We start from the raw sequence: 47526 nt of genomic DNA on the forward strand, positions 1-47526 counted from the left end.
CGATAATACGTTGATTGGAACTACCCCGAAATTGTAGCGAGAGATCCATCTTATCTTGTAAAAAGCGCCCATCTACCAAGATATCAATTAATGATAGCATCTTCAGTTTATCCTCAGAGTCTTGTTGCAATTCTTCCCAAGTATAACCTGACCACGACCAAATATCCTTCGTGTTTCCAAATTCGGAGCGAATGCGTTCACAAATCCGAATGCCGACTTGAGTATTTAGAAACGGTTCACCACCTAGCAACGTCAACCCTTGCACATAATCTTGCCCAAGGTCTTCAATAATCTGATCTTCCAATTCTTGTGAATACGGTTGTCCATAATGAAAATTTTGTGCCGCCACATTATAACAGCCTGGACAGTGGAATGGGCAGCCGCTCAAGTACAAGCTACAGCGGACCCCTTCCCCATCAACAAAGTTAAATGCCTTATAATCAGCAACATATTGTTCACTTAAGTCCTCTGCCAGCCATTCTTTGGGCATCGGATTGTTTGGTCCTTTCGTAGCGCGCGGCATTCTTAATCATCTCCGGAGACATATTTTTAGCACGGGACGCGATTTCAACGTGGCGACCATGTACCATTGGTCGTTGTTGTGGGTTACCTAGATACCCACACGTCCGCTTAACAACATCACAGTATTTAGGGTCGTGATTGCCACATTCTGGACAGACGAACCCACGGGCAGTGGCCTTGAACTCACCCTTAAACCCACACTTAAAACACTGGTCGATCGACGTATTCGTTCCCAAATAGCCGACATGATCATAGGCCCAGTCCCAGACGGCCTCCAAGGCTTTAGGATTCTGAGTCAAATTAGGATATTCACAATAATGAATAAAGCCGCCTGACGCATATTGTGGAAAACGTTCCTCCAAAGTTAATTTATCGAAGGGCGTCGGGTGCTTACGGACATCATAATGAAAACTATTCGTGTAATATTCCTTATCCGTAATATCTGCGATCCGGCCAAACTTCGCAATATCGTCACGACAGAACGTATCCGTCAACGATTCAGCCGGCGTTGAATACAGACTATAATGATAGCCACTTTCAGCCGCCCACTGCGCACACTTATCCCGTAACGCTTTCACCACGGTCTCCGCAAAAGCTAACGCGTGCTCGTCTTGTTCCCAGTTCGGACCAAAGAAGGTCGTGCAGACTTCATAAATTCCAATGTATCCCAGTGAAATAGTCGCCCGCTGATTTTTGAAGAGCTCATCGACATTACCACCTGCTGGTAGCCGCTTACCAAACGCCCCATACATGTATAAGAGTGGTGCATTTTCCGGCTTAGCTTCCTTCGTTCGTTCGATACGGTACGCGAGTGCTTCATGACAAGTCGCCATCCGTTCCTCGAAGATTTCCCAGAACAACTGTTGGTCCCCATGTGCGGCTAACGCGATTCGTGGCAGGTTGACTGTCACCACGCCCAAATTCATCCGGCCCGAGTTTACCTCGACACCATTTTCATCACGCCAACCTTGTAAGAAGGACCGGCACCCCATCGGCGTCTTAAAACTCCCCGTTAATTCCTTGATCTTGTCATACATTAAAAGGTCGGGATACATCCGCTTGGTCGAACACTCAATCGCGAGCATTTTAATATCATAATTGGGATCATTCGGACTTAAATTTAACCCCCGCTTCATCGTGAAGATCAATTTAGGAAAAATCGCAGTTCGGTGCTCCTTACCGAGTCCCTTGATTCGAATCTGGAGAATCGCCTTTTGAATTTCTCGTTCAATCCAACTAGTTCCTAGACCAAAATTGACCGTGGTAAACGGCGTCTGGCCCTGTGACGAATATAACGTATTGATTTCATACTCAAGGGCTTGCATCGCGTCATAGATATCTTTTTTAGTTTTGGCTTTCGCATAAGCTTCCCGCTGATCGGCAGGGACCCACTTTTTCGCATCAGTCATATGTTTTTGATAGTTGATTGCCGCATAGGGAGCCAATAATTGGTCGACCCGGTTAGCGGAACAGCCACCATACTGTAATGAAGCCACGTTGGCAATGATCTGCGCCATTTGCGCTGTGGCCGTTTGAATCGACCGGGGTGAGGCAACTTCGGCGTTCCCAATCTTATACCCATTTTTGAACATGCCGTCAAAATCAATCAAGCAACAGTTCGTTTCAGGCGTGACTGGTGAATAATCGAGATCATGCCAATGGATATCGCCACGCAGATGCGCCTTAGCCACGACATCTGGTAGCATCTTCAAGCCCATGGCGCGACTTGCAGCACCGGCTTCTAAGTCGCGTTGCGTGTTAAAAATCGTACTATCCTTATTTGCATTTTCATGCACAACGCTGGCATCGCGCTCAAACAACTTTTCAATCCGTCCTTGAACATTAGTTGCTGCCGCAAACCGCTGCTGTTCAGCTTCAAAGTAATCCTGATATGCCTTAGCTGCCGCGGTCAGGCCTTGCGCATTCAAAATCTGCATCATGGTACTACGTAGCTCCCGAGTATCAATGTTGTCAGCATCTTGATACTGGGCAACAAGGGCCTGCTTGACGACCCGTACCTCGTCATCAGTCGCTAACAACCGTCGTAAGACAAAGTCAATTTTATACGGATGAAATTTCGTTTGTGCGCCACCCCGCTTTGTGACGGTCAGTGGCCGTAATTGGTCTAATATATCGTTAGTTGTCGTTGTTAGCATCTTAATTCCCCACTTTTCAAAGTCATTGATTGAATACAATTGATAGTGCGTTCTGTTTGAATCAATACTATATATAGTAGCTCATTTCCATTAACTTGCCCATTGCCAAAATTAACTGTCACCTTCAGTTGTGTACACCAAATCGCTTTAATCGTCCGGTTAGTGCGTCTTTGGAATATTTAAAAAATATTTTTTATACTGTTTTTTATCTAATATCAGAATATTTAATCAATCTCGTTAACTACCGAACCAACCTTGATACGGCTTGCTTTCAATATTTTTCACACGCCATAAACCGAATTTTAATTCGTTAAAAATTAAGCTGAACACAACCAAGTTGTTGTAAACTGATTAACTTATGACTATTTTGTTTAACTCATGCGGCGGATTCGCTATAATGAAATTAAGTCCTCATTGAGGGATGTGGACATTGGAGGAGAGAATAATTATGCAAAAAAGCAGGGGAATAATCGTTGGCTTGTTGTTGACAGGGCTACTGACAGGATGCCATTCTGCCACTGACACACAAACGCCCACCGTTCAACCAGCAACATCAAAAGTCAGCGCCGTTCGCTCAGTCACGACTCGGGATTTCTTAGGTCGCTGGGTCAGCGCTAGACCAGCAATGAGTCTGTACCTCAGTACCAATCATCAAGTTGCTTGGTTCCGACGCGGACATACGCCCATTCGTAGTCGCGCAACGTTAACGTTAAGTGATACACGTGCCACGTTCACAATCGATCACAATGTTGCAAAACTGACCCTCAACGACGCTAATCAAATGACCATGAATTATCAAGGGACTAATATCGCACTGATTAAAGATCCAAATTGGCAGCCTGAACACAACCAGGTTCCCACCACAACTAATGACGCCTTAAAGGCGGGCACCTTAACGCCAACATTTAAATTGTCGTACTAATTGAAGGCCACACCACATTTGCACGTTGACTTGTGTGAGTGTGGTGTGTTTTTTAGGGCCTGACAACTAGCGAACGGCTTGCTTCTGTCAACCGTGCTCTCTATAATTAAATTAATATGACTAATCAATGGAGGAACATCAAATGATTCGACCAATTGTGCATGATCCCGCCGCGCTTAGTGTCCCTGCTGACTTAGCAACCCCTGCAGACACTCAAGTCTTGACTGATTTACTGGATACCCTCGCCGCACACACCGATAATTGCGTTGGAATGGCCGCGAATATGATTGGGGTCAACAAACAAATTATTGTCGTGCAACTCGGTCCCTTTGCAATTGCAATGATCAATCCGAAGATCATTGATCATCACGGCACTTACGAGACTAAGGAAGGCTGCCTGTCCTTACCTGGTGAACGTCCGACTAGCCGCTATCACCAAATCACGGTGAAATATAAAGATCAACACTTTAAACCGCAACAACAACGATTCAACGACTTCACAGCACAAATTATTCAACACGAATTAGATCACTGTGCAGGGAAACTGATTTAATTGTGCCTACTTCTAACTGAGCGGGAATAAATATTCAGTTTGCTGAACTTGTTGACATTTATGAAAGATAGGACTGGTTTTATGACAACTTTAGCTTATAATGGCGAGACAGCAATTCCTGCACTCGCTCAGCAGCGTCGACACCAAGCTCATCACGCGCTCGGTACCGACATTGATTTGACCCTTTTTGGTAGTGATAGTGACCAGTACCTACAAGCTGCTTGCGATCTTATCGACCAATATGAAGACCGCTTGACTGTCAACCGGACTGTTTCTGAGGTCATGGCAATCAACCAGGCGGCGGGCCAACACCCCGTTCAAGTGAGCGCCGCCACCTATACACTCGTTCGGCAAGCTGTCGAACTCAGTCGACAACATTTTGGTTTCAATGCGTTGATTGGTCCGCTCGTGAAACTCTGGCACATTGGTTTTACTAACGCGCACGTCCCTGAACAGTCTGCAATTAACGAACGATTGGCCTTGATCGACCCCGAAGCCGTCATTTGTAATGACGCTGATTTCAGTGTGCTTCTCAAGGTCACGGGAATGGAGCTGGATCTAGGCGCAATTGCCAAGGGCTACATTGCCGACCGCATTCAAGATTACTGGGAAGCATTTGGACAGCGGGCCGGAATGATCAACCTAGGTGGTAATCTGTTAATGGTGGGGACGTCCCCACTTCATCCGGGTGGGCAATGGCGCGTTGGTATCCAAGATCCCACCACTGACCGCGGTAACGCGATTGCCAGCGTTACGATTGGCCCCTGCTCGGCCGTGACCAGCGGTATTTACGAGCGGCACCTTGAATTTAACGGCCAGTCCTACCACCACATCTTAGATTCGCAAACGGGTTATCCCCGACAAAACGACCTTGAAAGTGTCACCGTTTTCTCGAAAGCTTCCATTGATGGTGAAATCGAAACGACGCGGCTCTTCTTTGCGGGCCAACCGATTCCCGATTGGGCAACTCAGCGACCCGATATTTACGGCGCCATTTTTGTGACTAAACAACGTGAGCTTCAAATCGTTGGCTTATCACCTGAACAAGTTACCTTACTCGATGACCGGTTTACAATAATTTAGACCACAAAATAAGCTAGGTCCTCCAAGAAATTAACTTCTTGAAGGACCTAGCTTATTTTATGGTCCACTTACAGGCTAGCATTTAATTTGCAGTTGACTTTAGATGCGGTACGTTCGACATTAAAACCATTTTAATCAAGCACAGCTAAATGGCAAAAATATAGCCGTTTTAGTTAAAATAACGCGACCTAATCCGCTGGTAGCTTAGCCTCTAAGCAATCAATAATCGCACGGACATCATCCGTTGTCTTCGTCTGCATTAATTCATTGCGCAATTCGGCCGCATGACGCATACCGCGAACATAAATCTTAAAGAAGCGTTGAAGCGGTGCGAAATGCCCTTGTAGACCTAAGCCAATAAATTGATCATACAGATCTACTTGATACCGTAACAATTCTAGCATGTCACGCGTTGAATGAGGCTGGGGAATCGGTTCAAAAGCGTATGGGTTCTGAAAAATACCGCGGCCAATCATGATACCATCGACTCCTGGATGGGCTTTGGCAAGCTTCAGACCAGCCTGATAATCCAGGATATCCCCGTTAATTTGTAATAGCGTCGCTGGTGCCAAAGTATCACGCATTTGAACTAAATTATCAATTAACTCATAATGCGCTGGTACCTTGCTCATCTCCATCTTCGTGCGCACGTGAACCGTTAACACGGGAACCTGCTGTTGCAACAAAAATGGAATCCAAGTCTCGTACTCATGCACATCGTCAAAGCCCAACCGCGTCTTAACACTAACGGGAAGCTCTGCTTGACGTGCGCCCTCAATCACTTCTTTGGCACGATCAAAATGTCGGATTAAATCACTACCACTATGATTTTTAATGACCGCCATATCTGGGCAGCCCATATTAAGATCAATGGCTTGATAACCTTGATTCTTCACTTCATGGGCCGCTTTCGTAAAGTCCTCACCACTATTGCCCCAAAGTTGAACGATTGGTCGGGGCGACTCGGCCTCATCAACATATAGTCGTCCCCGCGTTGTAAACTTAGCCTTCGGGTGAGTAATGCTTAACGCATTCGTAAATTCAGTATAAAAGACATCGGGGGCCGCAGCGCGCATCACGACCCGGCGAAAAACGGAGCCGGTCACGGCTTCCATCGGTGCTAAACTAAAAAACGGTCGCTGGGCGGCCTGAGCTTTGGCCGCGATCCGTTGCCAATATGGCGACTGCGTCATAGTTATTCATTCCCTTCTAGATAATAATCACTTATCCATAATAGCGGTGTTCCACGTTGAAGCGCAAGTATTTTGGCGGCCGCACTAACATAATTCGCCAATCACAAGCCAAAATAAAAGTCCGGCGTTAACCGGACTCGCAATAATAGCTAAGTTGATAAGTTTAATTGTCGCTTTAACGAATTAAAACCAGTGCCCACAGCAATAGTCCAATAACGAGTACCAAGTTTAACAATTCCATCCGCAAATCAGCGAACTTCAGTGAGCTGAATGAGATACCGGCAGTTGTATCCATATATCGGAAGAAAATCCCACTTAAAACTAAACCAACTAACAATACAAATAGAACCATCATTCCCGTCATCATCATCACAAACTCAACTCCTTATTTAGTAAAATTCTTGGGCTCTTTGAAACCATGTTTATAGTAGTCCAGCAGCTACTTTCAAGCAAGTATTTCCGGCCGAAAAACTGGCGTTCTTAGCATATTATTATTAACTAAACGATACCAATCATTCCCAGCAAAAAGGTTCTTTCAGGAACAACTAAAACTCCGAAAGAACTTTTTTAAATCGCCATTAATTCCGCCGTCAACTTAGTCGCTCAGACTAAAGTAACCGATTGGACTAGTCTTGCACTTCGAAATAATCATTGAGAAATCGAATTGTGCCCACACACTTGTTAATTAATCAGTTGTTTTATGGCGCCGTTGTTGCTTGCTAAAACCAAATAAGCTAGTTGCGGCCAATAATACGAAGCCCAATACGGTCAAAACTCGATTGGTTTGTTCACCAGTCTGTGGTAACGTGGCCGTTTTAGTTGCGGTCGTTGGCACCGTCTGCTGGGTCACTGGCTTAGCCATTGCCGGACTCGTCGTCGTCCGCAATACCGTTGTGGCTTGTCGTGGCTGCGTCGTAACAACCCGCTGCGCTGTTGGGACGGAAGCTGAACTTGACTGATTAAGAGTGGGCTTGGCCGGGGTCGCTTGTGGTGCCGCCGACTGATTAGTGCTGGTTGACGTGCCAGTTGAATGACTAACGACTGGTCGTTCGCCCACAGGTTTTTCAGTCATTGGCTTTTCGGCCGCTGCTGTTAAGGTTGCCAAGGTCCGGGCGCGCACGGTCGTTAATCCAGCTTGAGCTTGGGACAATTCCCGCTGTGCAGTAACGACCTGATCTTGAGTACCCGCAACGCGCTGCAACTTAGCTGTCACCGCTGCTTTCGCCTGATTAACTGCTGCTTGGGGCTGAACAATATCATAATCTCTTTGTGCCATTTGGAAGTCGCGGCTCGTGCCACTGACTTCAATTTTGGCGTTGGCTAATTCTTCTTCTGCCATCATCACGTGCTCATTAGTCTTATCAAGGTTAGCTTGTGCCGCTGTTAACGTCTCTTGCACCGTTTTCAGCTTTGCCTGAGTAGTTTGTAACGTGACTTTGTTGGCCGCACTGTTATCCTTATCGAAGTTGCTCTGGGCTACTTGAACAGCAGCTTGTGACTTAGTCACTGCCGCTTGCGCCGTCGTTACCGCAGTTTGGCTTGTCTTTTTAGTTGCCAATTGTTCATCAAGTGCTTTCGTTGCCTTGACGTGCCGGTCAGTGGCTGCTTGCTTAAGTACGCCCATATGCGTCTGAATCTTTTGATTCTTGGCTAACGTTTTGTTGGCAGCGTCTAACGTGGTTTGCGCCGCTTGCAGATCACTCATAGCCGTTTTGACTGCCGTAGTAGCCATGGTTAATGCTTGCACCGCTTGCGTTACCTGGTAGTGGGCCGCCTTAACAGCTGGGTTATTTTCGACCTGACTTGCTAAACTGACCGTGCCATTCATCCTTACTGCCTGACCGGTTCGAGTGTTAGATTCGGCTGCATGTACCGTCATTTTCTGGGCCATGATGCCCCCTGTTAACATGGTGATTCCCATCACTATCTTAAGCGCTTTTGACATACTAAACTAATCCCCTTTTAAAAAGTATTGCCCAGCCATGACCAGCATGATGATCAATATGAAACTGCTGGAACTATTTCATTTTGCCGGATTCAATTTCAAAAGCAAGGAAAGTTAGTGATTCAGCGTATTTGTAATCACCAACCACTCAACAACTTTCATCCACATCACCAAAATAATTATATCTAGATGTCATTACTGCCTCCCTCAACACGAGTCCCCATCCACAATTAAACGGTAACGAATAATCATCACCGCTAACAAATGTTAACCCGCACCATGATTTCATTAGTGACCCATTCTCAATAAAAAAAATAACTAATATTTCGATTACCGTAGCGGCCTCACAATATTGATACTAATTTATACCGTTACTTAATTAGGTGGGCCCCGCCATCGGTGTTAGAATAGAATTTAACCTAAAGAAAAGTGTGACTGCTATGACCATTAATGACCTCCAAGCATTCGTGATGGTGTACGATTTACGCCACATTTCTAACGCTGCCGTAGAACTCCACTTATCACAATCGGAATTGTCCAAACGAATGCGAGCCCTTGAGAACGAACTGAACATTAAACTACTAGATACACACAACAAGCGCCGTCTACAAATCACGCCAGCTGGTGAAACGTTCTATCATCATGCGCATAAAATGATTACAGACTATGAGACCATGATGCACGATTTGGCACCGAATCGGCCAACGACATTTGCCAAGCTCATCATTGGCGCCATTCCAATCTCAGGTCAATATAACATTGCCAAAAAGATCGCCACTTTTGATACTCAGCATCCTGATACTGAAATCAAAATCATCGAGGATGAGGGCGACCAAATCGTCAAACGGTTACTGAGTGGTGAGCTACAAGCGGCCATCATTCGCGATACTCAGACGACCCAATTGCAACCCACCGAATTTCAAAAACAACCACTACTCGCTGACGAACTCAAAATTATTTTACCGCGTGATCACCCCCTAGCTACCCAGCCAGTCATTCGGATTCAAGACTTAGCGCGGCAGAAAATTGCAACGTTACCACCGGGCTCCGGTGTTTACGAACCGATCAACGCACTCTTTGCTCAGCAAGGCATGACGCCCCAATTCTTCTTTGAAAGTACGCATATTGAAACGCTCCTGGGCATTCTCAATCAAAATAACGTGACTTTCTTATTTAAACAATCGGTACTTCCGTTCATGACTGAACACGTGGTCATGCGCTCACTCGCCATCCCGTTCATCAGTCAACTGAACTTTGTATATCCCCAGCGAACGGGGAACCAGTTACTCACCGACTTAATTGACTACTTGACGGTGACTGCCCAGGAAAATCAACAAGTTTAAAAAATACCCTTTTCATCCGACCAACCGGCCGTTTGAAAAGGGTATTTTTTAAACTTATCCGCTTATGCCAACCCAACGAGGTGGAACCAGAACATCTCAACTAACGCAACGACAAAGACAACCGCCGTCAGTGGGATTCCTAACCGCATCACGTCTTTTTGTGTGTAACCCCCACCAGTATCGGGGTCGCTTCCAACTAAGACAGCGAGGTTGTGGAACGGTAAAATATAATGCAAGTTTGTCACCGAGAAGACTAGTAACGATACGGCCAAGGGTGAAATTCCCATATGAGCCGTGGCCGCTACGAAGGCCGGAATCGTAATCCCCATCACCGCAATGACAGAACCCATGAACATGTGGATAATCATGGCAAAAACAGTAATCACAATCGCTAATAAATAAATATTAGTTGGCAAGTTGCTTGGAATCAAGGTCTTCGCAATCCAATTATTCATGCCAGTCACACCACCGACATTCCCGATTGCGATTGCCGAAGTCAAGAACACGAGCACGTTCACGGGAACACCTTCCCATGATTTGGCCGTTAAGATCCCGCCAACTACTGGGAGACTCATCATCAGCGCAACGATCAATGTCAACCAACCAACGTCCAACCCGGTGATCCCACTCGTTAACCAGAGTGCAATCGCAATGATCAGCCAAATAATTGTTCGAATTTCCTTCCCCGTCATACCACCCAACTGGGCTTGTTGTTGCTTCAACGCTTCCACATCGATGTGGACTTCCTGACTAGGTTTGAAGAGGAATAAGAACAGAAACATGGTTAAGATGGCCGCAATGATCATGGGCACGCCCATGTAGATAAAGTAAGAGACAAAGTTGACGCTCTGACCAGAGGCCTGTACTGCCAACGGATTTAGTGACGTATCACCAGTATAAAAGACCCCGGATAGCGGACAGGACGCAGCAAAGACAGCGAGGCCTAGCTTAGCCAAATCGCGTTTGGGCATCTTCGCCGTTTCCGCGACCACCGTAATGACGGACATAATCATGAACGCCCGAGGCCATGGATGGGGAATCAGGAGTGCGAGGATAAAAGTCAGGGCAAAAATCGAAATCACAATCCCCTTCCAACTCCGCACAAACTTGATAATGAATGCGTACGCGATGCGTTGACCCAAACCAGATTCATTAACTGCCCCCGCAATCAAGTACGCCCCAATTACGAGCCACATAATTGAACCAGTCCACGCCGACGAAAAGACCTGTGACGGTGTCGCCACGTTCATAATAATGAGCAACATTAAGTAAATCCCACCAACGAACGCGGGTTGCGCGATTTGGGTGGCCCACCAGACGACCGTCATCAAACTAAGTGCCAAGTCCATCTGCCCCTTAGCTGACAAGCCGGCAATCGGCAAGAAGTAAATAATGGCAAATACGGCGATTCCGCTGAAAAAGCCAATCGTTTTCTTGTTCACGAGCTACATGCTCCCTTCAATTTTGACAGCAAAAAGCCCCCCGACCAGCACACTTCCGTTGGTCTGGCGGCTCTTTGTAAGATTAAATTTTGGTTCAATGCGATAAAAATACGCTCATCAAGTGCAATGGATGACGTTACTTCAAATACTTCTCCCAGTCAGCCACTTTCATGAATTGGGCCCGTTCAAATTGGTCCTTCATATCGAATGGTACGGTGCCATCAATCACTAGTTTAGAACTCATCCCACGGAAACGAATCGACTTTGGATCATATTGTGGGCGTTCCGATGGGTCCAACGGATGATTCCGCATGCCTGATAAGACCATCAAGTCCTGATCGGCTTGGAAACGGGTATTCATCGTCCAAATCACATCATTCATATCAAAAATATCAACATCTTCATCAACCAGGATAACAGTCTTCAATTCCTTAAAGGCTGAGAACGCAAGCAAGGCAGCTTGCCGTTGAATTCCTTCATCCGCTTCATTATCCTTGTGAATCTGCATGATGGTCATCAACTTACCACCACCAGCCGGCGGATTATAAACATTCGTCACTTTACCAGGAATGGCACGGTTAACCAATTGTAAGATACTAGCTTCAGTTGGAATTCCCGCCATGCTGACATGTTCTTCGGATGGTCCAATCACGCTTTGCATGATGGCATTCTTCCGATGAGTCACCGCCGTCACCTTAATCACTTGTAAAGCTGGGTTGGCGTCACCATCATAACCCGGGAATTCAGGCATCGCCTTGCCCGTATGCGTATTGATATCTTCCTGAATACGTTCGTTAGGCATAATGTACCCCTCAAGCGTATATTCAGAACGCGCAATCGCCTTTTCATCGACGGTCACCCCGTCAACTAATTGAACAGCTTGGTTCCGAATCGCACCAGCAACACCTAATTCGTTATAACCGAATGGCGTGGTCGGTGGTTCGAAAGTTGCACCAATCGTAATGGCTGGATCCAAACCAATATTAATTGTAATTGGCATTGGCTTGTTAGCTTTCTCATACTCTTCCGCAAACGCACCAATGTGCCGACCGCCAGGCATGATATAAATCCCTAACTTATCCTTATCTTCAAGGACCATTCGGTGAATCGTCACATCACTCTTAGACTTGTCCATGCTTGAGCCAAACACCACACCGACCGTAATATATGGTCCAGCATCTTGGGGCGTATTCGTTGGTGCTGCCACTAACTTACGAATATCAAAGCCTTCATCCGTCGCTTTATAAACGACATCGTGAGCTGGCGCATCCGCTTCAGCAACCGTTTCTGGCGCCACTGGATTAGAGACTGCTTCGTTCAAGTATTGCCCTAACGTCTGATAATCGTGGTGGAACATCTTACCAACGCGCCGGCGACTCGCCATCAATCCAGTCAAGACCCGCGTATCAGGAAACCCCTTAACGTTGTTAAACATCATTGCTGGACCCTCTTGCGTTGGCCGTTGAACGGTCCCACCAGCACCGATATACCGATAAACACCAGAAAGTTCCGCATTTGGATCAACTTCAACGTCGGTTTCATGATAGTTCTTCGGATCATCTTTGATCTCATCAAGCACGCGACGCAAATCCCATGGTTGTTCTGCCATTTCATTCATCTCCCTTAAAGTTTACAAGACCATCATACGGCCACTCGTAAGCGGGTTCAATTCGGATTGCGCAGATATGTTATTCGTGAATGGAATAATACAACTAAACGCATTAGGTCGATGATTGTTATGTATTAATTATGATTGAAACGTGCCAAGTTTAGATTGTTATTCGTCAGCCGGTGCGCGTCCTATTCCGACCTCCGGGGCTGGGTGACAATTGCTGGAACGTAGCCGACGTCGATTTGAGCTAACGCCCAACCCGCGTCATCTCAAATACGAGTCTTATTCTAAGCCGGAAGTACCCCACTTCCGACTAAGAATAATTTGGCTACTGAGCATTGTCCACCCAGCCCCTCCGGTCGGGAAGTCGCTCGAATGGCTAATGAACGACCACCGAACTCGGTACAATTTGTTGTTCGCTATTTGATACTGGAACTTTAAACAAAGCGTTAGGTGTATTAAGCCCTCTGTCAAGAGCTTAAATCTTACTACACCAATTCAGGATTAGTGAGCTATCTCAATATCATTTTCACCCTGACAGTTGATTGACAAAGTTATTGTTTATGAAAAACAATGACGAATTCACCAAAAGTTGGGTACGCACATGTCCGCCATTCGAACACTGTTCCGACTGGAAGGCGTTTCAGCCAATGCTCAGCGGTGAAATTCCACTTAGCAAGCGTCCTTGGCTTGGTTAGTGGAAGACCAGTATTTAAGACGTGGGTTGCGGCTTAAATCTGTGTCCACCGCGTTCCAGCAATTGGCAGAAATGCCTGGAAGTCGGCGTAAGACGCGCCAACTAAGCAATTTTACGCTAACTCGAACTTTTTCCAGCGGGCCTAAGCTGGCTGCTTTTGACTTTGGAAATCAGCACGTTTCAATCATAATTCATGACTAACGAACCGGCACAGCATTTAGCCGAGTCGTATTTTTAATGCGTGACATGTCGTTTATTGTGCAAACTGGGGCATTACTAAATAAATACGCCGTGTAAACATTGATAAACAGTTTAATCATGTTTATACTTTAAAATATGTTAATAATTTTTAGACTTTCTTAAGTTATTAACGATGATTAGTCATCAATAGCCTTATTCATCGATTAGCACTTATTATTCATATTCAAGTGACACGTCTTATTCAGAATTTTAACTCGATTGATAGTAGCGGCTATTTACTGTGAAGACTCCAGTAAATAGTTTTTTATTGTCGACTAATCAATCTATTTTTGGAGGAGCATCGGGGAATGTATAAACAGCACCAATTTTTTAAAGCCGCTGACGATCGTCGCGGCCAAGCATCGTTTTGTCCTAACTGTGGGCAAGCGGTGGCCGCAACGGATGAATTTTGTCCTAATTGCGGTTTTAAGTTGCACGCAACCACTGATCAGCCATCGCCATCAGTAAACACCGCGCAGTCAACAACAAGTTCGACGCGCAAGGTTCGACAACAACCCCAACGCCATATGCCAACTTGGGGTTGGGGTCTGATTGCCGTTATCGTTGTCATTCTGATTGGCGGCTATCTGTATGGACAGAATTATTATCAGCCGCTCAATCAGCTCGACCGTGACTTAACCGCACTCAAGACTGGAAAAGGTTTAGCGAAGCAAGTAACTAGCACTGACCTATCACTCAAGATTACAAATGATAGCGTCAAGCCGATGGTCACTTACTTTAAAAACAATCGAAAATCATTAGCATCACTGGCTAGTTCGCTTAAAAGTCGTTCTGCGACTAATGATTACGGTATTCAGTTCGTTAAAACAGGTAAATCCTGGTTGTTTTTCGATAAGTATCAACTACAAGTCACTTCTGTTTATGCCACACTGGCGACGAACCACCGTAACGTTGCACTCAGCGTTAATGGTAAGCACGTCGCAACATCTAATAAAGCAACTTACGAGCATAAAATCGGGCCGTATGTTCCTGGTTCATACACCTTGACTGCCAAGGGAACGGTTAGCGGCCATCAGATTACCAATAAGGGCACCTATTACCTCCGGGCAAACGGCCAAACTTACGACTTGGATTTACGTACAATTTCCTTCACCGTTAATGGTACACCGAATACCACCGTTTATATCAATGGCGAAAATGAAGGAACGATTAACAGCAGTGGCACACTGGCGCTGAATGATATTCCCTGGTCTAATCGCATGATGTTGACTGGTAAATACAAAGCCGGTTCACAAACATTGACCGCCAAACAAACTAACGTTAGTGACGCTGAGGGTCAAGACGTGGACCTCAAATTTGCCGGTGTGATGAGTAAAGATACTGCCTCGGACTACCTGAACGGTATCTTCACCGCTGTCAGCAGTTATACGTCCACCGGTGACCTATCGGATGCTTCGGATTACGATGACCGCACTTTGGACGACTACTTCGTCAACGGTACCGATAACACGGACTACAAAGAACTGGTCCAAATGGCGAAGGGCTACTACGACAATGATGACGTCCTCGATGTCACCTATGAGCCGACTGTCTTATCAACGGTTCCAGCAGCTAAACAACAAAGCCAGATCACTTATGACGTCAAATATGACTTTACCAACTCTGAAGATGAACGCATTCAGGTCTTTCGTTACACCGCGACGGTCGAGAAAACCGGAGGGCACTACAAGATTGTTAAAATCACGCCGGCCCAAAAAATTCGGTCGTACACTAAATCCGATGATTCTGATGATTAATGAAGGAGAATTTAACTTATGAAAAAATGTCCCAACTGCGGCACTGAGATTGCTGCCAATGCAAAGTTCTGTACCCACTGTGGTTACGATCTAACCAAAGCGACACCGGCCTCGGCAACGGCCAACGCCACTTCAGCCACAGCTACCCAAACAACGACTGCAACGACGCAAGCAGCTGTCCATACCAGCACAGCTTCAGCCAATCAACAACAATCGGCCAGCGCTGAAAAACAAACAGCATCACGTTCAGTAGCAGCTGCTGATACGACACGGACGGCTACTAACCAACAAGTCCAACAGCTGCAATCATCTGCTAAGAATTATTTTAGTTGGCTCTTGGCTAGCTGGAAAAATCCTAGCTGTGAAGTCCGAACTGAAAGTTATTTTAGTTACATTTCCTTTGTCATTGAAGCACTATTCATGACGTTGGCCGCTGTAACCATTAGCAATAAGTTTCTGACCACTGCCAATGACAGTCAAAGCTATTTCCACATTAGTAAATTAGCTTTTTCCACCGACTTAAAGATTTTCTTATGTCTCCTAATCAGCATGTGCTTCTACCTGGCTGTCGGCTATGTCACTTGCTTACTTGGAAGTCGTGGGACCAAAGTCGGCTTTACGACCTATATGAAACGCTTCGGTCAGTTAACCAATTACGCAATTATTGTGAACCTATTATTATGGTTTGCTTCGTCCCTAGTTAACTTCAGTGTTGATAACTTCTTTACCATTGCGGCTAGCTTCAGATGGTCGATTATCCTGTTGAGTGTCAGTGTCCTTGTCTGGCAATTAGGTTTGATCTTCGTCATTAACAAGTCGGTGACCCAACCATTAATTAGCCGCGTCTACCTAGCCCTTATTGCGGTTCTAGTCGTTAGCCTGCTGTTCTACTTTATGGATAAAATTATTCTGCAGGATTTACAGACTGCACTTCTCAGTCACGCAACTGACTTTGCCAATCAAATTGGTAACTTGTTCGGTAGTCAATACTAGTTGTTCGAAGGTATCACAAATAAAGCCTCGTAAATTAACGCTTATGATAATGCGTTAATTTACGAGGCTTTTTATATTCATTAGATTGAGCAAATTAATTTGTAACCGATAACAGGGTGCTACTCGAATAGTGTCCGCTTGAGCTGACGGCTAACACCGTAACCCACCAGAATAATCGTTATTAACCATCCGGCCGTCACTAGTGCTTTCCCGATTGCGATGATTCGGCGCATCGTCCCACCTCCAAAATGAGTCGCTGGTTCAGCCATTACGCACTCAACCGATGACTGACCGATAGTAACTCACTAACCAATAAGTTTTCAGTTGGCGTCAAGCGCAACTGTTTAGTAAAAATATTATAAGTCACGTCATTCGTTAACCGCTTAATTAGCGCATGATCAAGCTGGGGCGCCTGTTTCAATTGTTGGTGTGCCTTCAATAGTGCTGCCCGAATTTCTTGATTCGCCGCAGTTGGTGCTAATTCTTGATATAAATCTTGAATGATTCCCTGTACTTCACTTTTCACGTTGCACACCTTACTTTCAGAAAACTAACTACTCTTAGTATAGGCGTCTTCCGGTAAAAGATTAAGGTTATTTTCATTGAACATTAAACTAATTTGTCAGCACCGCCTTTAAACTCACCAACGTTAACTAACCTAACATTATATTAACTGGCGTAAGTCATCATTTAAACGCGGCCAGTGCTAATTGGATCGCGGTAGCGCGCACATCGCCGCTAAAGCGATGGTCACCGTCCTGAACCCAATGCAACTGACTGTGCTGATAGACCTCATGATACTTTTCAGAAGCCTGTGGCGAGACCACCGTGTCGGCCGTACCGTGAATCAATGTCACCGAACCGGAATACTGCTGAGCTACCTCATAAATCGGCAACTGTTGCGCGGTCCGCAAATAAAAGCCACCAACTTTAAGGCCATCACGAATATTCAAATAGGCCGGAATATGTTGTGGATCATAGGTCGCACCTTGCAGAACACCTTGTTGCGCATCGGACTTTAACGTTGCGGCCGGCGCCATCAAGATCAGTTTGTCGACCACGTCTGGATAATATCCTGCTAACATGCTGGCTACCACCCCGCCTTGCGAATGCCCTGCCAAGACAATGTGGTCATAATGTAAGGTCAACGCTTCATCTAAAACTGCTTTAGCGTCCGCAATCTCATTAATCACTGTCATATCTTGAAACCGACCTTCACTACGGCCATGACCATTGAAGTCAAAACGCAGAACTGCCAAGCCGTGAGCAACTAATGCCTGCGCCAATTGCGGCACAAATTGGGTCGTATCATATCCCATATCGGCCGTAAACCCATGCATTAAGATGACTAGCGTTGAGCTCGGTGCCGCCGGAGTCTCCAACCTTGCCTGTAACGCCAACCCATCCCGTTTAATCTTAAATTCCATCGATGTCATCTCACTTATTCATTATTCACACCTTTAATATAGTGGATTTACGTCCCATTTCATAGTCCTGAGCACTCACCCTATCCTGAACAAACAGCTAACACTATACAAAAAACCTGTTTCCATGGCCTTCACATCAGTCATAGAAACAGGCTCTTAATATCGGCTGGACATCAAACGATTTCCAACTGTAGCTGCTGCGATTCGACCCACTTTGCCACAACTAGAATGCGGTACAGCACGATTGAAATAACTGCTGGCATCAGCACCCCAGTCAAGAGATAGACCATAAAACTGTTAAAGTTCGTCGATGCTAACGAAATCGGTGCAATTAACGAATTCAATCCTAAGCCGGCCAGCTTGTAACTGGTTGAAAAATGAAAGGCAATCGTCGCTACCGGGGCGGCAATAACCGCAGCAACCATTGGTGGAATCGCTAACCGTGGATTCACCAGCAAGTTTGGAAATTGGACTTTAGGCGTGATAATCCCCTGCGCGATATTGGCCCCCAAGTTATTTTGGCGAAAAGACATAATCGTAAAGCCCACGAACTGGGCGGTTGTTCCAATTAAGGCCGCACCCGATGAGACGGGATCTAACATGACCGCCACCGCCAATGCGGCCGAAGACGCAGGTGTCATTAAAAATAACGCCCAGGCAAGTGAAACGGCCATCGAACCGATCAACGGGTTGACCTTCATTGAAGTCGCGATGAACTTGCTCAGCCAGACCAACGCGGGCGTCGTTACGGCTGCTAACCCGAGACCAACCACCGCACCGACAAAAGTGGCCGCTAACGGGACCAACATCATATCAAGCGGCGTCTTACCAGTTAAATAATTACCGATCAGAACCGCGACTAACCCAGCCGCAACGGCCGAAATCGGTTGACCGGTGGTAAAAATCGAGCTCTGAGCTGCTTGGGCCAACGTATGCCCCGTCGCTGTGACGCCGTTAGTTGCGGACTGAGAGAAAAAGACAGCGTTCGCCCCGATCGTCGACGAAATCATGGCGCTAAACGTAACTAACGTGTTGCTGTTGAGCATCGTGGCAATCGCGACTCCAAATGCCGGTCCCAATAACACTTGCGCAATCGCACCGACTTGGTATAATGCCGTCCAGTGAACAAAATTCGCGAGTGACTGCAATAACAATCCAATCCCTAAACAAACTAAAATAGCATTAGAAACACCTGCCGAAACTTTATAAACGTAATCCATGGTACTCATCTTATGTGTCGCGGTAGCCGCGGTCGTAGTTGCTTCCATATGTAGGCCTCCATTTAAATTAATAAGAATATGATTAGATAAAAATGAGAATAGCTACATTTAACCACGTGTTTTGAAAATTGTCAACGTATTTTCATCACATTATCGTTGCCAACTAAACGAAAAGACCAGCCAGGCACGATGCCCTCGCTGGTCGCTTTCACTCATCGTATTCAAATCATTGGCACAAGCCATCAATCCAGGAAAATAAATCGCCTAAATCATAGTCACCACTGTGGGGAATATCCCACGGTAGCGCAAAATCAATGCCATAACCATGATTTTCTAACATTATTGCTAGAATAATCGGGATTGCAAAACTCGTATCTCGGTCGGCCGCACCGTGGCGAATCCGCCAGTGCTTAGCAACTTGTGACGAAGTTGTCGTTAAGTAACTGAGCGGATTAATCGCCTGAATCAGCTCAGCGTCCGCTAGTTGTGCAGTCACCGTACTTCGCGTCTGTGCCAAGGCCGTAAAGTGCTTGGCTTTCGCCGTTGCATCGCCAAATAAATTATTCTCTGGACTCGTCAAATCTAATTGGTCAAACGCCGGGACGGCTTTCATGCGAGTTAACGACTTCAAATAAGCTGATAAATCCAAGTCCGTCACCTGATTTCCAGTAACGGCAAAGCCTGCGTACTTATGAATATCCGTCCCTTGATCGAATGCCGTCTGAGCAGATGATATCAATAATTGGCGAACAACATCACGAAATGAACCCATTCCCGCCTCATTAAGCGTCAAGTGCGTCCCGTCACTGGCCGTGAGTTTCAACTGGTTCAAGTAAGTACTGAACTGGGCTTTTAACGCCAACGAAAGGGCCTGTTCTTCAACTGTGAGCTGACCACTAACCGGTTCAAATTTTGGTCGCCCATTCTTGGTCGTCCCCGCAACAGGCTGATAACGGTGCCAGTCATTAATACCATTAAACTGCCACTCGTAGGCCATGTCTGCGTGTTCCAGATTATGAATCGGGCAGTAAGCTGACACCGCAAAGATATCGTCAGTCGCCGGTGCTGCCCCGAGCGCAGTTAAGGCTGGTTCAAAATAAGCCGAATTGCCACTCGCACCCGCTAAAGCCGAAGTGGCACCCCCAGCACTCGTTCCATTCGTGATGATCCGGTTCGCGTCACCTGGCAGCCGGCCCTGATTATACTTAACGTAACGGATTGCCGCCTTCATATCTACGATAAAAGCCGGCGCTTGCCCGACCCGTTGCCCAGACTTATCAACCGTCGTACGACCGCGAATTCCAGCGGCCACCACAACGTAACCGCGTTTAAGTGCCTGTTGAATCGTCCCTGCATTCGTCGGCCAAGTGACACGTTGCGGATCATCCGCCGGTCCTGGCAAATAACCGCCGACCGTATTCGGCATCAGAATTGGCGCCGTTGCCCGCTGATAACCATTGACTGAACTGCCATGCAAGTATGCGGCTGGTACAAAAACGTTTAGGACCTGAATCGCTGCGACTGGATGCTGAACGTACTGAATATTACGGGCAGCATAATATTGAATAGCCTGCCCGGCAACTTGGACCTGTTCCGGCACCAGCCAGTCAGCATCAAAAATCAATCGGTTACTCATCTTGTGACCTCCATTTCTATCTATTCGTTACTTTACCCCCATTATCCAGTTAAAATCAAATCGAATTGCGCAACCAGTTATGCCAATTGCGACTAATAACGATTAACGTAGTCAGCAGCCGCTTGTGAACCCGTCGTAAACTAATGTTGCCGTGCGTTAACCAGTGAGCCCTTCTAACGACCATGGTCGCCATTGCTAACTAATCTAACTATTTCAAGTTAGCTATTAAATGACCGCTAACTAAAAACGGCTTTCTGAATTAACAGAAGGCCGTTTTAAAAAATAACATTATATGTGCATCATTTTAGGGCTATCAGTTAGCCTTAAAACCAATGACGGATAAGTGCACCGGCACCTAGCGTTAATACACCTAACAAAATGCCGACTGAACGAAGCGCTTGACTGTCCATCTTAGCTTCGTTAGTTTGTGGCAATTTAGCAACTTGGTTAGGCGTTGATGGGGTCAACGCGTCACTTTCAGATACCGTTGTCTTAGCACTAGACTTTTTAGTATCCGCTGCTGGCGTTTGATCAGCACCATCTTGGCCCGTCGTTGTGTTAGCGGGCGTACTCGTAAAGACACTCGAAGTTGAATCTTTCAATGGTTTTGACGAATTAGTACTGTTGGAAGTCGTACTCCCATCGTAGTTACTATCGAACCCACCATCAACATCGATGGTCCCAGTATCTTCATCGATATCTGGATAAACCGCCGTATTATCTTCGGGATCTTCAATGTCACCAGTCTGGTGGCCATTGTCTGGTTCCGTAGTCGTATTGTCAGAACTCTCAGAACTAGTATTTACATCACTCGAGCTTTCAGAACCGGAGTGGTCGGAACTGGAGTCCACAGCGCTCGAACTTTCCGAACTAGAGTGGTCGGAACTGGAGTCCACAGCGCTCGAACTTTCCGAACTAGAATGGTCGGAACTGGAATCCACAGCGCTCGAACTTTCTGAGCTAGAATGGTCGGAACTGGAGTCCACAGCGCTTGAACTTTCCGAACTAGAGTGGTCGGAACTGGAGTCCACAGCGCTCGAGCTTTCCGAACTAGAATGGTCGGAACTGGAATCGACGTCGCTCGAATTATTTGAGCTAGAATCGTCGGAACTGGAGTCCACAGCGCTTGAACTTTCTGAGCTAGAATGGTCGGAACTGGAATCGACGTCGCTCGAATTATTTGAGCTAGAACTGTTCGAACTCGAGCTGGAACTTAAGTCGCCAGTACCGCTCCCACCGTTAACGACTTTTTCGTAGACCTTACCGTTAGCTTCTTCGCTGTTCTTGCCACCGGACGTACCGCCGCCCCATTCCATTACAGCTTTATTTTTAAAATGATAATTTTGATCAATTAATTCTGTATCCGTAATTTTAGTATAGTAATCGATGACAACTAGGTTGCTGACTGTATCGTTGAATTTCAAGTCAAAACCATTATCGCTGTAGTTAACTTGATAAGCATCGTCACTAAGCTTATCACGCCGCTTGTAAGTGTTGGCACTCGACCATTCACCATTGTAGACTTCAATACCTTTGATCATTTGCTGATGATCACCAATGGTATCGGCAATCGATAAGTTTTTCATGGTAATTTCACGCCGATCAACAAGTAAGGTCCACTTAATCGTGCCATTTTCTTTATCAATGGTGCCTTTTTTAGACATATTAGCTTCATTAGCAACCATATTGATCACTGATGTATCTTGACCGTCTTGGGTATCAAACACAACGTCTTGTTCCCCTAAGTCATCATAACGGTACTTCATTCCCAGGTTAACATCAATCTTTACATTAGTTTTACCTTCAATCGCCGAATTCATGGTCAGTACGACCTGACCATCCCCGCCGACGACACCCGTACCAATCACAGTACCAGTCACAGCATCAGTCACATCAAAAGTAGCCCCAACGGTCCGTGGTTCCAAATTAGCTGGCATATCAATAGTGACTGTGTCCCCAGCTTTGAAAGCCGTATCCCCAAAACTCATTTGATACTGAATTTGAATGGTATCAGCGTGCTTAAAATCAGGACCATTGATGACCGATGCGGCAGTTGTGTAATCCTTCGCATGATAATTAGTTGCGGCTTGGGCCCCTAGTGGCTGACTAAATAGTAGTAAAATTGCAAAACTTACTAACCCAAGTAGCCAGAATAGTCCCCGCTTACTTAACTTCATAAAAAAATCCCCCTCGTAACATAATATCCTTCATCGAAAAGTATACGCTAGCAAGATGGATTTTCAATAGAATTTGTGAATAAAACGATTAATATGTTCATATATTGTTTGGTCCCCATCTATACCAATCAATGCTCACTTAGAGACAAACTGATTGGCGCGTGTCGCTGCAAATTGCAAAATAGTTACCCCGACAATCATTATCGCCCCAATCAGTCCGACCCAGTTAAAGTGAACGTGCAAAAATAAGACGCTTAAAATGGTTGCTGCTAGGGGTTCAATAGCTCCCAGAACACTAGCAGTCGTTGGTAGGATGTATTCCAAGCTCTGTAAAAAGAACAAGTAGGCCAGCATCGTGCCAAAAATCACGACGAAGCCGACTTGCCCCCACGCCACCCAGGTTAGCTGTGGCGAATGGTGCCAAGCACCTGTTCCGACTAGCACCAAGCCACCACCAATCAGCATTGACCAACCAACAATGGGTGTGGCGCCATACACTTTTAATAATTTTGTTGGCATTAATGTGTAGATGGTTGCACCAACCGCGGCCAACAATCCCCAGATAATTGCAATTACTGGCAAAGCCAGCGAGTCAGTGTGCCCCTCCGTGACGATTAGAACCGTCCCAGCGATTGCGGAGACCACAGAAATGACATCCACTTTCCCTGGAAGCTGCCAAGTCGTGGCGGTGATAAAGATAATAATCATCACCGGTGACAAGAATTGCAAAATTGCGGCCATCGCCGCATTACCAGTACTGATTGCCATAAAATAAGTCAATTGAACGCCAGCCATCCCGAACAGGCTGAACACAATCAGACGCACCGTTGCCCGCCAGTCATGAAACACGGCCATGACCGGTAACCGGCGACTAAATCCATATAAAATTAACAGACCTCCAGATACTAGCATCCGCACCGCCACTAACCACAACGGCGAAATCGTTGTGGTGTCAAATAGATGTTGTGCCACCGTTCCCGAGCTTCCCCACAAAAAAGGCCCGGCACTGGCTAATAACAGTCCCACCGTTTTCTTTTGCATTTAACCACCTCCAAAAGCACTAGCCTTAGTCTAACAAGCACCAATTAACTTTCCAATGGTCTTTTCAAATTCAACTTAGACAGTCCGACTGACAAACCTGCCATCACACCACTTTAAGCACCTTATGATAAATTTCATAATTGACACTGTAATGGTGGTAAGCTAATCTTATAGCGGGGTATGGAGGTGCCAAATGAAACATCAAAAATTAATTTATTGGTTGGTCGGAATCTTTGCTGTCGTCTTCATTGGTGGCGCATTAATCATTCCAACACCAACCATTAAGCAACAGGTTGTCAGTATTGGCAACGCCATTACGGGGAATACTAAAACTAAGGGCGCTACACACGCCGTTTCGGATAGTGCCCTTGGTGAAAAATATCAATTATCCACTAGTGAAATTCACGTCCTGCGCAAACTTAAAGTGACGGGGATCGGTGATTCAATCATGGTCCGCACCACGAGTGACTTAAAACAAATCTTTGACCATTTTAACGTTAACGCCAAGGTTGGTCGCCAAGTGTCGGAAGCACCAGCCGTCATTAGCCAATTAAAAGCTGATAATGCAATTCAGAAAAACGTGCTGATCAACTTGGGGACGAACGGTCCAACGAGTGCCGCCGAAATCGATGGGATCATTGATCAGATTGGCAGCAACCACCAGATTTACTGGGTCAACACCCGCGTTCCAGGCAAAGATTGGCAAGACCCTAACAATCAATTGATTGCCGCGGCCGCTAAAAAATATAACAATGTGCATCTCATTGATTGGCTATACGTTGCGCAAGACAACGACAACTGGTTTGTCAAAGATAATTTACATCCCAACAGTCTTGGTGAACGTGAATATACCGCAACAGTCGGTCAGACAATGGCTAAAACAGCAACACCATAGCCACTTTATTTTTAGACGAGGGTTCTGATTACTTGCATTACCCGTACAGCAGATTAGCCCAACTAATTATGCTAACAATAACGTAAAAAAGCCGGAACACCAGTAATTAACAGGTGTTCCGGTTTTTAATATTGGTCACGTCAAAAATTCAACAGTTATCCTAACATCACTTACTCAGTCAGTAAGCGATGGGCGTTATCGTAAAAGATCGCTTGTTTCTGCTCATTTGTTAATAGATCAGTCGTTGTTAAAGCGTGACCTAATTGCCGCGAGCCATCTAACGGCGTATATGGAATATCACTCCCGTAAAGTAGGTGCTCAGGCTGAGCCAAGCTCATTAAAGTTGGCAACTGCCGTGGTAGCACGGCTCCAGCTACGTCAAAATAAACATGGTGCATCACATCATAAACATCCACCTGATAAACCTTCTGCGCATATTGTGCGATTCGATCATCAACAATTCCCAAAAAAGCACCAGCATGCGGTATAATCACCTTGATATTAGGATATTTTTCAAAGAAGTGATACTTCAACATATTAATAAACGTCATCGTGGTATCCATAAAAAATCCCAACAACGGCACTGGTAAATCAATATCAACGTTTTTAGGCAAGATTGCTGGTTCATTTGGATGCAAAGCCACAATCGCTTGGCGAGCATCTAGTTCTTGGTAGACCCGTTCCAAGACTGGTGATCCAAAGTAAAGTCCACGTGAGTTGGTTGGCACTGTGACGCCTAAAGCACCATCCTGGTCCAAAGCCTGTTGCACCGTTTTGACAGCATCCAGTTCATAAGGGATTGGTAGACTCGCCAAGTATCCTAATTGATCTGGATATTGCTGGGCCAAGCTTTTACCATCGTCGTTAGCCGCTTCAACTAAGCGTATGGTTTCCGCCTTATCACCGAAGTTCACGTGTGGGGATGATAGCGATAAAATCGAGTAACTAATATCATTATCACGTATAAAGTTAAGCGTAAGCTGTGGTGTCCACTCAGGTGTCGGCCAGCCATCAGGATCACCTGGAACATGACGCTTTAGTGCCTCAACGTAACTCGTTGGTAAATAGTGGGTATGAAAATCAATTTTTGACATTAGCTGCACCTCGTTTTTTAGAATAACCATAGTCTAAGACCAAACGAGTGCGTTGGAAATGTACAATTGATGTCAAATTGACCATTTACAGGAGGTGACATGATGACAACTAACTATCCGCTTGCCGTACAGAAAATGTTCGCAACTGTCCCAACACTACTGACAGCGACACCCATCTTTAAATTGACTGTCACCATGGTCGTCAAAGCAGCCCACGTTAGTCGTGGGAGTTTTTACAGTCACTTTCAAGATATTTACGACTTCATTCACGCTTTCGAACATGCTTTAATCGAACAAGCAACCGTTTCAAAGCAAGTCCTTAACCAAGGGATTCAAGCTGCCTTGGTTCATCCTGACCCGCGGAATGCTTATCCAACCTATCTGGAATTAACAACGAATATCAACACCCAATTAGCTAGTTTTCAGGCCTTGCTTGGCCCCCATGGTGATCCACAGTTTCTTGATCAGTTTCAGGCCGGTCTCATTGATAATTTACTCGCCACTACTGAGCAGGCGCCCTTAAATCATCAATATTTCCAGTCGATTCCGGCTGACTACGCCATGCCAATCTACTTTAGTGGCGTGCTGGCAATTATTCAGCACTGGCTGACCAAGGCCCATCCGGAGCCACCTGAAGTAGTTGCCAACATTATCGTTCAGAGCCGCTACACCGCAGCTTACCATCTCTTTTCCGATCGTCCGCTTGGGGCCGATAATAACTAGAAACCAAACTAAAAACTGGTCATAATCCCATAATTGTGGATTACGACCAGCTTTTAGTCACGACAGTCAATACTTATTATATTCAGTGCATGGCCACGATCATTTGATCGCCCCACACTTCCAACTGATGCAGTTGCTTTTGAAAACTAATGCCCGCAGTCGTCAACTGAAATTGATAGTTCCCTGCAGTCGCAACTAATCCTAATTCGGTTAATTTAGCTAAAACATTCAGTAGTTTAAGCGTGCTAAGACCCCTAACTCGCTGGCGCAAATTCATAATCTCAGTTGGCGCCGCCTTCAGGTTGATCAGTACTAACGCGGCCCACCGGTCATTGAGGACGCCTAACCCGACTTTCGTGCCAATATTTAGATCACGCATTACCATCAGTCCATACTTCCTTACTTAGAATTTATAATTATTATGACTATTCTAAGTAAGTTGGCGTTGAAATGCGAATAACTTGCTTGCCATCGACTTTTCAGACTTTTATTTTTGAATGTCCAGATACGTCTGACAAAAGTCAACGACCGCTCCCCGTAAATTAGCTTCATCGGTGAAATGACAAGCCACAACATCTGGTTTTATAGAAGCAATTTTGACCGTTGCCCGCAATTTCTCAATTTCAGCATTGATTGCTGGGAGTAGGTGCGGATTATTTGAGACCGCCCCGCCCATCACGATCAATTCCGGGTCAAAGCTGTATTGTAAGTTGTAGATGGCCCGCGCTAAGGCCCGAACCATAACTTGAACTTCGGCTTGAGCATCAGTATCACCCTTGGCAGCCAGTTCAAACACGGCTTGCCCGTCTAGCTCAGGTTGAGCTGGATGGCTCGCGTTGTACCGCTTCGCAACAGCTACCGCAGTACCTACCTCACTTAAGATCTGATGGTCATTCATGAGCGTGAATCCAAACTCACCACCAAATAAGTGCGCACCGTGCCAAATTTGATGATTCACAATGACCGACCCACCAACACCGGTTCCCACAATTAAGAAGCACAGGCTAGCAACCTGTTTCCCCGCTCCATCCGCCAATTCAGCCAACGCCGCACAATTGGCGTCATTTTCCATACTGACCGGTAATTCAAAACGGCGTTGTAATTCCGACTGAATCCGAAAATTATGAATATACGGCAGTGCGCTGGCACCCTCAATAATTCCAGTTGCCTTGTTGACAGCCCCGGGCGAACTAATGCCTACACCAGCAATTTGATAATCGCGTTTCATCTGCTCAACCTGCGTGGTTAGCAAAGTGTAAAATTCAGCTAGCGTTGTGGGCGTCGTAACTTTGGTCTTAGCAACTAATTGCTGATCTTGCCACACAGCAAACTTAATGGTCGTTCCACCAATATCAATAACTCCTAATGACTGCATCGTTTTATCATTCCTTTATCAATTAAACTAGTTATCATAACAATGATAGCGCTTAATATATAAAATGTATATTCTTTTATAATAACAATCCATCCCGACATATTTCATCAAATTATGCTTTTCTGACCGATACTAGACAACAAAAACAGTTGATTGCCACGTGCCCACGTCATGGTAACCAACTATTTTTAGTTAATCTTTAAATTGAATTTTAACGTAATCCCGATAGAGTGGGACGTTCGCCATCAGCTCTTGATGCGTACCTGAACCACTCACATGCCCATCTTCAATGAAGTAAATCTGATCCGCATCCACGATTGTGCTCAGCCGGTGGGCGATCACTAGGGTCGTCCGGCCCTTCATTAATTCGCCGAGGGCTTGTTGGACCATCGCTTCCGATTCGGAATCCAGACTAGCAGTGGCTTCATCGAGCATTAGAATCTTGGGGTCCCGTAGAAAGGCCCGGGCAATGGCTAACCGTTGCCGTTGACCACCACTGACTTTAACCCCACGTTCGCCAACTTGCGTCTCAAGGCCATCTGCCATGGCGCGTACAAAGTCAGCCGCGGAAGCTAATTCTAAGACGTGCCACAACTCATTGTCGGAGTATAACCGATCAGCACCGTACGTTAAGTTTTGACGAATCGTGCCGGCCATGATTGCCGAGTCTTGACTGACATACCCGATTTGTGACCGCCAACTATTGAGACTTAGTTCATTAACATCTTGCTCGCCAATACTAATTTCACCAGCGGTTGGTTGATAATAACGTTCCAGAAGGCCAAAGATAGTCGACTTACCACCACCAGACGGTCCCGCAAACGCCACCACCGTATTTGGTTTAGCTTCAAAACTGACATCGTGTAAAATTTGTTGATCATCATCATAGGCAAAGTCAACATGGTGCATCGCCAAAGTCTCATTGGCGACTGCGTGTTCAACACCAACCGTCAATTGTTCTTCTGGTTCATTCAACAACTCCCGAATCCGGGCCGTCGAGCCACTGGCCTTTGCTAACGTGGTGAAGAACTGACCAAGCATCCCAGCTGGGCCAATGATTTGGAATAGATACATTAAAAATGAGACCAAAGTCCCCATCGTCATCGTTCCACTGGCAACCCGCGCAGACGCATACAATAGTACCCCAACGAATAACGCCATCATCGTTGCCGTCATCACTGGACTTGAGATGGAATCATAAATGGCTTCGCGTAGTCCAATTCGATACAACGTCTTAATCTGATGTGAACCAGTCGTTGTTTCCACTGGTTCAGCATTGGACGATTTCACTAAGCGAATCTCACTCAGCGTTTCTTCTGCCGTCCCGCTAAAATTAGCTAAAGCATCTTGGCGTTCATGACCAATCTTGCCCGTCTGCCGCATGATTGGAAACATGACTAATAAAACAACTGGAATCGCCAAGACCATAATCAAGGTCATTCGCCAGTCCATTAAGACCATGATTGCGATGGCCCCAACCAATTGCATCAGTGACGTCACGACTTGCGGAAAAGCGTTAGCGAGCAAGTCTTTGATCTGCGTCGAATCATTCACCAACCGCGACGTCATTTCACCCGTCTTAACGTTGTCAAAGTAGCGAACCGGGAGCCGGACTAATTTATGCCATAAAGTCCCCCGTAAATTAGCGACAACATTTTCACCAAAAATCCCCAATAAGGAACCTGATAACGCGCTAATGACTGCACTGATCAAGAATAAGCCAATCACACCAATTAGTAAGGTCTGATTAACGCCGTGACTAAACCCATTAATCAACGTTTGGGCAAACTTGGGCACCATCAACTGCGCACCAGTCGCCAATAAGCCTAATGCCAAGCCCAACCAGAGTTGCCAATAACGAGGGCTAGCGTGCCGAATCAATTGTAAGAATTGTTTTAAATCAAATTTACCACCCGCTGGACGCGAGTATGCTGCTTGTGGTCGTTCCATCTGCTCTTATGCCTCGTGTTTCTAAAATTTAATTAAACCAATGATGCCCATGACCCCAACCGGGACGTGGGCCAAAACCGTGTTGTTGACCAAATTGCATTAAATCTTGAATATCGATGTCATCCGCATTGGCCCGCAACTTATCTAATAAATGTTGTAACTGATCGCGCTCATCATCCGTCAGATTACCAAATAACTGATCCGCCAGATCACTCGTTCCTTGCGCGCGATGGTCCGCCATCTCACGACCACGGTCACTTAACCGCACGATGACCACGCGTTTGTCATGAGCACTAGGTTCACGTTCGATCAAGCCGCCATCTTCCAAACGGTTCAATGTGGCGCTGACTGAACTCGGCCGAATATCTAAGATCTCAGCAATCTCAGCATTGGTTAAACCAGCGGGTGCATCCGCCAATACCCGTAAAATGCCCATTTGACCACGCCCGCTACGCTCAGAACCATGGTCGCCAAAATGAAATTGTTGCGCAACCGCCATGACGAAGGCCCGATTTTGAAATAACTTCCCAAAACTACTAAATAAATCACGATTATTAACTGTCATGAATTTTTGTCCTCCTTGATTTGAATGATGCTTATGTTAGCACGATAGTTAGATAAATACAACAAAAACTAACTAAAATTCTAACCAAAAGTTCAAAAAATATCTCAAGCCCTATTAAATCAAGGTTTGAGATATCAAAAGGTTAACTCAATTAAATGAATTCGGTAACCTGCGTGCCAGCGTAACGCGTTGTCGTGATTGGTTCGCTAGCTGCCTTGCCAAGTGCAATAGCCATCACTGGTACATAGCGCTTGGCATCCAAGCCAAAGGTCGTCGCGACTTTATCTGCCGCATAACCCGCAATTGGATTAGCATCATAGCCATGTGCGCGGGCAATCAATAGTAATTGCATTGCGGCCATACTACTATCAATCATCGCATCAGCTTGTAGAAATTCTGGACTCGCATTTTCATACATTGGTAAGAACGTCTTGAAGATTTGATCCCGCTTTTCCGGGGTAATGCGTCCTTCTTCACAAGCTTTATTCCACACGTCCCGATAGACCAAATGCGATTGCGTATCGCCCAGGACAAAAATCATGGCTGAACAAGAATCAATTTGTGGATAATTAAATGGCATTAAAACCGACTTCGCCTTTGCCTTACCGTCCGCACTATCGGCAACCACAAAATGCCAGGATTGCAAGTTGCATGCTGATGGTGCGCTGATTGTCTCATCAATAATCGTTTGCAATTCTTCACGCTCAATTTTGACAGTCGGATCAAACTGCCGTACTGATTGGCGGTTAAACACCACGTCTTTAAAATCATTATTTTTAATATTAGTAGTCATGGTTGTTGGCATCCTAAACAACTCCTTTTTTAAAAGTAACAAATTCATTAATCAATCTTATTATAACTGATTTTGTATTTGTTTTCACAATTATTTTGAAATCGCTATCATTAGCACCTATTATTCCGACCAATATTTATTTTTTATGCTCATTACCTGGGGTCATCGTTTATACCAGTATTACTTATGCTTGTCGGACTTGTAGTTCCGTATTTGTATTTATATTAGACCACTCCCAATTGTACTGTTAATCTTATTAAACCAATGGACTATACCAATAAAAAGCGGTTGTAATAGCGCTTTCAGCACCGTACAATAATGATTGCACTTATTCAAAACTATCTTTTTAGGGGGATTTTGTACATGAAGAATTATTTGCAACGTATGGGCCGTTCACTGCAATTACCCGTTGCCGTTCTACCCGCAGCAGCTTTACTTGTGGGAATTGGTAACTGGTGGGCATCTGCTAGTAACGACATCGTCGCACACTTCTTACAAGCCGGTGGTAACGCTGTTCTGAGCCAATTACCACTACTCTTTGCAGTTGGTTTGGCACTCGGTATGTCAAAAGATAAAGATGGCGCAGCCGCTCTTGCTGGTTTAGTTGCCTTTGAATTACCAACTAACGTTTTAAAACCAGAATCGGTCGCCACACTCTTGAATATCAAGGTAGCCACTGTTAATCCAGCGTTTGGTCAAATTGGCAACGTCTTCATTGGGATCATCTCTGGTCTGATTGCCGCAGCTCTTTACAATCGCTTCCACGAGACCAAACTACCGATGGCTCTTTCATTTTTCAGTGGTAAACGTCTAGTCCCAATCTTAGCCGCGCTGACCATGTTATTAGTCAGCGTCGCGCTTCTCATTGTTTGGCCGCCCGTCTATGATGCGTTAGTTACCTTTGGCAAATTCATCGTGGGTCTCGGTGCCGTTGGGGCCGGTCTCTATGGCTTCTTCAACCGCCTATTGATTCCAACTGGGTTGCACCAAGCACTCAACTCCGTTTTCTGGTTTGACGTTGCTGGCATCAATGATATTGGTAAATTCTTAGCACACAAGGGGATCAAGGGTGTGACTGGGATGTACCAAGCTGGTTTCTTCCCAGTCATGATGTTTGGTTTACCAGCTGGGGCCTACGCGATTTACCGCAATGCGCTACCAGAACGTAAAGTTGAAACGGCATCCCTGATGATGGCCGGTGCGTTTGCGTCCTTCTTTACCGGTGTGACCGAACCATTAGAGTTCTCATTTATGTTCGTAGCTTGGCCACTCTATGTTTTACACGCAATCTTCACTGGTTTATCGCTAGCCTTTGCTGCCTTCATGCACTGAACAGCCGGTTTTGCCTTCTCCGCCGGGTTAGTTGACTACATTTTAAGCCTTAAAAACCCGATTGCTAATCAACCTTTAATGTTAATCTTACAAGGATTGGTTCTAGCCGTCATTTACTACTTTGGCTTTGACTTCGCAATCAAGAAGTTCCATTTGATGACACCGGGCCGCGAACCAGTGACAGCCGATGACGCCGATGATTTAGCCATCGCCACTGATGCGGATGATGACAAATACACACGTCAAGCCAAGCAAATTTACGCTGCGCTCGGTGGTGCCGATAATTTAACGGTTGTCGATAACTGCACGACCCGTCTCCGATTGCAATTAGCCGATACGTCAACCATTAATGAAGCCGCTATCAAACACAGTGGTGCTGCTGGTATTAACAAATTAGACGACCATAATCTACAAATCATTATTGGGACCGAAGTCCAATTCGTCGCCGACGCGTTGAGCCACTTAAAGCTCACGAACGCACCCATTACTAAGACCACGACTAGCAATGAAGCTGTTGCGACAGCACCAACTGCGACTAATATCACTAGTGGTGTGACCACCGACTTTTACAGCGTCGCTAACGGTCAGTACGTAGATATTGAAAACGTCGACGACGACACATTTGCTAAGAAGATGCTGGGCGATGGCTTCGCAATTGATCCCGCAGACGGGACGATTACGGCGCCGGTCGACGGGACGGTCAGCACCGTCTTTCCTACCAAGCATGCAATCGGTTTTAAAACCGATTCAGGGTTAGAAATTCTGCTGCATATGGGTATTGATACCGTTGAGTTGAACGGTGCTCCCTTTGAAGTACTAGTCCAAACCGATCAACCCGTTCACCATGGCGAAGTAGTTGCCAAAGCTGACCTGGCAGCGATTAAGGCTGCTGGTAAGGCCACAACCATGATGGTTATCATCACTAACATGGATGCTGTCAATTTGATGAAATTCAAGATGTTGACCAACCAAGTCAAAGTCAGTGATGAGATTATGTTGGTCACGACGAAATAACTTGTTACATGCGCCAATTATATGAACAGCCCCCTACGTATTTGATACTCAGGGGGCTGTTTTCGATAATCAAATCGCCGGACAATTCCTTAAATTTTCCTTAACGTAACTCATTCGCCATTTAGCAACGTTTACCGGCAATTATGGATTATTCAATTAACTGATCTTTCCAGAATTATACGTCATATGAATATTATCGCCACGAAACTAATATGGTATGCTAAAACGATTGTCACCTAGCCTCGGAAGTCGGACGAACACGTGTTGATGAACTGCAATCTAAACTAACAGCACGCCTTAATCATGATTTGCACGAAGCGGTGACTAACCGAACCTACAATAATTATATTTTGGTATTGCTCAGCATGCGCTAAGCTAGAAAGGAAAACCAATGTATTTTGGCGATTTAATTTTCATTATATCTATCATCGGTGGTCTCATCAGTTTAGGACTGATCATTTATTTGATTGCGAAATTCGTTAAGTAAGATAATGACCTGCTAATTGATCATCGGCCGTTGCAAGTCGTTTTTTGCAACGACAGCCTCACACCTCAGCTGCGAACATCGTCACCAAGTCATCCGTCCGCAATGCTTGCTTCTCGGCACCACGCACGTCCAACTTGATTTGCCCATCCTGCACCATCACCAGCCGGTTGCCATACGCCAACGCGTCGCTCATCTTATGCGTAATCATCATCGTTGTCAGATGATTGGCCGTCACGATTTGTTGGGTCAGTGCCATCACTTCCGCACTCGTCTTCGGGTCAAGCGCCGCTGTATGCTCATCCAGCAACAACAGCTCTGGTTGGCTCAAGGTGGCCATCAGTAAGGATAGGGCTTGCCGTTGCCCCCCGGATAAATACTTCACTTGCGTATTCAGTCGCGCTTCTAACCCCATATTAAGACTAGCCAGCAACCTTAAGTATCGTTCTTCCTGTCCACGTTGGCGATAACGGCGCAGACTCAAGCTCCCCGTATGACGTTGGGCTAACGTGAGATTCTGGGCCACACTTAGTTCGCCAGCGGTACCCAACTTAGGATCTTGGAACACCCGGGCCACCCACCGTGACCGATACGCAACGGGACGATTGGTCACACGATGATCAGCAAGTGTGATTTCGCCAGCATCAGAGTTCAGTGTTCCCGCAATCGTATTGAGCAAGGTCGACTTACCGGCGCCATTGTTCCCAATAACCGCCACAAATTCGCCAGGCTCAATCGTTAGATTTACGTCCTTTAAGACGTGCCGCTCGTTGCTGGTTCCGGGAAAGAAGACTTTTTGTAAGTGTTGGACGTTCAGAATAGTTGGTTGTGGCATGTTGATCGACTCCAATCTCTTTAAGGTACCGGCGTAACTGCCGTTTTGTCCGGTATTTATTTTGTAATAGTGGCAAGCAGATGACGATGACAAGAATCGCCGCTGATAAAATCTTTAAGTCATTGACGGGGAAACCTAAACCCATTGCCAAAGTCAATAAGTAACGATAGATAATGGCGCCCACGACCATTCCAGTCAAACGGACCCAGATTTGACGACCATGTAAGAAGATTTCACCAACTAGCACTGAAGCCAGCCCGATGACAATCGTCCCAATGCCCATCCCAATATCCGCGTAGCCGTTACTCTGTGCAATCAGACCACCCGATAAAGCAATCAAACCGTTAGATAACATATAGCCAATAATGACCATCCGATCGGTATAGATTCCATTCGCAGCACTCATCGCAGGATTATTACCCGTTGCCATCAAAGACAGTCCCAAACGCGTCTGAAACAACCAGATCAACCCGGCCAGGACGACCAGCGTGACCATCGCACCAATCACGATAGTTTGTAAATTCAAAGACCAACTCGCTGGTAACCAGCCCATCAACGTTTTCTGGTCAAGCAAGGGAATATTCGCTTTGCCCATAATGTGCATGTTGATGGAATATAGTCCCGTCATCGTCAGAATTCCGGCCAATAATGACGGCATTTTAAGCTTAGTATCTAATACCCCCGTGACCCAGCCGGCCAAACATCCGGCGACAAATCCTAATAAACTCGCCACGATAGCTGACTGTCCGGCCAACATGCTACTAATCGTCACGGCAGCCCCTAATGGAAAACTACCCTCGGTGGTCAAATCAGGGATGTTTAAAATTCTGAAAGTGAGGAACACCCCGATGACCAGTGGCGCCCATAATAAACCTTGTCCAATACTCGTGATTAACATATTACCTCGCTCCCCTCTTATGGTTGCTTGATTGTACTTGGTTGTAAGCCGATTGCCTTAGCATTCGCTTTATTGACGTAGAGGTGTAACTTGTCAGCTGTTTGAACCGCCATTGTTTGCGGCTTCTGCTTCTTGATTAAGACTTGGTAAGCCATTTTTCCAGTCTGTTCACCTAATTCGTAATAGTTAAGACCATACGTCGCAGTCCCGCCATCTTCAGCCATTTCAATCGAACCCGTTACCACTGGTAGCTTTGCAGCCTTGGTCTTCTGACCAATCGTCTTCATCGCACTCGCCATCAAATTATCGGTTGGTAAGTAAAGGCCAGATATCTTACCCGTCAAACCGGCCAAAACACTGGCAACGTCATTAGTACTCGTTGCGCTAACGACCTTTAAGTTGATACCGTGCTTTTTCGCGTAAGCCTTCGCCAACTTGACTTGTAGCACTGAATTTTCTTCTGACGAGTTATACATAATCCCCAACGGTTTATTACCTGTACTCATATTCTTCAATAACTGTAATTGTTTGCCGACGGGCATTAAATCGCTCGTGCCGCTCACATTAGTTTGGGGCTTCGTATCACTTTTCACCAATCCCGCCGCTTTCAAATCAGTTACGGCCGTAACCAAGGTCGGCACCGTCGTCGTTTTCTTGGCTAATGCCTGAGCAGCTGGCGTTGCGATGCCAACTAACAAATCATTTTTCTGTTGGACGAGTTGTTGGCTCATTGTATTCAAATTACTCTGATCACCCTGTGCATTTAGATAGTGATACTTGACCGTTACTTTACTGTTATGCGCTTTTAATTCTTTTTGTAATCCGGCTTTGAACCCCTTGCGCGCTTGGTCTAGTGAACCATGTTGAACTACCTGTAAGATGCCCACCGACACGCTTTGCTGACCACTCGTTGCTTGTTTGCCACAACCAGCTAATAGTAACCCAGCACCTAAAATTAATACCCCTAAAGTTGTTTTTTTCATCTTGAAACGCTCCTTAAAAATTGTCTGGTTCGCCCAACGTTCATCAACGTCTTGATGAACCGGACTGAAAACAAAAAACACCAGTTAGATTCTGGGAAGAATCTAACTGGTGTTTTATCGGGCCCGATATTTTTCCAGATAGATTGTCCCTGCATCTACCTGGCGTTTAAGTCATGTTGAATAACTTTAGCTCTCGATAGATACAAACGCGTTGCGTGCGCTTGTATCCATCAAACGAATACAAACGCTATCTAAAGAAAAAGCTAAAGGCAAATTGATTATTTAATTGAAGGTTAGTTGCTAATGACATATTAGTCATCCTCCGTTTCAATTTATAGCTAATAGTAAACCATGACGACACCTAACTTGTCAACTGCGAACCAGTAAAAAATTCAAGTGTAACTGGTCAAAGTCCCCGTCACCCAACTGATACACGCTAACTTATTTATCTGGCGTATCACTCAGAGTCCAACTCAAGGTACCTTGATAAGTATCAGCGTAAATACCTGGTTGCGCTGATAATCCGATTCCCTTCGTTGTCGACCAATCATCAGTGACTACCGTATCGGTCGTCCCCGCGACTTTTTGTCCCTGTTGGACCAACGTCGCTTGATTCGTTAAGACGGTCTGTGCACTACCATCACGGTAAACCAAATCGCCCTTCAACGTCCGTCCACTGACCGTTGTCGATGTCAGCGGCGTGGCACTAACGTACAAATACCACTTAGCCCCGGTCGCCCGGGTATCAGTCACACTGATGGCTAGTGGATTAGTCGGTTGATAGACTTGTGGTGTCAACGGCACCTTTAAATCGCCGAAGCTCATATTGGTCGTTAATTGACCAAACGACAGCGTCCCTGCTAACTTAGTCACTTGTAGCGCAATTTTATCAGACGTTAAGCCGCTAGCGCTCGTTGCATAAATGTGAACCGCAGTACTCTGATTATCAGCGAGCCCCTTGAATAACGCGACCAGACCGCTCTCACTCGCATGATAAGTCATCGTGTCATTAGCATTACTAGGATTCGTCGCAACCACGCCAGCCTGCTTAACTAACCAATTAACAGCATCGCTATCAGACGTTAACGCCGCTAGATCACTCACGGACAAATTCACCGCTGTGCTGCTACTTTTGATTGTCAGCGGTGGTATCGTCACGTCCTTAGTCACCGATTCAGATTCGCCATAATCGGCTTCTCCCGTCTGCGTTACTGTGACTGAAGTGACCCCACTGAAGCCATCATTTAACTTAATTTCATATTTACCATCACTACCGATTGTCGCCGTGTACGACTTACCATTAATTGTCGTGCTGACGGTATTACCGGCAATCCCAGTTCCTGTCAGAGTGGTATCCGTCGTTGTTGGCGTATTCAGCGTCGTATTAAGGCTAATCCGATTAAACACTGCCAAGCGGTACGTGGATGTCTCACCCTTTACTGTAGTTAATCGAAACCCAATATATACTGGCAAATTATCCTTTAACTTACTCATATCGACTGTCAAAGTCTTGTTAGTATTCATCGATACCGTACTAGAACCAGTCGCCATATTTGTCGGAGTCTTGGTCACTAGTGAAGTTCCAAATTCTTCGGTTGCTTGCTTATAAAAGACATCGTAATATAGCGTTTTAATCTCCGAACTATTCGCAAACAACGAACCACTAAAGGTCAACGTTATTGTGGTAGTCTTAGTCGATATACGTCCCTGATCCGCATAGTTGGCCGTCACTTTGGTTAAGCTTGGATATATCCCAATTCCACCCGAGATATTGAACCCAACGACATCACCGCTATTAAAGTAAGTGTAGTACTTATTACTCGAATTAGCGATTGTCGTTGTCGCAGACGTCACGGGCGCCGCTGCCTGACTCGTAATCGCTAGCATGCTGATAAACGCTAAGCAGCTCAGTAACAGCATGCCTAGCTTAATATGCCGCAGTCGTTTCACGTGTTCGCCCCCCTTTCACGCATTAACTTAAGCACCTGCCACCCTAATAAGAGTGCCATTAAGGTCAGGAACCCGAGCCACTGATAATAGTGATTCGCTTGGACCCCGGTTTGGGGCAAACGGCCCGTTGCTAGTACCTGTTGCCACTGACCGACAAAGCGATTGGGCGCGGCTTTGACAGCCTTCGTTGCGTACACAACGTCGCCCTGCGGAATTTGTTGCACCGTCGTAGGCGTTTGTTTGTCCGCTGAACGTGACGTATAGAACTGTATTTGTGTCGACGAAGTGCCCACCGTCTGAGCAGCTCCCCCGATGGATGGTCCTAGGCCGATTAATAAGCCCAGTAAGCCCCGTATCAACAGCCATCGCATCATTTGTCAGTCCCCCTTTTTTGCCCAGCTACTAATTGTTCATGACGCTTAGCGGCCCCAAACTAAACACCGAGCCGATTGCTGTTAGTCTTGGGATTGCCGCCGCTTCTTCAAGAAAAGCACTAACCACAAAATCAGTAAGACTACAATCAACATGCCCAGTGCGCCCAGACCAATCAACCACCAGATACTGATGCCGTTATCATCAACCGTATCCTGGTTATACGTCTTAGCCGTGGCAGCACTAATCTTGAAATCGCGGTCAAAAGTCCACTTATGAGCGCTATTGTGCGCAACCAAGTGTAAATGATACGTCCCCGCTTGAAGCTTCTGTTTGTTGAGTAACAATGGGTAATTAAACGTCGTATTAGGTGCCAACATCACGCCTTGTTTGGTCGCCTTTACGACGGTTTTGCCACTATCTTTGGCTGTGACCGTCGTCTTCATGGTAACCCGTGGTATCATCACTGCTGCAGTATTGCGTAACGTCACCACGATACTCCGGTGATAATTAACCATTCCAGCAGCGACATCGCTTAGTTTCAAGACGGGCGTGGCCGCAGTCCCTAAGCTGTACTTGATGCCCACCACATAAGAATATTCACTGCTAATATTCGTAGCACCCTTCACTTCACCAGTGACCTTTTGATCGACGCGTTTAAAATACCAACCACCTAACAGGGCACCGTTAAAATCCTTAGTCGGCATGGTCGTTTGGGCACTGACCAGCTTAGAACCGTTGGCTGGAACTGTCACCGTCGTTGGCCCCTTGATTTTAGTCAATTGGTCGACCCGATACTGCAGTGAGGCATCATACTTTTTCGCCGGGGTCACGTATTCAATGGCGCCACCACTGTTGGTATATGCCGTATGAATCCCCATCGCAACGCGGATATCCCGGTTAGTCGTATTATAGATTCGCGTCTGCAACGTTTGGGTCTGCCCTGCCGTCATTTTGAGGTCAAAAAACGTTGCCTGTTTATCAATTTGGTTTCTCGGCGTTTGGGCCACGACACTAAAACCAATATTATTACTGGTGTCCGTATTGGCTGCCTGTGCTGGAACCACCGCGGCCAAGCCGCTGATCATCACTAAGATGGCCCCTAACCACCGCATCATTTTCTTCATTATTGCGTCCCCCCGTCGATTATTATGTAAAAGAGACGCCCACTATTACGTGGTCATCTCCAAGTTCATTAATTTAATTATCTGCTGATGATGTTAATGTCCAATTTAGGACGCCCTTGTAAGTCGTAGCGGCCGCCGTGTTAGCCACGACGTTCAACTTAACTGCAGCCGGATCAAGCAAGTCCGACGTAATCCCCGCCCCACTCTTATCCGCTGCTGTCATAACATTCCCAGAAGTTGTCCCCGTAAAGGACGCCCCGGCACTAGTCGAAGCTTGACTACCTAAGTCAAGTTCAACAGCTTGTCCGACCGCACCATTACCACCGGTACTGCCGTTGCTAGCTTCCGATCCGGAAGAAATGACCGTCCCTGCAGGTAAGGAGACCGTGGCCCCCTTAAGCGTACTTAAGTTACCATCCGTGCCATCCGCAGCGGCAACACTCAATGTCCAACCCGCATTCGTCCCGCGTTGATCAGAGACTTGTAAACCAACTTTACTCGTTGACCCCATGGTGACCGTGCTACCATCGCTACCTGTTAATGCTTTATAGCTTTGGTTATTGATCACGTCAATTTCATGTGAACCGAAATCAAGTTTACCGGGCGCATAGATCAGTGACAAACCAGCACCGGAATTGGCACCGTTATCGCCATCACCAGGCTTAGGGTCAAGTGGTTTCGTTGGGTCAGTCGGATCGACCGGATCAACTGGATTAGTGGTATTTGCCGTAAACGTTGCCGTTGCATTCGTCGTCCCACTCCGATTTTCACCATCGGCCGCGTGACCAACGATTGGCGTTAAGGCCCCCAATAAAATGGTACTGGTCATGAGTAAACTGCCTACTACTTTTTTCATATCGTGCATCCCCTTTAGTTTGCCTAATTCATTAACTGCACTAATAATTTACCACACTTCCCAACAATTACAACCCCTTAATCTTTGAGTTGCTTCTTTGTTAACTCGTGAAAATCAACCAGGTCAACTGTTCCGGCCGTATTTTGTATGTGGCATTAATTTTTTGTTTCATCATTTTTGCATTAAAAAACGTTCTATCCGCTGTTTTTCTAATACTTGTACAACATTAATAAAACAACAGATAGGGATTTAATCCAATTAATAATAATTTTTTTTTTGTCACGTTCAGGTCAGTATCGTTCTTCTTGATCAGTCTCGGTTTGCTATCAATTTTATTATCCGGTCTTAAATTTGTGTGTACCGCTCAAAACCGCATGGTAATAACGAACTCAATCAGTTATCACTACTCCTCACAAGTACTAGTTAGTTGCCGTAATTTCCCATCAGCTAGCGAATGTCCTGTCTATAAAACATTCAGTCGACCGCAGTCTTAAGTAACAATACGTCAAAAAAAAAGACTCAGGATTGAATCATCCTGAATCTTTTTTGTGCCCACACACTTTCACCACGCCCTATAACTTTGTACAACGCGATGTCTTTAGCCACCTAATCTCCAATAATAGACAATAGCCGCCAGAGCTAATCACTGACCGGTTGTACTTCAAAACCTGCTGCTGTCAAGACTTGGTTAACATCGGCGGCCTGTTCACTATTCACGTGGAGCTCAATCACTTTTTCAGCCTGGTGATTTACGACCATTAACGTCTGAATACTTAAATCGTGTTCTGTTAAGACCTTTCCGATGGCAAAAATTACGCCGACATGGTCATGATGGACCACCACCCGAGTTACGATTCCCGGCTGGCCGTAACCAGCAATATTTAAGAACGCATCCAAGATATCATTATTAGTAATGATGCCCACAACTTGGTCGCCCGTCATGACTGGTAGTACGCCGATCTTATTTTTCCGCATCGTTGCAATCGCTGTTTCTAACTGAGCGGTTGCTGCGACAGTTTGAACCGCCGTTTCCATGATTTGATCCACCGTCGTCTTAGTAAGTAAGTAATTTAATTCATACACCGACAAACTCGTGGCCTGTGATGGCATCGCACGCTGAATGATACCATGCGTGATCAAGCCGACCATTCGATTACCTGCCATGACAGGTAACCGATGAATCGCATTTTTCTTCATTAATTCGACCGCCACACTGATCGTCGTTTTAGGACTAACAACGACCAGGCGTGGTGTCATATAATCTGCAACACTCATACTTAACCCCCTAGATAAGCTTTCTGAACTTCTGAATTAGCTAATAATTCGGAACCCCGACCACTAAGCTTGACTTGTCCACTAGCTAAGACATAGCCGTGGTCAGCGATTTTCAGGGCTTGATTGGCATTTTGTTCAATTAGTAAAACCGTCGTTCCAGCCTGATTGATTGCCTTGATGATCTCAAAGATCTCATTAATAAAGATGGGCGCTAATCCCATTGAAGGTTCGTCAAGCAACATCAGCTTGGGCTGCGCCATCAGTGCGCGGCCCATCGCCAACATTTGTTGTTCACCACCTGAGAGCGTCGCGGCATCTTGATGCCGACGTTTCTTCAAAATTGGAAAGTAGTCGTAAACTTGCTGATAAGTCTGAGCCAATTGACCCCGATCCTGCCGTAAAAAAGCACCCATTTGTAGATTTTCTTGAACAGACAGGCCGGGAAAAATATGGCGTCCTTCAGGAACTTGCGAGATACCCGCCCGCACAATTTTAGGAGCGGCCGTCTTTTGGATGGGTTGATCCAAATAGTGAATAGAACCACTGACCGGACGCATCAAGCCAGATATCGTGTGCAACAACGTAGATTTCCCGGCGCCGTTAGCACCAATCAACGTAACGATTTCACCCTGTTGCACGTCAAAACTAACACCTTTGACTGCCTGAATCGCGCCGTAATTAACGACTAAATCACGTACTTTAAGCATTTACACCCCTCCTAGATAGGCCTTGATAACGGCCGGATCATGTTGAATGGCTTTTGGCGTCCCAGTTGCCAGTAACGCCCCGTGCTCCAACACGTAGAGCCGCTCGACTACGTTCATAACTAGTGACATGTCGTGTTCAATTAGCACAACGGTAATATGAAATTCTTGTTGAATTCGGCGAATCAAGCGCGTCAAATCCGCCGTTTCTTCGGGATTCATGCCCGCTGCGGGTTCATCAAGGAAGAGTAACTTGGGCTTCGTCGCCAGGGCCCGCACAATCTCTAATCGCCGCTGAATACCATATGGTAAACTCTTTGCGGGCTGATCAGCGACGGCGGTCAAATCAAACATCGCTAATAAGGCTTGCGCCGCCTGGGTCATTGCCCGCTCAGTCTGGTAATACTTAGGTAAGCGCAGGATGCTAGTCAAAAACCGTTCATGATAATGATTGGTCATTGCAATGCGCACGTTATCGAGTACACTCATCTCCTTGAACAACCGGATATTCTGAAATGTCCGTGAAATACCAACCCGAGCAATCGCAGCGGGCTGCTTGCCATTTAACGACACCACGCCCTGATCTGTGTAGAAACTAATGCTACCCGAACTAACCGGCGTTTCACCAGTCAACAAGTTGAATAACGTGGTTTTACCAGCACCATTCGGGCCAATCAAACCAATCAGCTCGTCTTGATCAAAATGGAGTGAAACGTCAGCAACGGCGGTCAGGCCGCCAAAGTTTTTGACCAACCCTTGTGCGTCTAATAACCGGCTACTCATGGTTAACCGCCTCCTTAGTTGATCGCCGTCTGAATAGACGCGTGAATGAGAACTCCCACGTTCCTAACAGTCCGGCTGGCTTAAAAAGCATAATCAAAATCAGTGCCAATGAATAAATAATCATTCGGATCGTACCGAAGTTTTGTAAGATCGTGTCGAGCGCTCCTAATACGATTGCGGCTACGAAAGTCCCGGTAATACTGCCGACCCCACCGAGTACGACAATAATCAGAATCGCAATGGAAGCCATGATATTAAAATCACCCGGCGCAATCGTCTGAATGTAGGCCGCGTGCAACGACCCACCAATCGCCGCAGTCGCCGCGCCAAAGACAAAAGCGGCCAACTTCCAGCGCGTCGTATTGATTCCCATGGCACCAGCCGCCAGTTCATCATCCCGCACAGCCATCACGGCCCGACCACCGCGACTGTGAATAAAGTTGACCGTGATAATCGTTGTCAGACACATTAAGACGTACACCGTTGCCCACGAAGCAAGTGCCGGGATATTGAATAACCCCGCTGCACCGTTCGTAATTTTCAGATTATTGATTAGAATCCGAATGATTTCGGCCGCCCCCATCGTCGCAATGGCTAAGTAATCACCGCGCAATCGTAATGTTGGGATGCCAACAATGACCGCCGCTACCATGGCAATCACCATGCCGACGATCATCGACAGATAAAATCCCGCGGGCGTCGCCATTGTTTGGGTCATAATACCAGTCGCGTAGGCGCCAATTGCCATAAAGCCGGCGTGACCAAGCGAGAACTGGCCTGCAAACCCAATAATCAGATTGAGTCCCACCGCCAATATAACGTTGATACCAATCGTCACCAGCATATTTTCAATAAACGAGTTAATGACGCCCATCAGCTCTAAACCGTCAATCACAACAAAGCCGATAACCATCACACCGAGCCACGCCATGTTAGTTTTCAAATTTGCTTTCATTAATTTGGCGCCTCCCTCAGACTTTTTCCTTGGTTCGTTTACCGAATATTCCAGCCGGCAACACGAGCAAAATAACAATTAAGACAAAGTAAACCACCGCGTCCTTGTATGCGGATAGGCCAATCGCCTGAACACCAGTCTCCAGGATGCCGATAATAAAGCCCCCCAATGAAGCCCCAGGCACGGAACCAATCCCACCAATCACAGCTGCAACAAAGGCCTTGATACCGGGCGTCATGCCCATCAACGGATCAATCGAATTATAGTATAGGCCAATCAGGACTCCGGCAGCGCCGGCCATTGCAGACCCTAATGCGAACGTGAACGAAATCGTATGGTTAAGATTGATGCCCACCAACTGTGCAGCTTCGGGATCAACAGAAACGGCCCGCATTGCTTTACCCATTTTGGTACGTTTGATAATTAATTCCAATAGAATCATTAATAGGCACGCCGTTCCTAAGATCAGTAGCTGCACATTCGATACCCGCAATCCGCCCCAGTGATAAGTCACCACTTTGATTGCTTGGGGAAATGAACGGGCACTCGCACCAACAAAGTATGACATTCCATTCTCAAGCAAGAATGAAACACCGATTGCCGTGATTAGCGCGGTAATTCGCGGTGAATGGCGTAATGGGCGGTACGCGAAGTATTCAATAATCACACCACTAACTGCGCAGATCACCATTGCGGACAGGAGCGCCGCAACAAAGTTAAAGTGTAGTGACTTCAAACTGTAATAGCCCCAAAAGGCCCCCAACATATAAATATCGCCATGTGCAAAATTAATTAATTTGATAATGCCATAAACCATCGTGTAGCCTAGCGCCAATAACGCGTAGATACTTCCTAGCGATAGTCCGTTGATCAATTGTTGTCCAAATGTCTGCATATGTGTTCCCCCACGCTTTCACTAGTCTGACTATTTGACGTTATAAACCTTGCTGACCACGCCATTCGTCAATTGTTCAATTGAAATCGTCTTTTCAGGATTATGTTGCTTATCGATAGTCGTCGTCCCAGTGACACCCTTGAAGTTCTTAAGTTTGGCTAAACCATCGGCGATTTTAACAGAATTAGCCGAGCCTTCCTTTTCGATGGCTGCTTTGATCATATAAACCGAATCATAAGCGAGTGCTGAAAAAGTTGGTGCGGTACTACCATACTTTGCCTTGTAAGCACTCATAAATTTCGAAGCAACTTTGTTCGTTGCCGAAGCCTTAGTAGAAAATGGCGTCGTGTAATAAACATTGGTAGCATTAGACTTGCCAGCAATTTGGGCTAATTTAGCATCCGCCATCCCGTCACTACCAACGATTGGAGCCTTGATTCCCGCTTGCCGCGCTTGCTTAACGATTAGACCGATTTCTGAATAGTAACCAGGCGCATATATGGCATCGATCTTTTTATGTTTCAACGCAGTTAGGATGGCATTAAAGTCCTTATCGCCCTCTTGGAACGTTTGGCTGCTAACGACCGTGCCCCGATACTGCTTCTTAAACGCCTTTGTTAGGCCCGTGCCGTAATCACTGGAGTTATCAGTCAAAATGGCGACACGTTTCGCCTTCAAGTTCTTAGTCACAAAGGTTGCTGCCGTGGCTCCTTGAAAATTATTCTGATAGCAAGCTCGGAATATGTACTTTTGAACTTTGCCACTCTTTTGCAACGTATAATCCGGATCGGTCGCTGATGGACTGACTGATGGTACTGCCGCCTTAGTCATATTAGGGATCGCCGCAGTCCCGGCGCTAGTTGTCGCGGGACCAACTACGGCCACGACCTTATCGTTATTCACGAGCTGGGCAGCCACGGAAGCAGCAGTCGTGTTCGATGTCTTATTGTCCCGGATCACCAACTGAATTTTCTTCTTGGTCCCCCCAACCTTGATTCCACCGCTCTTATTGATTTTCTTGACGGCTAACTGAATGCCTTGCTTTTGCTGTTCTCCATAACCGGCCGCAGATCCAGACAATTCCATATTGACCCCAATTTTAATAGTCTTGCCAGGATTATTTCCTTGACTTGAACTTGATTTGGCAGTGGCACACCCTGCCAGTGTCAACGCCATCGCACCAAGTGCTGCAATCTTCATCGTTTGTTTTTCCCATTTTTTCATTAGTTATTCCCACTTTCGTTTTTTTATTGCTACGTTGTTGACCCCGATCCTCCTTAAGTCACAAAAAGGCCTCATCCACCGTAGTGAATGAGGCCTTTACCCGGAACTGAGCCTCATTACCACAATGGGAAAGAAGGGCTCAGTTCACTTGAATTTTGAGTTATACTCAAGGTCAAGTGACCGGGTCCTTCTTCGTTAATAATAAGGCTAAATTTTGAACAGCAAGGGTTGTCAACAAGTTGGTTAGGTTAGATTGAATTTTCATAATTGACGCGCCTCGCTTTCAAAAGTTTTTGTAATGTTGATGTTTCTTAGATTAATTAACTTTTAATTATAAGTCAAGTGAATTTTTAATTGTTTTTATATTAGGCAGATTGCAAGAAATAACTTGAACGAATTTAATGACGTAAATTAAGCAAGAAGATCTCGATTGGTGTATGCCAATTAAGACATTTAAGTGGCCGTGAATTCAAATACCAATTAAT

The 47526-nt window shown here is 45.9% G+C and carries 41 protein-coding genes and 1 pseudogene (1 of these 42 cut by a window edge); 9 read left to right on the forward strand and 33 right to left on the reverse strand.

The window, feature by feature from the left end:
- Positions 1-490, reverse strand: the 5' portion of a protein-coding gene (nrdG, locus tag MZO41_RS10110) for an anaerobic ribonucleoside-triphosphate reductase activating protein (RefSeq protein ID WP_003642203.1). It extends 59 nt beyond the left edge of the window; 490 of the gene's 549 nt are visible here — the first part of the coding sequence; the start codon lies at positions 488-490; its stop codon lies beyond the left edge, outside the window.
- Positions 456-2678 carry an anaerobic ribonucleoside-triphosphate reductase gene (gene nrdD / locus MZO41_RS10115; RefSeq protein WP_003644788.1) on the reverse strand — a complete coding sequence of 741 codons (2223 nt, stop codon included), beginning with the start codon at positions 2676-2678 and terminating at the stop codon, positions 456-458. Before nrdD ends, nrdG begins: the two co-directional genes overlap by 35 nt.
- A gap of 448 nt (positions 2679-3126) precedes the next feature.
- On the opposite strand from nrdD, the gene MZO41_RS10120 reads away from it, so the two are divergent.
- The 3 genes from MZO41_RS10120 to MZO41_RS10130 all read left to right on the forward strand — a co-directional run bounded on the left by MZO41_RS10120 (position 3127) and on the right by MZO41_RS10130 (position 5236).
- Complete coding sequence (locus MZO41_RS10120; protein WP_003644789.1) at positions 3127-3600, forward strand: lipoprotein; 474 nt, start codon at positions 3127-3129, stop codon at positions 3598-3600.
- Between the two features lie 142 nt (positions 3601-3742).
- Positions 3743-4153: a peptide deformylase gene (locus MZO41_RS10125; protein ID WP_003644790.1), complete on the forward strand. Its 411-nt coding sequence runs from the start codon at positions 3743-3745 to the stop codon at positions 4151-4153.
- 81 nt (positions 4154-4234) lie between these two features.
- Entirely contained in the window at positions 4235-5236 is a 1002-nt protein-coding gene (locus MZO41_RS10130; protein ID WP_003644791.1) for an FAD:protein FMN transferase, read from the forward strand.
- Positions 5237-5424: 188 nt separating this feature from the next.
- On the opposite strand, the gene MZO41_RS10135 is transcribed toward MZO41_RS10130, so the two are convergent.
- The 3 genes from MZO41_RS10135 to MZO41_RS10145 all read right to left on the reverse strand — a co-directional run bounded on the left by MZO41_RS10135 (position 5425) and on the right by MZO41_RS10145 (position 8374).
- Complete coding sequence (locus MZO41_RS10135) at positions 5425-6429, reverse strand: tRNA dihydrouridine synthase (protein WP_003644792.1); 1005 nt, start codon at positions 6427-6429, stop codon at positions 5425-5427.
- Positions 6430-6604: 175 nt separating this feature from the next.
- Positions 6605-6799, reverse strand: a complete 195-nt coding sequence (locus MZO41_RS10140) for a hypothetical protein (protein ID WP_003642209.1) — start codon at positions 6797-6799, stop codon at positions 6605-6607.
- 315 nt (positions 6800-7114) lie between these two features.
- Positions 7115-8374, reverse strand: coding sequence for an LPXTG cell wall anchor domain-containing protein (locus tag MZO41_RS10145; RefSeq protein WP_003644794.1), 1260 nt, complete (start codon positions 8372-8374; stop codon positions 7115-7117).
- 440 nt (positions 8375-8814) lie between these two features.
- Here MZO41_RS10145 and MZO41_RS10150 point away from each other — a divergent pair, with 440 nt between their 5' ends.
- Positions 8815-9717, forward strand: coding sequence for a LysR family transcriptional regulator (locus MZO41_RS10150; protein WP_003642212.1), 903 nt, complete (start codon positions 8815-8817; stop codon positions 9715-9717).
- A 62-nt stretch (positions 9718-9779) separates the two neighbouring features.
- Here the strand turns inward: MZO41_RS10150 and MZO41_RS10155 are convergent, their stop codons facing one another.
- Both MZO41_RS10155 and MZO41_RS10160 read right to left on the reverse strand, forming a co-directional pair.
- Positions 9780-11159, reverse strand: coding sequence for an SLC13 family permease (locus MZO41_RS10155; RefSeq protein WP_003644795.1), 1380 nt, complete (start codon positions 11157-11159; stop codon positions 9780-9782).
- Positions 11160-11295: 136 nt separating this feature from the next.
- Entirely contained in the window at positions 11296-12768 is a 1473-nt protein-coding gene (locus MZO41_RS10160) for a UbiD family decarboxylase (protein WP_003644796.1), read from the reverse strand.
- Positions 12769-14016: 1248 nt separating this feature from the next.
- On the opposite strand from MZO41_RS10160, the gene MZO41_RS10165 reads away from it, so the two are divergent.
- A complete protein-coding gene (locus MZO41_RS10165; protein ID WP_013355897.1) occupies positions 14017-15465 on the forward strand; it encodes a zinc ribbon domain-containing protein in 1449 nt (482 codons plus the stop codon).
- Positions 15466-15483: 18 nt separating this feature from the next.
- Complete coding sequence (locus tag MZO41_RS10170) at positions 15484-16458, forward strand: zinc ribbon domain-containing protein (RefSeq protein ID WP_013355898.1); 975 nt, start codon at positions 15484-15486, stop codon at positions 16456-16458.
- 119 nt (positions 16459-16577) lie between these two features.
- Here the strand turns inward: MZO41_RS10170 and MZO41_RS10175 are convergent, their stop codons facing one another.
- The 7 genes from MZO41_RS10175 to MZO41_RS10205 form a co-directional block, all read right to left on the reverse strand.
- Complete coding sequence (locus MZO41_RS10175) at positions 16578-16727, reverse strand: hypothetical protein (RefSeq protein WP_003642218.1); 150 nt, start codon at positions 16725-16727, stop codon at positions 16578-16580.
- Positions 16727-16984 (reverse strand): bacteriocin immunity family protein, encoded by a 258-nt coding sequence (locus MZO41_RS10180; RefSeq protein WP_003642219.1) that lies wholly within the window; start codon positions 16982-16984, stop codon positions 16727-16729. Before MZO41_RS10180 ends, MZO41_RS10175 begins: the two co-directional genes overlap by 1 nt.
- A 160-nt stretch (positions 16985-17144) precedes the next feature.
- Positions 17145-17885, reverse strand: a complete 741-nt coding sequence (locus MZO41_RS10185; protein ID WP_003646039.1) for an alpha/beta hydrolase — start codon at positions 17883-17885, stop codon at positions 17145-17147.
- A gap of 173 nt (positions 17886-18058) precedes the next feature.
- Complete coding sequence (locus MZO41_RS10190; protein WP_058906781.1) at positions 18059-19153, reverse strand: PTS sugar transporter subunit IIC; 1095 nt, start codon at positions 19151-19153, stop codon at positions 18059-18061.
- Positions 19154-19331: 178 nt separating this feature from the next.
- A complete protein-coding gene (locus tag MZO41_RS10195) occupies positions 19332-20741 on the reverse strand; it encodes a subtype B tannase (protein ID WP_003642222.1) in 1410 nt (469 codons plus the stop codon).
- Between the two features lie 323 nt (positions 20742-21064).
- The gene (locus tag MZO41_RS10200) at positions 21065-22918 is read right to left on the reverse strand and encodes a collagen binding domain-containing protein (RefSeq protein WP_003642224.1); all 1854 of its coding nucleotides are present in this window, start codon (positions 22916-22918) and stop codon (positions 21065-21067) included.
- 135 nt (positions 22919-23053) lie between these two features.
- Entirely contained in the window at positions 23054-23959 is a 906-nt protein-coding gene (locus MZO41_RS10205; RefSeq protein ID WP_003642225.1) for a DMT family transporter, read from the reverse strand.
- Positions 23960-24152: 193 nt separating this feature from the next.
- On the opposite strand from MZO41_RS10205, the gene MZO41_RS10210 reads away from it, so the two are divergent.
- The gene (locus MZO41_RS10210) at positions 24153-24854 is read left to right on the forward strand and encodes an SGNH/GDSL hydrolase family protein (protein ID WP_003642226.1); all 702 of its coding nucleotides are present in this window, start codon (positions 24153-24155) and stop codon (positions 24852-24854) included.
- Positions 24855-25024: 170 nt separating this feature from the next.
- On the opposite strand, the gene MZO41_RS10215 is transcribed toward MZO41_RS10210, so the two are convergent.
- Positions 25025-25948 (reverse strand): amidohydrolase family protein, encoded by a 924-nt coding sequence (locus MZO41_RS10215; RefSeq protein WP_252129680.1) that lies wholly within the window; start codon positions 25946-25948, stop codon positions 25025-25027.
- A gap of 99 nt (positions 25949-26047) precedes the next feature.
- On the opposite strand from MZO41_RS10215, the gene MZO41_RS10220 reads away from it, so the two are divergent.
- Entirely contained in the window at positions 26048-26671 is a 624-nt protein-coding gene (locus MZO41_RS10220) for a TetR/AcrR family transcriptional regulator (protein ID WP_003642228.1), read from the forward strand.
- 82 nt (positions 26672-26753) lie between these two features.
- Here MZO41_RS10220 and MZO41_RS10225 read toward each other — a convergent pair whose 3' ends face one another.
- From MZO41_RS10225 to MZO41_RS10245, 5 genes are all read right to left on the reverse strand, one after another.
- Positions 26754-27050 carry a winged helix-turn-helix transcriptional regulator gene (locus tag MZO41_RS10225; protein WP_225867880.1) on the reverse strand — a complete coding sequence of 99 codons (297 nt, stop codon included), beginning with the start codon at positions 27048-27050 and terminating at the stop codon, positions 26754-26756.
- A 108-nt stretch (positions 27051-27158) separates the two neighbouring features.
- Positions 27159-28046, reverse strand: coding sequence for an ROK family protein (locus tag MZO41_RS10230; RefSeq protein WP_003643345.1), 888 nt, complete (start codon positions 28044-28046; stop codon positions 27159-27161).
- Positions 28047-28238: 192 nt separating this feature from the next.
- On the reverse strand, positions 28239-29996 hold the full coding sequence (locus MZO41_RS10235; RefSeq protein ID WP_003643346.1) for an ABC transporter ATP-binding protein: 1758 nt from the start codon (positions 29994-29996) through the stop codon (positions 28239-28241).
- A 28-nt stretch (positions 29997-30024) separates the two neighbouring features.
- Positions 30025-30561 carry a MarR family winged helix-turn-helix transcriptional regulator gene (locus MZO41_RS10240; RefSeq protein ID WP_003642232.1) on the reverse strand — a complete coding sequence of 179 codons (537 nt, stop codon included), beginning with the start codon at positions 30559-30561 and terminating at the stop codon, positions 30025-30027.
- A 151-nt stretch (positions 30562-30712) separates the two neighbouring features.
- The gene (locus MZO41_RS10245; RefSeq protein ID WP_003643347.1) at positions 30713-31366 is read right to left on the reverse strand and encodes a nitroreductase family protein; all 654 of its coding nucleotides are present in this window, start codon (positions 31364-31366) and stop codon (positions 30713-30715) included.
- Between the two features lie 351 nt (positions 31367-31717).
- On the opposite strand from MZO41_RS10245, the pseudogene nagE reads away from it, so the two are divergent.
- Positions 31718-33700: pseudogene (gene nagE, locus MZO41_RS10250) on the forward strand (N-acetylglucosamine-specific PTS transporter subunit IIBC).
- 545 nt (positions 33701-34245) lie between these two features.
- On the opposite strand, the gene MZO41_RS10255 reads toward nagE, so the two are convergent.
- The 13 genes from MZO41_RS10255 to MZO41_RS10315 all read right to left on the reverse strand — a co-directional run bounded on the left by MZO41_RS10255 (position 34246) and on the right by MZO41_RS10315 (position 47041).
- Positions 34246-35019: an ABC transporter ATP-binding protein gene (locus MZO41_RS10255; protein ID WP_003642235.1), complete on the reverse strand. Its 774-nt coding sequence runs from the start codon at positions 35017-35019 to the stop codon at positions 34246-34248.
- Positions 34916-35917 (reverse strand): ABC transporter permease, encoded by a 1002-nt coding sequence (locus MZO41_RS10260; RefSeq protein ID WP_013355901.1) that lies wholly within the window; start codon positions 35915-35917, stop codon positions 34916-34918. Before MZO41_RS10260 ends, MZO41_RS10255 begins: the two co-directional genes overlap by 104 nt.
- 17 nt (positions 35918-35934) lie before the next feature.
- Positions 35935-36900 carry an ABC transporter substrate-binding protein gene (locus MZO41_RS10265; RefSeq protein WP_011101988.1) on the reverse strand — a complete coding sequence of 322 codons (966 nt, stop codon included), beginning with the start codon at positions 36898-36900 and terminating at the stop codon, positions 35935-35937.
- Between the two features lie 441 nt (positions 36901-37341).
- Positions 37342-38850, reverse strand: a complete 1509-nt coding sequence (locus MZO41_RS10270) for a WxL domain-containing protein (protein WP_013355902.1) — start codon at positions 38848-38850, stop codon at positions 37342-37344.
- A complete protein-coding gene (locus MZO41_RS10275; protein ID WP_013355903.1) occupies positions 38847-39224 on the reverse strand; it encodes an LPXTG cell wall anchor domain-containing protein in 378 nt (125 codons plus the stop codon). The genes MZO41_RS10270 and MZO41_RS10275 overlap by 4 nt, the downstream gene beginning before the upstream one ends.
- An 81-nt stretch (positions 39225-39305) precedes the next feature.
- Positions 39306-40349, reverse strand: a complete 1044-nt coding sequence (locus tag MZO41_RS10280) for a WxLIP family cell surface protein (protein ID WP_013355904.1) — start codon at positions 40347-40349, stop codon at positions 39306-39308.
- A gap of 73 nt (positions 40350-40422) precedes the next feature.
- Entirely contained in the window at positions 40423-41205 is a 783-nt protein-coding gene (locus MZO41_RS10285) for a WxL domain-containing protein (RefSeq protein ID WP_011101992.1), read from the reverse strand.
- A 639-nt stretch (positions 41206-41844) separates the two neighbouring features.
- Entirely contained in the window at positions 41845-42480 is a 636-nt protein-coding gene (locus MZO41_RS10290; RefSeq protein ID WP_003642242.1) for a CBS domain-containing protein, read from the reverse strand.
- Between the two features lie 2 nt (positions 42481-42482).
- Positions 42483-43187, reverse strand: coding sequence for an ABC transporter ATP-binding protein (locus MZO41_RS10295; protein ID WP_003642243.1), 705 nt, complete (start codon positions 43185-43187; stop codon positions 42483-42485).
- Entirely contained in the window at positions 43188-43967 is a 780-nt protein-coding gene (locus MZO41_RS10300) for an ABC transporter ATP-binding protein (RefSeq protein WP_003642244.1), read from the reverse strand.
- Positions 43960-44922 carry a branched-chain amino acid ABC transporter permease gene (locus MZO41_RS10305; protein WP_003642245.1) on the reverse strand — a complete coding sequence of 321 codons (963 nt, stop codon included), beginning with the start codon at positions 44920-44922 and terminating at the stop codon, positions 43960-43962. The genes MZO41_RS10300 and MZO41_RS10305 overlap by 8 nt, the downstream gene beginning before the upstream one ends.
- A gap of 16 nt (positions 44923-44938) precedes the next feature.
- Positions 44939-45817, reverse strand: coding sequence for a branched-chain amino acid ABC transporter permease (locus tag MZO41_RS10310; RefSeq protein ID WP_003642246.1), 879 nt, complete (start codon positions 45815-45817; stop codon positions 44939-44941).
- A 30-nt stretch (positions 45818-45847) separates the two neighbouring features.
- Positions 45848-47041 carry an ABC transporter substrate-binding protein gene (locus MZO41_RS10315; RefSeq protein WP_003643351.1) on the reverse strand — a complete coding sequence of 398 codons (1194 nt, stop codon included), beginning with the start codon at positions 47039-47041 and terminating at the stop codon, positions 45848-45850.
- Positions 47042-47526 lie beyond the last annotated feature (485 nt).

It is taken from the genome of Lactiplantibacillus sp. C232 (assembly GCF_023806725.1).
In the GTDB taxonomy this organism is placed as follows: Bacteria; Bacillota; Bacilli; order Lactobacillales; family Lactobacillaceae; genus Lactiplantibacillus; species Lactiplantibacillus plantarum.

Excerpts from the sequence above, each read along its gene's own strand:
- nrdD (WP_003644788.1), bottom strand. The coding sequence starts at position 2,678 with ATGCTAACAACGACAACTAACGATATATTAGACCAATTACGGCCACTG.
- MZO41_RS10120 (WP_003644789.1), top strand. The coding sequence starts at position 3,127 with ATGCAAAAAAGCAGGGGAATAATCGTTGGCTTGTTGTTGACAGGGCTA.
- MZO41_RS10125 (WP_003644790.1), top strand. The coding sequence starts at position 3,743 with ATGATTCGACCAATTGTGCATGATCCCGCCGCGCTTAGTGTCCCTGCT.
- MZO41_RS10130 (WP_003644791.1), top strand. The coding sequence starts at position 4,235 with ATGACAACTTTAGCTTATAATGGCGAGACAGCAATTCCTGCACTCGCT.
- MZO41_RS10135 (WP_003644792.1), bottom strand. The coding sequence starts at position 6,429 with ATGACGCAGTCGCCATATTGGCAACGGATCGCGGCCAAAGCTCAGGCC.
- MZO41_RS10140 (WP_003642209.1), bottom strand. The coding sequence starts at position 6,799 with ATGATGATGACGGGAATGATGGTTCTATTTGTATTGTTAGTTGGTTTA.
- MZO41_RS10145 (WP_003644794.1), bottom strand. The coding sequence starts at position 8,374 with ATGTCAAAAGCGCTTAAGATAGTGATGGGAATCACCATGTTAACAGGG.
- MZO41_RS10150 (WP_003642212.1), top strand. The coding sequence starts at position 8,815 with ATGACCATTAATGACCTCCAAGCATTCGTGATGGTGTACGATTTACGC.
- MZO41_RS10160 (WP_003644796.1), bottom strand. The coding sequence starts at position 12,768 with ATGGCAGAACAACCATGGGATTTGCGTCGCGTGCTTGATGAGATCAAA.
- MZO41_RS10165 (WP_013355897.1), top strand. The coding sequence starts at position 14,017 with ATGTATAAACAGCACCAATTTTTTAAAGCCGCTGACGATCGTCGCGGC.
- MZO41_RS10170 (WP_013355898.1), top strand. The coding sequence starts at position 15,484 with ATGAAAAAATGTCCCAACTGCGGCACTGAGATTGCTGCCAATGCAAAG.
- MZO41_RS10175 (WP_003642218.1), bottom strand. The coding sequence starts at position 16,727 with ATGGCTGAACCAGCGACTCATTTTGGAGGTGGGACGATGCGCCGAATC.
- MZO41_RS10185 (WP_003646039.1), bottom strand. The coding sequence starts at position 17,885 with ATGGAATTTAAGATTAAACGGGATGGGTTGGCGTTACAGGCAAGGTTG.
- MZO41_RS10190 (WP_058906781.1), bottom strand. The coding sequence starts at position 19,153 with ATGGAAGCAACTACGACCGCGGCTACCGCGACACATAAGATGAGTACC.
- MZO41_RS10195 (WP_003642222.1), bottom strand. The coding sequence starts at position 20,741 with ATGAGTAACCGATTGATTTTTGATGCTGACTGGCTGGTGCCGGAACAG.
- MZO41_RS10200 (WP_003642224.1), bottom strand. The coding sequence starts at position 22,918 with ATGAAGTTAAGTAAGCGGGGACTATTCTGGCTACTTGGGTTAGTAAGT.
- MZO41_RS10205 (WP_003642225.1), bottom strand. The coding sequence starts at position 23,959 with ATGCAAAAGAAAACGGTGGGACTGTTATTAGCCAGTGCCGGGCCTTTT.
- MZO41_RS10210 (WP_003642226.1), top strand. The coding sequence starts at position 24,153 with ATGAAACATCAAAAATTAATTTATTGGTTGGTCGGAATCTTTGCTGTC.
- MZO41_RS10215 (WP_252129680.1), bottom strand. The coding sequence starts at position 25,948 with ATGTCAAAAATTGATTTTCATACCCACTATTTACCAACGAGTTACGTT.
- MZO41_RS10220 (WP_003642228.1), top strand. The coding sequence starts at position 26,048 with ATGATGACAACTAACTATCCGCTTGCCGTACAGAAAATGTTCGCAACT.
- MZO41_RS10225 (WP_225867880.1), bottom strand. The coding sequence starts at position 27,050 with ATGCGTGATCTAAATATTGGCACGAAAGTCGGGTTAGGCGTCCTCAAT.
- MZO41_RS10230 (WP_003643345.1), bottom strand. The coding sequence starts at position 28,046 with ATGCAGTCATTAGGAGTTATTGATATTGGTGGAACGACCATTAAGTTT.
- MZO41_RS10235 (WP_003643346.1), bottom strand. The coding sequence starts at position 29,996 with ATGGAACGACCACAAGCAGCATACTCGCGTCCAGCGGGTGGTAAATTT.
- MZO41_RS10240 (WP_003642232.1), bottom strand. The coding sequence starts at position 30,561 with ATGACAGTTAATAATCGTGATTTATTTAGTAGTTTTGGGAAGTTATTT.
- MZO41_RS10245 (WP_003643347.1), bottom strand. The coding sequence starts at position 31,366 with ATGCCAACAACCATGACTACTAATATTAAAAATAATGATTTTAAAGAC.
- MZO41_RS10255 (WP_003642235.1), bottom strand. The coding sequence starts at position 35,019 with ATGCCACAACCAACTATTCTGAACGTCCAACACTTACAAAAAGTCTTC.
- MZO41_RS10260 (WP_013355901.1), bottom strand. The coding sequence starts at position 35,917 with ATGTTAATCACGAGTATTGGACAAGGTTTATTATGGGCGCCACTGGTC.
- MZO41_RS10265 (WP_011101988.1), bottom strand. The coding sequence starts at position 36,900 with ATGAAAAAAACAACTTTAGGGGTATTAATTTTAGGTGCTGGGTTACTA.
- MZO41_RS10275 (WP_013355903.1), bottom strand. The coding sequence starts at position 39,224 with ATGATGCGATGGCTGTTGATACGGGGCTTACTGGGCTTATTAATCGGC.
- MZO41_RS10280 (WP_013355904.1), bottom strand. The coding sequence starts at position 40,349 with ATGAAGAAAATGATGCGGTGGTTAGGGGCCATCTTAGTGATGATCAGC.
- MZO41_RS10285 (WP_011101992.1), bottom strand. The coding sequence starts at position 41,205 with ATGAAAAAAGTAGTAGGCAGTTTACTCATGACCAGTACCATTTTATTG.
- MZO41_RS10290 (WP_003642242.1), bottom strand. The coding sequence starts at position 42,480 with ATGAGTGTTGCAGATTATATGACACCACGCCTGGTCGTTGTTAGTCCT.
- MZO41_RS10295 (WP_003642243.1), bottom strand. The coding sequence starts at position 43,187 with ATGCTTAAAGTACGTGATTTAGTCGTTAATTACGGCGCGATTCAGGCA.
- MZO41_RS10300 (WP_003642244.1), bottom strand. The coding sequence starts at position 43,967 with ATGAGTAGCCGGTTATTAGACGCACAAGGGTTGGTCAAAAACTTTGGC.
- MZO41_RS10305 (WP_003642245.1), bottom strand. The coding sequence starts at position 44,922 with ATGAAAGCAAATTTGAAAACTAACATGGCGTGGCTCGGTGTGATGGTT.
- MZO41_RS10310 (WP_003642246.1), bottom strand. The coding sequence starts at position 45,817 with ATGCAGACATTTGGACAACAATTGATCAACGGACTATCGCTAGGAAGT.
- MZO41_RS10315 (WP_003643351.1), bottom strand. The coding sequence starts at position 47,041 with ATGAAAAAATGGGAAAAACAAACGATGAAGATTGCAGCACTTGGTGCG.